Raw genomic sequence first — 57,671 nt, forward strand, 5'->3', positions numbered from 1 at the left:
TTGAATATCTTGCAGAAGGCTCTACAGGGTACCGTCGGGCAGACGGGAACCGACGAGGGTGTCTCGTCGAACGCTTCTGGACAGCCTGCCGCTACGCGTCGTCGCTCTGCGACGACGCGCAAGCAGGCTGGATGAAGGAAGAATCCCCGCCCTTCTGGCCTGGGGAGTGTCAACACATTGACCCGAATGCCCCTCGGTAGTTCCGGTGCTACATTGCGCACAAACCCTTCAAGGCCCGCATTCACAAGCCCGCCCATCGCGCTTCCTATCATAGGTTCCCTGAAGACACCACTGGTTAGCGTGATCGAACCACCATCACGCAGATAGCGCACAGCACGCAGAAAAAGCGCGATCTGCCCTAACAACTTTCCATTCAGGCTTTGTTCAACGGCCTCATCCGATAAGGACTCAAGCGGCGTGAGCGCTCCTCTGGCAGCTACACAGACAACCGCATCGATATCATGAATAGTATTGAAGAGAGCATCAATGGATGCTCGATCATATATGTCTACTTTGATAGAGCCACTGCGTGACAGGAGGGATCCCATCATACAGCTCTTCTACTATGCTATATTTTCTTTACCTGGCGCGCCAGAAGACAGGGGCCTTCTGGCAAGGGAATGCATGGCGCAGGAGTCCATCAGAAGGAGGGAGGCTACTCCTCTTGACAGTACACATCCATTTTGCTCTGATATGACAAGCATTTGAGAATAAAACAGGGGCAAGAGATTCTGACCTTCGAATCCAAGCACAATAGCCCGAAGGTAGTCTATGACCGGGGCCGTTCAAAAGATCCAGCAGTACAGCCAATATACCCATCAGGCGTACGAGAATCAGCGCCAGATCAGTAACACCGTAGACACGGAACGCATGACCTTCGCTATCAATCAGTATCTCGTTATCCAGTGTCCCCCTATTCTCCGCTTGTAGAATGCGATCGGTGCGTAAGATTCCATCACAGACATCAGGTAACCGGGGCATGGGCTGTTCACCAAAGGCAAGCAATGTCCAATGCGGGCCCCCTGAAGAGCAGAAACAACGTACTCGGTAATTTCGGCATAGGCGAATAGAGGAACAGACGGCCTATCGGAGCTTCTTTCTCCACTGATTATCAGGATGGACGAGCTGCGATGCTTTCCAGGGCCAGACGCCAGAATGCAAGCACTTTTTGCTCATCAGTCGAATCGATCCCGAGAAGGCGATTGATATGCATATGAACCAGGCTTCCCGCTATATCTTTCTGGTTTCCCCAGAGCTGTTGGCGACTTTCCAGAGTTCGAATAGAATGGGCAACCTGGTGTATCTCAGCCTGATAGGTCAGGACAGCCTGCTGTATTGGCTCACGCATCGGGTGTATCAGCCTCCAGGGGACGAGCAGCTCGCTGAGTTCCTTTTGATGGGTACGGAACTCTTCCTGAAAGGCCTCCGGGACTGTGGTTCGTAGCCACTGGAGCCGGTCATCAAAGGTGAACCCCCAGGTGTCAAACAGGAAGTCAAGCGAACTGACCGCAAGCAGCAGGGGGTCAAGCCGAATGTGCTTGAGCGAGGCTGAGCGCAATAGATGACGGCACAGGTCACTATCAAGCGTAAAGAAGCGCTCTATCTGCTCGATTGCAAGCGGCCCACCATAGCGCTCGATCTCGCGGCTGTACGTGTTCAGCGTTACCTGCTCTAGAATCTCTTTTTCAGCTAATGAGCCGCTCCATTCCAGGGCGTACTGCAACAGGCGCCCCTGGACATCTGCATTGCAAGCATGAAGCCGAAGACGAAGGTGCTGCTCGGGATCTCTGTAACGAACGTAGAACCAGCGATCTATGAATGCAGATTGTCGGAGTGAGTGAACAAAAGCGAAGAGCGTATCAGCAATAAACTCGTTCTGTTGGGACAATGGGAGATAGAGGTGCAGATACACCCAATCATTGCCAGGCAGGATGTTCCGCTCGCGAGCAGAAATGATCGCCGGAGGAGATGGTATACCTTCTTGCGTCACACGCTGTTGCGTCGAGGTGCCTGCATGAGAGCGCAAAGAGACAGGAACAACGATTTCAGAGACGTACGTATGCTTCTCCTCGTCCTGTAACCAGAGATGTTCAAAGTCAGGGTACATCTCTTCAAGCTGGATGCTCTGGGTGGGATCGGTTTTCTGCAATTCAGTACGCAGTTCGGCAACGGTGAGCGCGTTTTCCAGATCAAGCAATAAACGCTGATCTCCATTCACCAGATAGGTATAACGGGGCACATCCCAGGCTGCACGCCAGGCCTGAAGAGCTTCAAAAAAGGAGGCTGCCGGGTCCGTTGGAATGCTCTCCCTACGAAGTAGCCAGCGAGCCGGTCGCAAAACAATCTTGTCTTCATAGACCAGACGAGGAAGGAAAGGGAGATGTTCGGCTGCCCCCCAGTCAAACGGAACCGGCAGTGCAGATCGATCCTCAGACACTTCGATCAGAAAACGGCAGACATTCGGCGCCTTTCGGATGTTGAGCATGCTCGTGTGGCAGACAATCACCTCTTTCTTCAAACGGAGCGAACGCAGATAGAAACGGCCCTGCCGGATCCCAACCACCAGATCATCAAGCTGAATCACGCGCTCAGGAGGCACGGAGGGCATGGTATTGACCGTGATCTCGTATGAGAAAAGCGTTGGATGCACTACAACATTAGCAGAACGCGGATAGAGCGGACGATAACTCAGCTCAGCAAAGAGAATATCCGGGTGCTCATCTTCCTGTCTTTGAATGTATTGCTGAAGCCGCGCGAGATCATCATGCTCATAGAGATGCATAAATCGTCCAAACGTTCGCCCTCCGCTTAATGAGCCGGTATTGGGCGCTAGAACTGCTCGCCATTGACCATAGTCAAGCGCCTCATAGGATGAGGCATGCACCTGCAAATAGACCTCCTGCGATGGAGGATACGAAGGAGTTGCAGAGAGCTGAAGTTGTTCCACAAGCGCTTCGGTGAGCCTGACTTCTCTTTTTCTTTCTCGGAGTGCTGTGGCAGCCAGCTCACATAGTAGAGCATCACGGCGGATGGTAGACTCTGGAGTACTTGCCCCAGCAGAACCGAGTATACCTGGAGGCTCCATATAGGTGGCAGGAGCATCAAGGCCTTTTTCCGGGCTGAGAAGCTCTAGAAGAGGGACTTCTGTATAATGGCCATAGCGTTCAGCGAACTTCCTGTGATACTCTCGCAAGTGAGGATATCCATCTTGATAGAGGCTCAGACGGGTGAGCAGTTCGGCTGTTTTGGCTGCTGCTTGAGCAATATCCTGGTGAAGTTGCTTTGTATGCAGTTGAAGCCGCATATCTACCTGCATAGTCGGTGAGATCTGGCGCGGCAGAAGCCTATGTTGCTTATCACTGAGAGAGTACAGTTTATCCAGTGAGCAACCCGGCCCCTCTCGATCGATATCGGCCATTGCCTGCAATATCTTTTCAAATGCGTTCGCAATGTCACGAAGCCGGGAAGATGGTAGAGCCTGCAAACGCTCAAGAACGATACTGGCGGGATACATCTGCGAGAGGGGAAGTTGAAGTGTGCTGATAAGGATATGGTTGTGCACGGCACTCTGAAGCAACTTCTCAATTTGCTGCAGTGACGCCTGAGGAAAGGCTTCCTGCATTTTTTGGACAAGCTCAGATAGAAGCCGAGGAGTTCGAGCAAGCTGATGCAGGTGCTTGACTACAGAGGTAGCACGCACACTGAGCGACGCCCGTTGAGATTGCTCATAGATATCGGGATAAGGCACAACGAGCCGGCTCCCGGCAAAATAGAGCGTTTGGTTCGCCTGATATGGGATGACTTCCTGATTGACCGGCAGCGTTTCAATAAAGGAGAGCAAGGCATAAAGCCAATACATGTCAGGGCGCGTGTGCGTCTTATGTCTGTGAGATGCGGCCAGCCGAACATTACTCTGATCCGCAAACGTATCAAATGCGATTCCCGCAAAGAGGCCGAATGGCGTGGGGCGCGTGGAAAGGCGAATGAGGTAGCGAAGCAGGCGGGAGAACGCGCGCTGCATCTTCTGTGGTTTCGTCGTTTGCCCGCTTCGGATGAGCTCCAGGCGTTCAAAAAGCGAGGGGCTGGCAACATATAAGGCATGCCTGATAACGGGATGCTCAGCAAGTTGAAGCAATGCCTCGGGAGATGAAACAGAGATCACCTGAAAAAAGGTATGGGCAGGCAAAAGAGGTGCTCTGAGAAGGTAGAAACCTGCTGCCTGGTAAGGGTGTTCCATTGACATGTTCGTCCTCCGTGATAACGCGGCCATAGCAAGAATTCCTCTATACGATCAGAAAAGCGCGAGCCCATGAGGGAAACTGTCCAGTAGCAACAGTCAGCAATGTGAGCAGAATGCCACTCATGCCGGTTAGCAGAGAGGGGTCATCATATGTGTTGCCGTCTCGATCAATATTCTGATACGCAAAGGGAAGCTCCGGTTGAAAGGTATCAAGCAGGTGTTGAGTAAGCTGAAGCAGAGCCTGCGTTTGTGAAAGCATTGCTCCTTCAGCGACAAAACAGCTTCCGAGCAGAAGCAGGCCGCTTATTCCATGACAGAGGATCGGAGCACTGATAAAACGATGAGACGGAGGACGATGCAGGGCAGTATCCATCGCATCCCGGGCAAAGGTTTGCAGATGATTGTCCTCAAGCGCAATTCCTGTGAGCCAGAGAGCACGCGCAATCCCTGGAGCTCCATAACACCAGGCTGCACGTGCTGGTTTTTCAATAGACCCGGGATCGAAAGCGGAAATCTCTGATAGTGGGAGCGCGACGGGCCAGTTCATTCCCCAGGTGTCGCGGCAGTGATAGGCGAGCAGCCACTGAGCCAGATGGTTCATTGCCTCTTGCTGGCCTGGCCGTCGAAACCCTGCTGCCCAGGCGAGAGAAAGCGCGGTGAGTGGACCTGCTATTCCATGCGCATACCCACAGTTGATATAGCCCTGCGCAAATGTATCCCGGTATGTGGAAGGGTCCGCTGTAAAAAATGGCGGTGTGATAGACCAACGCGGAAGATCCGACGGTTCGGCAAGCCAGATGAGATACTCTAGCAGCTTATTGATGATCTCAATAAGCTGCTCAGAGGGATTCGGCACCGAGACAAGGTATGCCAGAATGCCCGCTGCTCCGCGAACAATGTCGTAGTCCGCTTCAGCAACGCCGAATGTGTCTCGTTTCCATGTTCTTTCCTGTACTTGAAGCAGGAGTTTCTCTTGAACGCGCTGGACGGTTCGAGCATAACGAGGCTCCACATCATAAAGAGTAGAAATGGTAAAAGCAAGACCTGCCGTACCATCACAAAGGCCAGAGGATGAAAGTGGCTCATGACGGGTGCAGGCCACCGCCTGGGAAAAGTAGCGATGCGCCAGCTCAAGCCACTGGCTTTCCTGAAAAATCGAGAAGAGCGTATATGCCGTCAGGGAGATCCCGCTTAACCCCCAGGCAAGCGAAGGGGCCTTCTGAGTAGACCTCTTGAGCAGTGCTTCCTGGACCTTCTCTCTTTCTTGCAGCCGTTCAGCCAGTTCATGAACCACATCGAGCGTTTTTTGCCGCATGGAAGAGTGAAGAAGCGGCTCACTCTTCCAACGACTCTCTGTAAGCAAGGTTGAAGCCACGGGAAATGTGGGCATTTCAGTCATAGGATGTCAGTCCTTTTCTTGCTGCTTTTGAGCGGTTGCAAACTCGATGCTCTCTTTTTCCTGCTCACGCGCCCAGATTGCCTGTATCTCTTCATTGGTCTGAAGCAGATTGTCCAGCGTCCCTATCGCGTCAATGGTGCCCTGCTTCAGCACGATAATGGTATCTGCTGCACGTAAGACTGCTGGACGGTGCGAAACCACTAAACAGGTTCTGTCCGGATTCGCTCGGAGACGCTGAAGTAAGAGCTGTTCTGTCGCGCCATCAAGTGAACTGGATAGATCATCAAGCGCCAGCAATTCAGCATCGCGGGCAAGCATCCGGGCAACAGCCGTCCGCTGAAGCTGTCCACCAGAAAGGTTCCTTGCACGCGCCCCAATAAGCGTGTCTATCTGCCTCTCAAACTGGATAACATCCTGCTCAAGCACAGCATCATGCAGAATTTTTCCCATATCGACGGCTGTTTCAGGTAATCCAAGTAAGATGTTGTCCTTCAACGAAAGGCTGAAGAGATGAGGAATCTGGGGCGTATAGGCACATCGAGGCGGCCCAAAAAAGGATTGCGGATCCTCAATACGCTTACCATTCCAGAAGAGCTGCCCCTGATCCTGAGGCAAGAGGCCAAGCAATGAACGTAATAATGTTGTCTTTCCTGCACCTACACGTCCGGTAATCACAGTGAAAGAACCCCTCCGTACAGAGAAGTTGATATGCTCAATACCTGCTCCATTGGCGTAATGATAGGAGAGATCTTGCACAACCAGTTCCTCAAGGCGATCTGTTTCCTGTCGAGCAGGATATGTGCAGGGCGGCAACTCCTCTTGAAGATAGGTCGGGACGTGCTCAACAAGGGTATCGTCTGGCTTGTTCTGCCAGAAATCGAGAAGGCGATTGAGTGAAACCTTCATCCGAGCATAGCGTGATGTCCATCCGCCAGATAGGCCAAGTATCTTGGAAAACCAGCTCATATAGGAGATAAATAGGGCCAGATCACCAATGCCAATATGCTCGTTTGGTCCAAGCAGCGCGATAGCGATCAGGACCAGCGCGACCCCGATGTCAGACATTTGCGCAACAATGGTACTGAGAAGCTGTCCGAGGATCGTATCCTGTAACAACGCTTTTCGGCGAGTATCGTTTACTTTCTGGAGATGTCGGGCTATCGCCTGCTCACTACCATAGACCTTCAGCAAAGGAGCAGCAGCAAAGATATCTTGCAACGTCTGGGAGACGTCCCCTGTCGCCTTCTGATGCGCCTGCCGCACTTTCTGAAGGTGAGCGCTGAGCCTTTTGGCCAGTACGAAAAAGACAAGCAGGGGGAGAAACGTAACAACGGTAATCAAGGGAGAAGTTGAAAGAAGAATCCCCAGTCCGATTACCACAGTAATGAGCTGGCCAATTGGATCGCTGATCCAGCGAGCGAAGTCGATCACCCAGTTAATATCATCCCGAAGACGCGTGATGGCTTCACCAGAGGAAGAGGGGAGCGCCTGTACAGCGGGAAGCCTGAAGAGCTGGACGAAAATATTCTTCCGAAGCAGGGCTTCAAAGATGAAATTCTGGGTTGCTTGCCACATGTTGGCGATGTAGACCGTGCCAAAGCGGCCAACAGCAATGGCCGTCAAGACCAGCAGGGAAATCCAGATAGGCCCTGCATTGGCTGTCTTTTGGGCGAGCGTATCAAACAACTGCTGTAACATGAGACCGCTAATGAGCGGAAGCAGATAATAGAGACCATTGTTAATCAAGGCACTCCCAAAATACAGCCCGGGACGATAGCGTATCAGTTGCCAGATATACCATAAGGGCTTTCTCATTGTCTTACCTCCCCTGCTGCCAGCCGATACATGGTTGCAAATGCGGAATCGGGTTGCTGTAAGAGCGCTTCACGCTCTCCAAATTCACGACATCGACCATTTTCCAGAACAAGAATCAGGTCTGTTTGCATCACCGTTTGCAAACGATGCGCGATAATGATGGCGGTGCGCCCCTGCAAGAGCTGCTTGAGCGCCTGATCCAGTAATTGTTCAGTGGCGGGATCGATTCGTGAGGAGGCTTCGTCTAAGATAATCACCTGAGGATTGCGTAAGAAAAGGCGCGCCAATGAGAGCAATTGGGCCTCGCCCGCAGAAAGTGCCTGTTCTCGCGAGGAGAGCACGGTATCCAACCCCTCCGGAAGCCTCTTGAGCCAGTCCGTCAGTTTGAGCTGCTCAAGAGCCTGGACGATGACATCGTCAGAGATGGAATCGTCGAACAGAGTCAGATTATCGCGAACGGTGGCGTTAAAAATATGCACCTCTTGTGTGATAATGCCAATGGCTCGGCGCAGGTCCGCAAGGGCATAGTCCTGAATAGGATGTCCGTTGAGCAAAATAGTACCCGATTGAGGCTGATAGAGCCGGGTGAGAAGCCTTGCGACAGTGCTCTTACCACTACCAGTCTGCCCCAATAAGCCGAGGGTCTTTCCCGCAGGAAGCACAAATGAGAGGTCCTGAAGCGCGTAGGTATCTTCTATATACTGAAACGAGACCCGCTCAAAAGCCACCTCTAGCGCTTCGCTGGCAAGTGGCCTGTCGCCTCCGTGAATGGTACTCTTTTCCGCAAGGAGCTCGTGAATGTTTGCAATACTACCGCTTCCCTGTTGCAGGCTACGCCACTGTTCCACAATTTGCTCGACAGGAACCTGTAGAAGGGTGGTGTAATAAAAGAGGGTATAGACGCGCTCAAGGGGGATCGCATGTCCCCAAAAAAGAAGGACACCAAGAAGCAGCGCAACCACTGTACCAAGATCAAAGAACATACGAAGCAGGTTACGCGTTCGCATGATGGCCTGAAAGCCGCGCAAAAATGTACGGAGGATGGCACGTGATTGAGATGCCAGTTCGCGCAGGACATACGATTGTGCTCCAGAGGAGGTAAGGTCTTCCAGACCCGAGAGCCGCTCTTCCGTGAAGCTTATCATCTCGGCGCGCTGCTTTCGGGCCTCTTTCCAGAGCGGGAGCGCCTTCGAGTGCAGCATGTAAACGATCACGATAGAGAATATGGTGAAGAGTGCCAGCACCAACCCTACCAGAGCATGAATCGTGAAGGCGATCATTCCGATAATTCCGATCAGAAGAACTCCATTGCTGATGAGCGACAACACCAGGCGCGAGAACAGGTTATTGAGCGTTGCGACCTGCCCGTCTACGCGCTCTACCAGCTCCCCCGGGGTATGTTGTGTATGGAAACGCAGATCTAATGCAAGGCAATGAAGCGTTAAGTCAACACGAAGCTCATTTGTTGCAAGCAGGCTGATATTATCCCCTAGATATGCCTCCCAGAGCGACAGGATGGGACGCGCAACCGCAAGCAGGAGAAAGAGAAGAGCGAGCGGGAGAAGAAGCCCGGTTGCGAACTGCATCCGAATGTTTTTTAGAAATGCTTCCAATATGAGAGGGGTGATAATCAGAAGAACAGTACTGCCCAGAATCAGAATGAAAAGGAGGATCAGAAGCGGGATACGTTTTCTGAGATATTTTAGAAAGGGGATGTAAAGTTTGACTGTCGAAAACATTGTGATGTTTTTCACCTCCTATTTCCCACGTGCTTATTCGCCTTTTTCAACCAGAGAAGATGGAATATTGAATCAAGTGGTCAGACACCAGGGATTTATGCTTGATGTCTGACCATAGAAGCGGAACGATGAGAGATTACTTCTTCTCCCGTGTTGGTGGGCGCAGGCCTCCTGAACAGCTACAACTATCGTCTATACCGGTCGATTGCTCAGGGAGGATGCGGTTATGTATGGTTACTTCAATATCAAGATCAAAGTCACTGAAGGGTGAAGCCAGTATTGCGTTCTCTGTTCGTGTGCTGTTCTCCAAAACGATACTCCTTTCTCATTCAGCAAATACTTCATAGCTTTAAGCCCGTAAAGTGCTGCTGACTTGTAGGACATTCAGTAACCTTATTGCATCTGCTGATGAATGTAACATGAATAGAAAAATTTGTCAATACATTTCAATGAAACACGGGTAAGAAATATCTCTCATACGAACGTTCTGCATTTGTCATAACAAATTCTGAAATAGAGGAGACAGGGATTGTAGACGACACAGGAAGAGACAGGATTTCCTCTCGCATTGGCGCATAAAGTGCAGGCACATGTTCATATGGATCCTTTTGCTGTCGCCGGTCAGGCTGATCATGCCACTCTCATTTTGAGATGTGCATATATCGCCCCGGGTGGCATTCAATCCGCCCACAAATCGCTGCGAAGAAGAGCGGCCTCCATTTGCTTCTCTGCAATACTGAACCCGATCAACAGGATATGACAGGGAGAATGGTTGAGAAGCCATTTTAGAGGAAAAAGAGCAATGAATAGAGTATCACTTGTACTATCTCTGCCAGCAGAATAGTATGATGAGGCCAACCGCGCATACAACAGTCGTCGCCTCCCCCACGTAGCCCTTGCTCCATAAGCAATGGGACGATCTTACATACCGCTATCTTACCATCCAGGCAAATGGCCCCTTTTGCATTGCCCGAACCGACTGACGACGGGTATAAAGATAATCCAGTTGCGGCTGAGCCCTTTATTACCGGAAAGAGCCGGAAACATTTCTGCAACGGCTGCAGCCAGTGCAGCAGGCCAGGAGAACGATGCTTCAGGCTCTCCGGTATGCTGCTTCTCGATGCCGCAGCTTGTTTTTTCATTCGTGATGCCTCGGGTTGCATCTAGAAGATCTTTCGGAACACCCACACCACTCCAACACCTACCACGATTGCCAGGAACATCTTTTTTGTACGAGCCGCAACCAGGACTGTTGCCAGTGCTGCCAGCGTCTCAGCCGGACCACTTGCCAATACGGTCGGTGCAACCAGCGAGACGAGCACTGCACCGGGGATGGTCTTTAACCATGCCTCCACTCCTGGGGACAGCTTCACGAATCCCATCAACCACATCCCTCCAGCTCGTACCATGTATGTTACCAGGGCCATGCCCAATATAGCGATCAGCGTATTACTTGACATGCTTATCACTTTTTATCGCTCCTACCAGACTGCCTGCCAGACCTCCAAGTAAAATGTACCAGGATCCTGGCAGCAAACGGGCGGCTCCTACTGCAACTATTGCGGCAACAGCCCACGGCAAAAGATCTGATTTCCCCTTCCACATCCCTACCAACAAGGTGAGAAAGACCGCTGTGAAGACAAAATCCAGCCCCCATTGCACCGGATCACTGATCGCCAGTCCCACCATCTTCCCAATGACGGTTGAACCCACCCAGGCAACAAAGAGCAGCAGACCACCCCCCAAAAAAAATGCAGTGTCGCGCCTCCCCTCCATAAACTCGCGCATGGTCAATGCCCAGTTCTCGTCACTCATGAAAAAGAGCGAGAGATAGGTACGCATAGGATGCAGACGGGCAAACCAGGGACGCAGTGCCGCCCCCAACAACAGATAGCGCAGGTTGACTATCAACGTTGTGACGATGATCGGGAGAATACTTCCCGCCGCCAATGGGACACTCCACAGCGTGATAGCAAGGAACTGCGCCGATCCAGCATAGACCAGCCCACTCATCAGCAGCACTTCTATCAGACTCAGGCCCGCTTGATGTGCCAGCACTCCCCAGACAATGCCATCTGTCAGGCCACCCAAAGCGAGAGGAACCATACTCCGCATGCCACGTATCAACCCCGCCCATGACCACGTGACCTGATCGTTCGTCGTGCACCCATGTGCATCCTGCTCAATCATACGCACTTACTCCTTGAAATCCATTTCTACCATAATTTCTCTCTATCAAAGCGTACTCGCTCTTTTCCTTTTGCAGTTAGCCAATAGATGCAGAGCAGTCAGGCTGTATGGGGACGCGTAACCATTTGTCCCGGGGAAAAGCGCTCTTTCTCTGGCCTGAACCGTCGCTACTCATTGCTTGCTCTATTCTATCTTCTAATGAGGGCAAGATTGATCCTCTTTTATAGATTGTTCTCTTGTTCTTGTAGATCATTTTTGCCAGGTTCTCATGCGCACTTTCTACCCAACTCGACACAGTACCCGAATCTGTACCCTTGTAGGTAAGGCAAATTTTTGATCGGTGAAACGTGATAGCCGGCTTGTCGCAACAGACCTACGCATCCACTGGACACAAAACATGCCGAAATCATAAAAGAGAAGCTACACCCCGGCTCCTGCTCGAAGCCTGAGTGCAGCCAACCCTCTGCTGATTGCCTCAAAAACGCAACGTGTAATGCTTTCTCGACACCAGGGAGTTATGCAACAGACTGTCGCAAAACGCGCACTCTATGCCGGGGTTTGCTCCTTTTCTGAAGTAGTCACCTCTTCTTCTACCGGTTTGGTCAGCTCAAGGTCGATAAGCAATGTAATTTCATCACCGACAACCAGACCACCACCGGCTAGAAGCATATTCCAATTGAGGTCCCAATCTTTGCGATTGAGCTTTCCTCGATGCTAGAAACCCGCGCTATAGGTGTTCCAGGGAGTACGGGCGACCCCGCTATACTCACCATTCAGCGCCACCTCTTTTGTGACGCCACGAATCGTCAGGTCTCCGATTAACTTCCCATACCGCTCATCCAGCATAATTACCTGCTTGCTTTTGAATACAATAAGCGGATAATTCTCTACATCAAAAAAATCTGCTGAACGGAAGTGCTCATCACGCTGAACATTATGAGTGTTCACACTTGCCGCCTCGATGTGGATTTCTGCCTTTGTGCGAGTCAGGTCATGTTCATCGAATTCGACGGAGCCATCAAACTTCTCGAATTCCCCTCGTACAGTTGCGACCATCATATAACGACCTGTAAAAGCGATGTGGGTATGTCCGGAATCAAACTGCCAGCTCATCTGGATTCTTCCTTTCCGCTTTGCATCACCTGTTTCAAGCAAGCTTTTAGCACTAAACGACATTTCTTTTGAGAAGAGCATAATGACATAAGATTGCCACCTTATGAAGAGCTTCTGCCTGTTCTCTTCTGCCACTGAGCCAGAAGCGCGGAAGATTGGCGAAAGTGAACATCATCGTGGGCCAGATTTCCCTTTGCATTGACCCGGCTAGATTCCTGCCAGGGCACATAACCCAGATCCAGGTGTGGCTGATCAGGCCACATCTCCAAACTGGCAAGCTGCATACGTCGACTCTCTACCAGCTTTGCACGACATGCAGCGACCGTGGTTATCTGCCTCCAGGGCATTTCATAGCGAGGCCTGCCATGAAAAGGCACTCCTCGAGCCAGCTCAGCCGCTACCGAGGCATATTCTTCGGCAGAAGCTGTCATATGGGCGATAGCATGAGCCAGTATCCAGGGTGCATGCCGCTCTGCCGGGTCGTATTCGCACTGTCGAGTTTGATGGCCCCCCCGCGAACCGGAAGGCGCCGGTCACTGCAGCCGAGATGGAGGCCAGCCTGCGACTCGTCAGCGGCGTTGATGTCCGCGTGACCGAGGTCATCAGTGGCTCACGCTACACAGACCACGCGCGGCAGGTGACGACCTACCGGCGCGTCGCGTGCTCCTCTGCGGCGACTCTGCTCATGTACACGCGTCATTCAGCGGCCAGGGCCTGAATCTGGGGATAGGCGACGCGGTCAATCTGGGCAGAAAGCTCGCTGCTACCGTGGAGGGCTGGGCACCCGATGGTCTGCTTGACACCTATACCAGCGAACGACACCCGACCGGCGCCTGGGTGCTCGATTGGACGCGTGCGCAGGTGGCCGTGATGCGCGGGGACACCTACAGCCGTGCCTTCAGGAGCGTGGTCACCGATTTCCTGGGCACACGGGACGGGGCAACCTACTTCGTGAAGGGGATCTCCAGTCTGTGGCAGCTCTATGACCTGGGGAGCGAGTATCCGTTAGTCGGTGCAACAATGCCTAACCTTTGGCTGAACGATGAGACACGGATCTCCGACTATGCCCATGAAGGCCGGTCTTTGCTCGTCGATCTTGCCAGGGACGATCGGCTAGCAGCTCTGGCCAGGCCCTACGCCGGGCGTCTGAAGCTGGTGCGAGGGCGGTCAGATGGTGCCAGTGTGAGCAGCTTGTTGGTGCGTCCTGACGGGTTCGTGGCGTGGACAACAACTGAAGGCATCAGCGATCTTGCTGGTCTGGAAGCCGTCCTGACGCGCTGGTTAGGGAGACAACACAAATCGCGCTAACTCATCTCCCGGAGATCTACGCGGGCACATAGATGCAGTGATGCTCCTGGTGCCCGCAGGGTCCCCGAAAGCCAGGCGGCTATCAGCGGCATCCTGACAACCACGCGCAAACCAGGTTGAGAACCCGAGCAAGACAAAGCTTGAGAGGCCCTATTATTTACTTGATGGCAAGCTGTCGCCTGTCCTCTAAAACGCATTGACATCTTCCAAGCCATAACAGCCAGCTCATATCAATGTGCCCTTCCGCCTGATCGCTCACGAAAGCACAGCCAGGCGGCTTGTGAGGCCTGCGATAGACCAGGCGGATCAGGAAGCACGAAAAGCGGCTTTCACTCCTCCTGAGGTCCCCTGACCCGTTGCAACAGGGTCCCGCGCGCTCTCCGCCGAAGAGAAACAGCGAACAGGCTCAGCAGGAGCACCATCACGCCTCCCAGAATCGCCAGCCCAATCTTATCCAGCGGGGTGAAGGTCAGAAACAGGATGCCGAAAATGGTATGCGCGATCAGTGCGCCGCTTCCAAGTGCCAGCCAATCAAGGTCGCTCCACCCGGAGGCGCGCGTCCATATACGTAGCAACCAGCACACAAGTGCGGCCATCCCAAGAGCAACCAGCAAGGGAACCAGTACCAGTGGCCCTTGTGTCAAAGCAGGGAAGAATGCTCTGAACAGGATCAGGATCGCCTGCCACAGGAAACCACAAACCAGCCCGAGAAGCGCAACCACCCAGCCGGGAGGCGCTTGCACCACAGACGTAGCAACAGGGGCAGCGGGAGGAAGCACGCGCAGCGCAATCCATGCCAGCAGGAGCACAACCAGCACTGTTCCCCCGAGCAGCAGGGGCGAGGCCCAATATCCCGGAGCAATCCCAACCCGTGCAATAAACCCGATCAGGACCACCCCGAACAGAAAACCAATCCCGGTAATGATGAGCCCCGTACGCCCCAGGTAAGGCACATCACGCTGCTCTGGAAACAGCAGATCTGTAAGTAGAATCGGCAATGCCACGCTCCAGATAGCATGATAGCCAATTGCCCATACAGTGTAGACTCCATTGATTCCCAGAACACGTCCTCCCCAATCGCTTATATTAAGCAGTGTCGGATGGAAGAGAAATTGTAAAGCAAGCCCTTCTTCGATAAGCGCATACGCTCCCCCTAACAGAAGAATGCTGATCCAGCCGCGCTGCCGATGGCGCACCAGTTCCCGAATCAGCAAAGCCCCACAGCCATACATCGGGATTTGCAAAAGGAGCAGCGTAACCCCGCTAAGCGGAGTAGAGCCCCACAGCAGTTCCGCAACTGTCGGCGCCATCAAAACAAGGACAAGAACCGGCAGAAATCGACGCATTTGCTTACAACTCCTGACGTATATCTAATCAACAATCTCCCCACAAAGAAGAACGCTTAGCTATCGTTTCTCTAAAATGAGAGAATAAAGCTCGATATACATCAAATACTCTTTATATAAAATATAAAAAATCAAATAAAGGAATATTTTCATGAATTCCTTCTTCTTTACTCATTTACCTGTCTTAACGACGATATAAACCCTTGCTGACTCCACAGTGTTTGACGCCAACAGAGCTCGCTCAACTTCCATTTTCATGCATCGAGAGCTGTGTGCAACTGTCTATGATGAGAGTACCTGGCTACCCCTACGTCCTTTGCCCCTTAAAGCATAAGATGCACATGTGATTCTCCTTTCTCCCTCACATCAGATGTGGCTACTAGCATCTATCTATGCCTTTCTTTGGCTATAGACCTGGAGAAAAAGAAAGTCAGTCTGGCCGCTACCTGGGAAAGAAGATATATCTTTCTATCTTTTTTTCTTTTCTCTGGTATAATAAGTCGCAAACACCCGTTTGTCCTTTCCCGTCCCGGGAGAGGCTTCTGATTACAAAGTTGGGAGAAGACACATTCACTTCTTCCAACCGTGAAACAAGAAGAGGTCAGCTCTATGGAAATGTATCCCTACGGACATCATCAGCATCATGAGATTGATGAACTCTTTTATCATGGCCACATTGTATATGCTGTTCAGCCATATGCAGAAAATGGAGAAGAAGTCTATCACTACCTTGAGCACGCGCATGCCATTCTGGCTGAGCTACGTGAGCATGGACGGCTTGTCGGTTTTCTGCTCGATCCGCACGTACATTTAGAGCATATGACTATTGAGCATGCACATCCGGTCTACGAGTGGCCCAATGTGCATCTGGGAGTTGCCTGCTTCCATCATCATCATCATGGATATTATGAAAGCAAACATCACAGTGGAGATCTTCTGCACGAGATCGGTGATATGATTCTGGGAAGGCATCATCACGAAGGCCACCATTATGAGGAGCACCATCACCACCACCATTATCATCATCATCATGAAGATGAACACCACTGGTAAAACCAATTTTTCCACAGAGCAAAGACACGGTCATTGGCTGTGAGAGAAAGGCATACCTCGTCCAGAGGAGATCTTCTTCTCTGGACGAACAGCCGTTCGGATGATTTTTCAAAACAGAGAGCGTATAAGAGTGAAAAACGGTCGTTGAGCAGGTCTCAATCTCCCAATCTACGGGTTCATCAGTCACATTCCCGCCGAGTGCCACATCACGTGCTTGTGCCAACGCCTGTACCGCCTGCAAAAGGGATTGCTCCATCGTGTTTCTCCTGATAAGAACCCTGCGGCATTGATGCAGGGTTGCGTGGCCAGATCTGTAGTCAACCCGAGCAGGATGGGCTGATCAATGACATCATGACTATGGAAGCTCAGGATCCGTAAGACGCTTCATCTTTCGGAAAGCAGTTGGGCGCTTTTCGCTGGTACGATAAACCTGTATCTGCTTCATCCAACGGGATATATACAGTCACCATGAGATCCAGGGCACCAAACACCTGAAACGTGACACGTTCAAACACGAGATAGCCCAATTGTAGATGCTTGAACGTTTTATGGCTTCCTGACGCAATGGATATCCTGATAATCAGGCTCCCGGGCCCGAACCTCGAAGCTAACCCCCATCAGATCAATGCCCATCTCGTTACAGGATTCCTTTCAGTATACCCTTTCGATGTGTCGAAAACAACGCCCGAAGACAAGGGACGATATCGATACTTCTTCGATGAACGCTTGTTGAAAGGCGTGATGGAGGCCGCATTGCTTGCTGAATTGCGCATCCATATCAGTCTATACAACTGGACATATATTTTACCCGACTTGACGTGCACAGCCACACAGTCAACCTCCTAACGCCACGTCTCTTAGCCGCCAGGCCTTATCTTGAACGCAAGCGAGATGTGTAACGAATTGTATCGCCGGTAGATCAAGAGTAGGGGACTCATGAACATCCATCCCTCTTCCTTTCTCCTTGCAGTGCAGAGGCTCCTTGATCGGAATGATTTGAAGCGCAGCAGCTTCCCGCTCTTTGTATAGGAGGACACGGTTTATCTGCATAGGAACAGAATACACAGCAATCCCCTTGTTGGTGTTTATGTGTCAGAGAACACTTTTCACAAGTATAGTACAACTGACAAAACGTCGTCGGCATAACAGCGCGTTGTTGATGTCTACAGGTTGGGTTGGGACAGGTAAGCGTCGCAAGGAGTGTAATATCGTTCATGTTTCCTCCATTTCTGCTGTTTGATCAAGCGCGTCAAGCAGAGGGCAGCGGCTGTTGAGGTTTTGTCCTTGACAAAGAGCTGTTACCTGGAGCAAAGCTTGCCGCATACGCTGAAGTTCGATGATCTTCTGTTCTACCGCAGCAATCTTTGCCTCGGCGCGCTCTTTGACCTGCAAGCAATCGGTCTGCCTCTCCACTCGGAGCGCGAGCAGTTCCCGAATCTCTTTGAGGGAAAAACCCAGGCGTTGGGCGCGTTTAATAAAGCGGATCTGTCTCACCGTCTCCTCTGTGTACTGTCGGTAGCCTGAAGCGCTACGAGTTGGCTCTGAGAGCAATCCCTTTCGCTCATAGAAACGGATAGTTTCAACACCAATACCAGTGCGACGCGCAACGTGCCCGATTGAAAAGCTCTCCATACATATCACTCCTGTCCGAGAAAATGATACACCCTGTAGCATACTACAGAGTCAAGAGAAAAGCGCTGAAAGTTCCATTGCTCGGAAGCATTTTGAAACTTCCTCATAATTCCTCATTTTCTTACCTTTTCTTCTCAGCTTCCCCGATTTACGCTATCAAGCCAGGGCCAGAAAAATACCACCGCTGTTTTTCTTAACACTTCTTCTCATATTTTCACACAAAAATGCTATCAAATTTTATCTATTACTCCATAGCGTCCAATAGCTCGATTAACGTTACTATCGGCACCTCCCTGCTCTCGTACAAGCTCATTAGTGCAACGGAGAGCAGCACCCAGGGCATTCAATCAGGAACACAACCTGCTTGTTGAACAGCCCTTTAAGTATATTCCTCTTGAGCACCATGTACAGGTTCGTTCCCTGCTAGAGCCATTCCACCATGCGCTGTTGCTTCTGACAAGCAAAACAACTCTACCAGAAGGAAACAGATGCAAGGGAAATACATAACGGTAGCGAAGACAGCTCAGATACAACATAGCACTATAGGAAACACTGGTTGTGATCAGCAGTATCTATCATAGAACCTGCTTCACCTTCTCATGCATTTGTTTTCTCTTCCGTTATTTCCTGTTTATTCAGAACCATGCTGACCCTTCTACCTATATATAGCTGAGTGGCAGTCAGCGTAAGGTGCGTTGCAGAAAGCCTCCCACTACTACCAGCAAGCCCTATCCATAGACCAGAAGATGTCCCGACAGGCAATTTCTGGCGACAGGGGAAATGGGCCCGTTCTTCACCTCCTGGGCCTATCAGAACCTTGCTCAGATTGCTTATGAGCAGAATGAACTCGCAAAGGCGCAACACTCTCTTTCACAAACGCTCGCGTTGAGGGCCGAGCCAGAGGAAGGCGTTCACGTGTTTAGCTCGGGTGCGCTTATCCATGCTCGCCTGTTGCACGCCTGTGGAGAGACACAGAAGGCTCAGGAGATGCCCATGCAATGGGAGCAATCTACCCACTTTTCCTGGCCATTGAGTACCATTCAGGTCTTGCTGGCACGCTTACACCTGGCTCTGGGCAATCTGCCCGCAGTAGAGCAATGGGCACAATACGCCTTCGGCCCCCAAACGTCTACCCAGGAGCGCAGCCTGCCACTGCTGTACCAGCACAAGGAAGCGCTACTCCTGGCACGGTTACACATAGCGCAAAAGCTGGGAGAAATCGCCTTGCAAGTGTTGACTCCCTGGAAAGAGAAGGCTCAAGGCGCGGGCGTAACGTGCTGGAAATTCAGATGCTGGAAGCACTGGCCCATGCTACCTGTCAGGAGCAGAGCCAGGCCCAGACCCCACTTCTTCAGGCAGTAAAGCTGGCTCAACCGGAGAACTATCAACGCCTCTTTCTCGATGAAGGCCCGATGATGGAATCCCTGCTCAAAACGATATTGCCAGAGCTTCGTAACCCCTCTCTGCTCTCCTTTGTGCGAACCCTCCTGCTGGCATTTGCTCGGGAGCGAGACGTCCTCTCTCCCTGAGAGGAAACCCCTTCTCGGGTTTCGATGGCGTTGAGGCTCCGCAGAAGGAATTCGTCCTGATCAACAAGGCAGGCCGTCTTGTGGTATTTGCCCACCGGAACAATTCCTTTATGAGCTGCTGCAACGGATGCGTCCGCTCGTGCTCCAGCAGGTCGTAAATGCACACTAATTGAAGAGTTTTAAGTATTCGATTATATAAATTGAAAGGGCCTTCGATGTATAGATATACAGGTAAACGGCGTTAATTACTGGAGCGTCATCGGACACTGGAGAAATCTTTACGCATGTGCTTTCAGTACGTGAAATACAGATTATTCTCGTTTCATATACTGAAACACGTCTACACGCGTTTGCGCGGAAACTTGCACGCTTATATAGAGTGCAGGCTGTGGGAATTGCCGCAGGGCGACGTCCGTAGCATGATTTAGCAGGTATCTTCGGCCACGTAACGCACTGACGCAGAGAGTCGCATCATCAAGCCGTAGCATTTGGACAAGTGCTCGGCTGTTTTGTGGTAGTGGAGGCGTCTGGCTCATGCCTGATGCCTTCTCCAAATGCAACCAGGTGCGGCAGCACATCCCGAGCAATGCCCCGCATGCAGTTGCGCGATCCTCGTGCTCACGATGACAGCGCCTCTGGCTCGCGCAAAAATCTCAAGAAGAGGGAGAATCCTCCCACACCAGGAGAAAGGCTCCTCCTGGCCCAACTGATGCAGGGCAGGGAGAAACAAGAACCAAAATCAAGTATCCTCAAAGAGGTTCGCGCAGAGGGCATTGCAGGCGGCTGCTGAATACTCTCTCAGCAAGACCACGGTTGCAGCGGCTCTTCGGGATTGCTGATGGTGCAATCCTCAGTTCAATATCCCTCCGGAGACCTGGGCAGAAAACTCGGTCACTTTCTCTGGCAGAAAGTGCAGTGCCACGGGAGCCCGCTGCATCAGGCTTTCCACCACTTTCGGTCGGGCTTCTGCCTCCTTCACATAGTGCTCAATCAGACGCTCGATATCCTGTCGGACAATGGCTTAATCTTCAATGATAGAAACCCGCCCATAAAGGCTGACAGAGCAACCCGCGGCACCAACACAAAGCGCGATACGAGGATCACGGCGCAGATTCCTGATTTTCTGGCTGCGGCTCGGAGTCGTTATAATCAGCGTTCCATCATCCGCCAATAGATACCAGACGGTTGTTACATGAGCACTCCCATCTCTGTTTAACGTACTGATTACTGCTTCACGATCTTCTTGAAGAAATTCCCTGGCCCATTTAGAAAGCATATTTGTCATAGATATTCTCCTCACGATGATATTTTATCTATTTTAAAGACAACATATCCAGATCAACCATCCTGTTGCTCCAGGGTGGTTAGAACCAGTGTAAAGGAAGCTCTCCACCATCAGCAAGCAGGCTCAATTGTTGGGTAAGCAACATTCAAGGAGAAGTGTTGCCCCTGTGACATAATCACAGGGACGCAGCATAGACGGACAAAAAAGCGGAACTACACCCAGAGAACAGTAACACCTGCTCAATACGCTCTGCTTGCAGACTCTCACGTACTACTGTACTGAATACCCGTTACATTTTAATAACTTGACAAGTCTTTTTCATACATATAAAAATACATCTATCAATTTCATATATTTTTCTTTATATCTTCAACAACGAGATATCTGAAGAAATAAGCTCAAGTAAGAAAGCGAATAAGACACAGGGTGGCTAAAGGATGTCACTCTCAAAGTGGTTGTTAAGACCGGTCATGTTCGCCTTATTTTCCTGTTTTCCAATGTAAATAGAAGCACTTCTCAATACAGAGAAGCATATAAATAAATACTGCCTTCTTGAAGAAGAAGCCAAGAGAAACGATTCAAATTATGACCATTCAATCAACCGCCTTGCCAGATGAGAAACAGACCTATTTTCTCCCTGCCGGCAAACGAAAATTCAGTTGAATGATAAATGCCAGTCCCTCTTTGCGCATGGGAAACGTTCGGTATCTCAAGTCCTGGCAGCTCATGTGATTCACCCTTCCCGACCTGCCCTGCAATACATACACTCCTGCTACCCTCATCCCCACGCTCAGAGTATTTCCCCTGCTAAGACTGCTGCTCAATTTCTTCGCCCCCGAGGACCGAAGAAGGATACCCTTCTTCAGCCCTCCCCGAGAAGGCATTCTGCTTCGCCAGGTATCACCTGTCGGCATCCAGCATCCACTAAGGCAATGGACCGTAAAAGCATGCTCGGTCGACAGACGAGGGATCGTCAGTCATCGAGGAGCGCAAGGTGTAGCTGGCTCAGATGGGCAGGATCCGTGATTCCGGTGATCCCAGTAATCTTGCCTTCCTTAATCGTGAAATCGAGAACACCAAACAATCGACCGTATGGAGCTATAACAATTCCCACAGAGCCGTTCACCAGCACAACACGACATGCCTGCGCAACCTGACCACGCTTCACAATTAATCCTGCCAGAGCTGTTGCCCCGTGAATCTCATTAGGCACATCTGCATGTACGACCGGGGAATCGAGCCGGAACACTACCTCTGGATCAAGGACGGTAAGTAACGCTTCAAAATTCCCGGTACGCGTTGCAGAGAGAAAAGCGTCAACTACTTCCCGGTTTGCGGTCAGATTCGCATCCCGCATATGAGCTTTTCCCCGCACGCGACGCCGGGCGCGGCTGGCAAGCTGCCTTGTTGCCGCCGGGGAGCGCTCTACTATTGGAGCAATCTCTTCAAAGGGCACGGCGAAAATGTCATGCAGCACGAAGGCAAGGCGCTCAGCGGGGGCAAGCTGCTCAAGTACCACCAGTAGCGCCAGACCCACCGAATCAGCAAGCTCCATCTCTTGTTCGGGGTCAATCCCCCCTTCACCACCTCTCTCGGCTTCAAATACCGACGCTTCCAGGGATTCCTCACGCCGCGATTTACGTGCACGTAGCATGTTGAGGCAGACTCGCGCTATCACTGTTGTCAGCCATCCTCCCAGATTCTCAATGCTGCCGGCGTCAGACCCGCTGAGGCGTAGCCAGGATTCCTGGACAGCATCCTCTGCCTCAGAAAGCGAACCAAGCATCCGGTAGGCCATCGCCAGTAAACGAGGACGCTCCAGCTCAAATTGTTGTGCCAACAGAGAGGGTGTATTCATCGGTCACATTTCCTCATTTCGTTTTGTCATACTCATATACAGGAAATCTGGCCGATGGGGTTGGGACAGCTCAGATGGAACCAGATAGCATCCATTGCCCTGTCAAAGGGGGGATGCAGTAGGTCATCGAACATCTCCAACTGCATAGCTCGCCAGTTGTGTATTTCCATCGGTCACATTTCCTCGTTTTATTGTGTCATATAAATGACAAAGGAAATCTGGCTGATGTGACAGGAGACGTACGTCCGCTTGCAAGGCTCTGTCCGAGTACCCGTCAATCAGAAAAGATATCGACGGATGGACTTTTGTCTTTACGTTAATACATCCTGATATAGAGATAAAATAACGAGGGAGATAAAACAGCACATGATCAGCCCTTCAAAGCTTCTTCCTGTAACCGCAGAGAGCTTGCAGGAGAGCTCAAAGGCTATCGGTGTTGTCACTGTCCTCCAGGGACAGCATGTCATATATACTACCTGTAGACCTTACAGGAAGACAAGATAAGAGGGAGTTTGCTATGTCAATTCTTTTTCACATTCTGAAATGGGTAGGGCCCCTTTCCGGAGTAGGAGCAATCACACTCGGACTGTTGCACTGGTTTTTCCATATAAGCTTTCTTGAGCTTCACATGCTCTTTGGTTTTCTAGTCACTCTTTCCCTCCTACTCTCAGGCATTCTTGCCCTGCTCACCAGAGGGATACGCGTCCTGGGGGCCATTGCCCTTGTCTTCGTCCTTATTGTCCCAGTGTTTGGTCTGACTCAGATGCTGATCTTCATAGGAGATTTCCACTGGCTGATTCAGATAGCTCATCTGTTGGTCGGAGTAGCCGCGGTGCAGATCATCGAGAAAATATGCAAGCATGCCCTACAGAACAAACAGAAGCCGGTCATAGGCAAAAAAGCAGTGAGTGTCTCTTAAAGCGATCACGTTCTATTCAATCAGAAAAAGATAGAAAGCTGGAGGAATGAAATGATAAAAACGAGAAACCTATCCAGGGCGCGTCTGGACCGTCTGCACAAATACATAGCAGGCTCTGTTGAGCGCGGTGAAATACCTGGCATCGTCACGCTGGTGAGCCGACATGGCGAAGTCCATGTTGATACCGTAGGAAACAAGTCGCTTGCTGGTTCTGATCCGATACAGCGCGACACGATCTTCCGCATTGCCTCTATGAGCAAGCCCATCACAGCGGCGGCAACAATGATTCTGGCAGAGGAAGGTAAGCTGCGCCTGGGCGATGCCGTTGAGAAGTGGCTTCCCGAACTGGCAGACCGCAAGGTCCTCAAGCGCATTGACGCGCCACTCGATGAGACGGTACCCGCGCACCGCCCGATCACCGTGCGCGACCTGCTCACCTTTACGATGGGCTTCGGCTTGCTGTTTACACCTGCTGGAGCGTATCCGATCCTCAAGGCCGCCAACGAGCTTCAGATTGGCATGGCGCTGGCAGGGGCTCAACTTCAGGAAAAGCCCGATCCTGATGAGTGGATCCGCCGGCTGGGCACGCTGCCGCTCATGTACCAGCCCGGCGAACAGTGGCTCTACGGGATAGGATCCGAAGTATTGAGTGTGCTGATCGCCCGCGTCTCCGGCCAGCCGTTTGAGACATTCCTGCGCGAACGGATCTTTGAGCCGCTTGGGATGAAGGACACTGGCTTCAGCGTTCCGCCTGACAAGCTCCATCGGCTGGCAAGCTGCTACATTGCCGACCCGGCAACTGGAACCCTCAAACTCTTTGATGGTGTGCAAGAGAGCCGGTGGAGCCGCCCGCCAATCTTCCCGTCTGGAGCTACCGGGCTGGTCTCGACCATTGATGACTATCTGGCCTTCGGACAGATGCTGTTGAATAAGGGCAGGTATGGGAGCGAACGCATTCTCTCGCGCCCCTCGGTTGAGGCAATGATCACAGACCAGTTAACGCCAGCACAGAAAGCGGCATCGAGCCTGCCTCTGTTTCCCGGCTTTTTTGAGTCAAATGGTTGGGGCTTTGGCGTCTCAATGGTGACCAGACGCGATGATATTGCCTCGGTTCCAGGCCGCTTCGGCTGGCTTGGCAGCATGGGCACCTCCTGGTTCTCCGACCCCAAAGAGGATCTGGTCGGGATTCTGCTCACGCAGCGCTCCCTCCCGCTCAACCTCTACTACGATTTCTGGACCCTGGTCTACCAGACCATCGACGATTGAGATAACCGTTTCGTCTCTAAAGTTCATCAGGTCCTATGCCTGGTGAACTTTCACCCTTCCTCCGCAGGCAGGTGACGCTTGAGATTGCCAGGAGACATAAAGCGAAACTGCGGATTAGCCAGGCTATCTCAGGTTCTCTGACTTCCCGGCAGCATAAATGCTATGCCTACCGGTCCACTTTCCAGGTCAGGATAACCCTGCCTACTCATTGTAGACAGATCACTCTCCCCCACGTCTCGCGATGATCCATACTGCGCCTGATACAGGGATTCAGCAGAATCATTATAGTAGACAAGATCAAGGACCTCAGAGCTATTTTCGTTCCAGAATTCGCAGATAAACAGGAGAATAATAAAAGTCGTGGTAAACTATATTCGTCTTTATAGAAAATGAAGCAGAGAAAAACATATCATGCGAGTACTTATGCTCTCGAAAGCTCTTGTCGCAGGCACCTCGCAACGCAAACTGGAAGAGCTGGCGAAATTCCCCGATGTACAGCTTACACTGGTCACACCCCCTTACTGGCAACATGATAACGGCACGAGACAGATACTGGAAAAGCTCTACACTACAGGGTACCGCATGATCGTTACCCCATGTCCTGCAATGGGAACTACCACCTGCACTACTATCCTCACCTGGGACAAATCATGCAAGAGGTACAGCCAGAAATCGTACACATAGACGAAGAACCATACAAGCTTGCAACGTTTCAGGCGATGCGTCTGGCCCGCCGTCACAAAGCCCGCACGCTCTTCTTCACCTGGCAGAAGCTCTATCGCAAGTATCCTCCACCATTCCGCCAGATGGAACGTTACAATTATCAACACGCTGACACCGCTCTGGCGGGCAATCAGGAAGCCGTTGAGGTTCTGCGTCGCAGGGGCTATCAGAAAGCGATATATGTGATTCCGCAGTTTGGCTTTGATATGGAGGTCTACAAGCGTGGTACATCCCTTCCTCCACACAAACCAGGCGCACCCTTTATGCTGGGTTTCCTGGGCCGCCTGGTAAAAACCAAAGGTCTGACCCCTATCTTTGAGGTCTATCAGTCTCTTCTGACATCCACTTTCAGGATGGTGAAGGACAGGTAATCGCGAAACTGGAAGGATAGAACCTCAGCTTTTCTAGCACCGTTTCGAGGCCCTTTCTTCGTACAAAAGGAGGTGAGAGACAGCATAACGCGGAAGACACCTTTTCCACTATGCGATCAGCCCGACGAACATACAAGAGAGCGACACACCCTGCACACGTTTCGGAGCAAGTCGTAGCAAGATAGAAGAAGTTTTGTGTCAAACAACCATGCTATGATTCTTGTGCATTGTTTGTGCACAATATCGAACGTGAAGAGATTTTTTAGGCAAGGAGCAACCAATTGTGATTACTCCATATACTGTAACTATTCCCCAGGCAGACTTAGATGATCTTCAGATGCGGCTCTCCCGTGTTCGTTGGGCGAACGAGTTACCGGATGCAGGTAGCGACTATGGAGTTCCCCTTGCGCCGCTCAAGAGGCTTGTCAAGTACTGGCAGCAGGGGTATGATTGGCGAAAATGGGAAGCCAGGCTCAATACCTATCCGCAGTTTCGTACCACCATCGATGGAGAAAACATTCACTTTCTGCATGTTCGCTCCCCATTCGATGATGCTTTGCCGTTGATCTTAACACACGGTTGGCCAACCTCGGTGTTTGACTACCTTGATCTGATTGATCCGCTCACCGATCCAATCTCCTATGGAGGCAAAGAGACCCAGGCCTTTCATCTGGTCATCCCTTCGCTTCCCGGTTATGGCCTGTCAGGGCCCACCCGTCAGAGAGGTTGGAATAGCTATCGTATAGCGAAGGCCTGGGCTGAACTGATGCATCGTCTTGGCTATGAGCGCTATGGTGCAGCGGGGTCTGATGCTGGCTCGGTCATTTCCCCGGAGGTAGGACGCGCTGACCCTGAGCACGTCATAGGAGTCCATGTTACCGAGATTTTCTCTATGCCCTCTGGCGATCCTGCTGAGATGGAAGCCCTTTCCGAGAAGGAAAAAGAGCAATGGCAAAAGTTCCAGGAGTGGGTTTCTCATAAGGGAGCCTACCATCACTTACAGTCTACGGTCCCTCAGACGCTGGCTCATGCGCTGGCCGACTCTCCAGTAGGTCAACTTGCCTGGAACTATCAGATCTATGGAGATGAGGTAAGCGACGACTATATCCTGACCAATGTGACGCTCTACTGGCTCACAAACACGGCTGCCTCGTCAGCGCGTTCTTATTATGAGGATGCTCATGCGGAGCAAATCCCGACAGAACCAACTACTGTCCCGCTTGGTTTATGCAACTTTGCCGACGTCTTTCAGTCAATACGACGCTTTGCAGAACGCGATCATCAGAACATTGTCTCCTGGAATTTCTATGACAGAGGAAACCATTTCGCTACCCAGACGGCGCCCGATCTGCTCGTCAACGACATGCGGACCTTCTTTGAGATGCTACGAGAGCGCTCATGAGAAGGGCCCTGCATGGAGAGGGGAGTTATTCCCCTCTCGTCTTTTTCGTCACCCGACGCTTGCTTTAGGTCACCTCTTTCTCGCTCAATGAAGGGGCTTTCAACGACTGCTTGCGAGCAATGAACCATATGTCGAGAGTCCTCCACGAAAGGGAGACACATAACAAATCGCTGCAAATAGCTCTGCACTCTCTTTCTTTCCATTGGTACCCTTACGTCAATTTCTTCTTACCACGTCTTTACTTCACAGCATCACTTTTTGGCTCTTCAGTCTTAACCACCTCGTGAAAGAGGGCTGCTCGAAAACACGCGCCTTCCCCATAGAAGAGAGGAATGAGAACCGTTCTTACCTGAAATACTGTCGTTGCCTGTGCAGAAAAGCTTCTCGATTCTACTTGACAAATTTACCTTGATGATCAATATAATTATATATAAAGATTTTAATGGAGCAAGGTTTATGGCAACAGATCAATTGATTGATAGCGTTATGGCGCTCTATCACCTGATTCGCAAGACATCTCACCCGGTCAGTCGCGCCGAAATGACTCCTGAACAGTACTGGCTACTTCGGCACCTCAGCCACAAAGGCGCGGTCAGCATCGGAGAACTTGCCGAAGCGCTTGGCGTCACTGGTAGTTCAGTCACGACAGCCTGCAAGCGGCTGGAGAAGGCAGGGCTTGTGCTACGCCAGCGCCAGAGCACTGATGAGCGTATGGTCCACGTCGTGCTCACAGAGGAAGGTCGGAAGCAGGTGGAGACATGGAAACAGCGCAAACGTGAGCTACTACAGGATCTGTTGTCTCCCCTGGATTCCGAGCAACAGGACACATTACAGCATCTACTGGCACAGGTCTTAAAAAGAGCAGAGGAATCAGGCTACCCCGTTCAACTCAAAGGAAGTGATGCATGCAACACAGACAAAGCATGATTGAGGTCGTTGATCTCGTCAAGCAGTTTGGCGATTATACTGCCGTCGATGCCGTCTCGTTTCAGGTTGCTGAGGGTGAGGTGTTTGGCCTGCTTGGTCCCAACGGCGCGGGCAAAAGCACTACTATCAAGATGCTCACAACACTGCTCCCTCCAACCGGAGGACAGGCAACCGTCGTCGGCTATGACATCCTGCGACACGCAAACGCTGTTCGTCGCCACATTGGCTACGTTCCACAGGCGCTCTCGGCTGATGGCAGTCTGACTGGACGAGAAAACCTTCTGGTGTTCGCATCTCTCTATGACCTACCTCGTGCGACACGAAAAGCAAAGGCACAGGAGGTACTGACGTTCATGGGTTTGACCGATGTGGCAGACCGATTGGTACGCACCTACTCCGGAGGCATGATTCGCCGCCTGGAGATCGCGCAGGCTATGCTTCACAATCCGCAGGTGCTTTTTCTCGATGAACCCACTGTCGGCCTTGATCCGGTTGCCCGCAAAGCCGTCTGGGAGCACCTGGAGCAGATACGCACTCAAACGGGTATGACCATTTTCCTGACCACGCACTATATGGAAGAAGCAGACAATCTGTGTGATCATGTTGCAATTATGCATCAAGGGAAAATCGTTGCACTTGACACACCCAACGCATTAAAAGCACAACTAAAGACACCGAACGCAACACTCGATGATGTCTTTGCCCATTATACCGGTAATACATTAGAGTCAGGAGGTAGCTACCGTGACACAGCCCGTACACGCCGCACAGCCCGGCGACTTGGTTGAACCCATCCCGCAACGGCATCCCTCACATGAGCCGTCATTCTGGTCCTCTTTTTTAAGCTTCTTTGAGAAAACCTTTACCCTTGTAGGGCTGGAAGTGCGCAAGATGCGTCACGATCCGACGGACCTGATTACCCGAGCCGTTCAGCCTGCTCTCTGGCTGCTGATCTTCGGCAACGTCTTCACCCATCTACGCGCCATCCCCACTGGAGGGAAGCCCTACCTCGACTTCATGGCTCCCGGCATTCTGGCACAGAGTGTGCTCTTCATCTCCATCTTTGCCGGTATTGCAATTATCTGGGAACGTGATCTCGGTGTCATACACAAGTTCCTGGCAAGCCCCACTCCCCGCATCGCGCTGGTTCTGGGAAAAGCCCTCGGAGCCGGAATCCGTAGCCTTGTGCAGGCTTTCTTCATCTACCTGCTGGCGCTTATCATGGGGGTACAGATGAACTGGAATCCTCTGGCCCTTCTCGGGGTCATCGTGATCGTGCTCATGGGGGCCTCATGCTTCTCAACGTTCTCGCTTATCATCGCCTGCCTGGTAAGATCACGTGAGCGCTTTATGGGCTTCGGTCAGGTGCTCACAATGCCGCTTTTCTTTGCCAGTAACGCCATTTACCCTGTTGCAATTATGCCACCCTGGCTTCAGGTAATCGCCCATAGCAACCCGCTCAGCTACGAGGTAGACGCGTTGCGCGGGCTGATGCTGGCAGGCGGTGATCTATCTATGGTATGGCTCGATTTCCTCGTTCTCTTCGTGGTAATGGCCGCGCTCGTGCTCATAGGTGCCGCGCTGTACCCGCGCGTCGCTCAATAGCATTGTTTCGCCTTCACCCGAACTTGATCGAACGATCACCTTTTCAGGGCGCTCTGCTCCTGCCTTTCGTGGAAGCATCGAACAGGAGCAGAGACACTCCTATCCTTCTCGAAGTATCAGCAGGAGAAACCATTTCGCTTGCAGGTTCCAGCAACAGACCAATACCGCGTACTGTCGCTTTTCACCTGAGAGCAGCAGTGCTCTGGCCGCTAAGGAACGCGCCATTCATCTCCATGTCTGAAGCCCAGGGGTCTTCTGGCGCGCTCAAGTAAAGACGAGATCTTCAATACCAGCATGGTCATATACACTCAAGGCGCGTGAAACTCCGCAATGACCTCTATTTTGCCAACGATATTCCGATTGAATTCGTCAAGCTCTTCGGCAGGAATCCAGTATTCTTGATGAATGGCGCTCCCAACTGTATGGATCTCATAGCGCTGAAGGAAGCCCGTCTTGACAGCAAACCGCGTCACATAACCAGCGTTGCCATCCCTTGCATTCCAATCACGCGCAATCCGGGTTGCATACTCTTCAGAAAGAACCGGGTAGAAAATAGGCTGCCAGAAGAGGCGAGGGGGAAAAGCTGCATAGCCACTCTCGCGAATCAGCTTTAATTCTTCCGAGCCAACCGGTCGAAAGAGAACAGTCGTGTCATCCATCTCTCTTCTTCTCCCTCCTGAGCTCTCTGAAATGCGAAGATAGCAAGCCACTCATCATGCATGACCCCCTTGCACCTTCGCGGATCACCTCCCACACTCAAACACTTTCGTTCTGACCGGTGACCTCACAAAAGCGCAGGTAAGCATCGTTCCAGCGCTCATTCATGATCGGCTCATAGACCTGCGCCGGAAACGAGCGATGCACGATCTGACGTGCCTGCTGCCAATCACTGATATAGCCCAATGCCTGATACTGGGTCAGGAGATTCCCGATCGCCGCCGCCTCCTGTGGCCCGGCCCAAACAGGACGCCCAAGCGCAGAGGCAAGACAGCGACAGAAAGCGACATGCTCAGCGCCTCCACCCACGATATGCAAGCGCTCAAAATAGTTCCCGGTTAACCGCTCAATACGCTCCAGCACAAAACGGCAGCGAAACGCCAGACTTTCAACAATACAACGCAGAATTTCACCCTCTGTCGTTGGAACGGGTTGGCCGCTCATCTGACAATAGAGCTGAATCTGTTGTGGCATATGGAGCGGTTGGTTGAACATCGCATCATCGGGATTAATAAAAGAGCGCAGTTCCGCCGCCTGCTCAATGAACCGCAGCTCTTCAGGGTACGAGATCAGCTTTCCTTCACGTCTCCACGCTCGCTTACACTCTTGAATCAGCCAGAAGCCAGTCAGGTTCTTCAACAAGGTCGTCGTGTGTGCGACCCCACCTTCATTAGTAATGTTCCATGTATAGGCGTTATCATTTATCGCTGGCTCTTTCAGTTCGGTGCCAAGCAGGGAAAGGGTGCCACTGCTCAAATAGGCAAAATCGGGTTGCAGAGTTGGAACTGCCGCGATCGCCGACGCTGTATCATGCTCGGCCACCGCGATGACCGGCACTTCAGAAAAACCAACCTCGCGAGCGATCTCAGGAAGCAGAGGACCGGCTACAGTCCCCGGCTGTACCGGTTCCAGAAAGAGGTGGGGAGGAAAGCCAAGCCGTTGAATCAGCTCACGATCCCAGGTACGGGTATAGGGATTACCAAGCTGTGTGGTTGAAGCAATAGTCCACTCGCTCTGGCGCGTTCCGGTCAAAAAATAACGCAACAGCTCAGGCATCATCAGGAGCGTTTCGGCCTGTTCAAGCTGGAGTGGAGCCTTACTTTTCAGGGCATACAACTGATAGAGCGTATTCATCGAGAGAAACTGAATACCCGTCCGGGTGATAAATCTCCTCGCGAGGAATCCGCTGCCAGACCTCTTCCATCATGCCCTGAGTACGGGTATCGCGATAGTGATAGGGCATCCCGAGCAGCTCACCGTGTTCATCGATCAGGCCGAAGTCCAGCCCCCAGGTATCAACTCCGATGCTCTGTACATCACCATGTCCCTGTAAACGCGCTGCGATCAAGCCCTGTTTCATCTCATGGAACAGGCGCAACACATCCCAGTACAGCCGCTGATGGACTCGTACAGGTTCATTCGGGAAACGGTACACCTCGGTAGCAGTCAGCAGCTCGCCATCAAATTGCCCGACAACGACACGCCCGCTACTCGCACCCAGGTCAAAAGCCAGAGCCTTTACGCTCATTACACAACCAGCTCCTTTCTCAGCACGAAGCCCTGAAGATATACCACCATTATAAAGCTTTTTTCAGCCAATTGACAGTGGTTGAGCTTGCTTCAAGAATCTCGCAGGGCTTCTACCCAAGGAGCAGATATTTCCTGGTGGCCAGAGCACTGAAGCCACCAGGAACAATTAGCGAGGTTGCGCAGCGCGCTGGAAGAGAGGAGCCAGCGCACGATAGGTTTCTTTGTAGAGCTCATATCCCTCAGTATAGAGCGCGTACCGGGAAAGATCCGGCTCGATCGTTCGGCTTGGGTGCACCATTGATTGACTGGCTTCCTGGAAATCCGCGAAGATCCCCGCGCCAACGGCAGCACACATTGCACTCCCGAGCGAAACCGCGTCAGAAACCTTTGTCAGGGTAATGGGGAGCCCGGCAACATCAGCCAGAATCTGGAGCCACAGAGTACTGCGGGTGCCACCACCACAGGCCACAATGTTCTGTGTTGGCACCCCGAGTGCATGCAGCTTTTCCAGAATATGACGGTTCCCGTAGGCAGTCCCTTCATAGATAGCACGTAGCAGGTGACCAGGTCCATGATGAGGCGTCAGCCCCCAGATAGTCCCGCGTGCATGCGGATCTTTGATCGGTGTGCGACTTCCCTGCCAGAAATCAAGCACAGTCAGCCCTTCGGCTCCGGGAGCCACCGCCGCCGCCGCGTCATCCGCCGCTATATAGCGCTCGCTCCCCTGCGGAAGCTTCTCGCCAAAGAGATCAAGCAGCCAACGTACCGATCCGCCGGTACTGGTCTGTCCGGCTTCCAGCGTCCAGTCTCCCTGCACCACCGCATCCTCAAACGGGCCCCACAATCCAGGATCGAACACCGCCTGCCGGGATTGGACAAGTTGACAGGTCGAGGTGCCAGTCACCAGCGCCAGGGTTCCGGGCGTCACCACACCCATGCCAACCATACCGGCATAGGCATCAATGCCGCTCATCGAGACCGCGATACCTTCGCGCAACCCTAGAAGCTGTGCGCTCTCCGCGTTCAGCTCACCAACTTTGCCGCCCATTGGAACCACCGTGCTGAAAAGCTTCTCGGGTAGATCTTCCAGTCCCACGGCATGCATCAGGGAGCGAGGCCAGCCCGCCGGTACATCCTCCGTCGCGTTCACACGATAGTGCCATTTTGCCACAGCACTGTTCTGAGGAACGGCCTGACTTCCTGTGAGCTTCCAGGCAAGCCAGCTCATCTGCTCCACAAGATAGGTTGCCTGCTGCCAGAGTTCAGCATTGTTCTCCTTGAGCCAGAGTGCCTTAGGCAGTGGCCATTCAGCAGGAACATCCATCCCGCAATAGCGCAGGACTGCATCCTGTGTCTCCGTCAACCGCTTCGCCTGGGAGGCTCCGCGCAAGTCCATCCAGATCAGACTATTGGTGAGAGGAGTTCCCTTCTCATCGGTCAGGAGAATATTACAGGGAGCATCGATCGCCAGTCCAATCACCCGCTCTCGCGCCCCAATGTTGGAAGCAAGACAACCCTGTACCGCCGTGACCAGCGCATTCCACCAGTCCTGTGGGCGCTGCTCTGCCCAGGCCGGTGAGGGATAAAGCGTCTCATAACTTTGATCGTAGAAACTGACCGCTTCCCCTTCCAGGGTAAAGAGGCCCGCACGGATTCCTCCTGTACCGGCATCAATCCCCATAACCAGATCACCGCTGAACATAAAAATACATCCCTCCTTAGCGACGTCGCCCGTACCAGGCATGCGACACTGCACTTTTTTATCGTGAAGCACACAGAAGCGACCTGCACAGGCAGCCAACATGCGCTACAGACAAAATGGACCGCAGGCACCCTTCACCCGCTTCAGCGCGAGGCTGCGGGAACACCCGAGATATCCACCGTCATCACATTCACATTGCAACGCTCTAACGCTTCCTTATCTCGCGCCGCAATGCCTGTATCGGTAATTAGAAGATCAATCTCATCCAGAGTAGCGAAGTGAGCGAGCGCCACCTGTCCCATTTTTGAGCTATCCACACACAGGATCACCTGGCTTGAGGAACGGATCATCGCCTGCTTGATCTCAGCATCAAAAAGATACGTTGAAGAAAGGCCATCAGGAATCTGCAAACCTCCTGTCGCCAGAAAGAGTTTTGTGATCCGTAGATCACGTAACGCCGAGAGTACCTGTGGCCCACTGAACGAACAGGTGTCGTGGTGAAGCATTCCCCCGAGCAAGAAGAGATGATAACGGGGATTATTCGCCACTTCGTTCGCGGCAGCCAGCGAATAAGTCACAATCGTGAGCGGTATATCTGGCAGGTTGCGCACCACCTCTATTACAGTGCTTCCCCCATCGATACCGATCACATCTCCTGGCTTGATCAGGCTGGCAGCATATCTCCCGATCGCCTGCTTGGCAGGCAGATTCTCACGAGCACGTATATTAAAATCAGGCTCGACACGTCGAATTTGCGAGAGTCTGGCACCTCCGTGTGTCACCTGCACAATTTGCTTTTCCGCCAGTTGATGTAAATCACGCCGAATGGTCATTGTCGAAACTTCTAGCTTCTGACTCAGCTCCGAGACAGAGCAGTAGCCATGCTCTTTGAGCAGTGCGACCAGACGAGCCTGTCTTTCGGTCGCATCATACTTGCGGCCCTCTTCCATTAGCCTTTTTCTCCGTTGTTCTGTGATGTAGCGAGTCGCTTTTATTGTACACTTTTTTCTGCGCCCAATACATTGAACCCTGCCAGCATTCCATGCACCCCATGCGACCATTCTCCCTACCACTGGAAAACCCGCCTGTACCTCTTGTCACAAGATAGCTTTCTCTCCAAAGAATAGCAAGCCTCTTCTTCCAGGTACACGGTCTGTTCACAACAGAACATCAAGCAGAGTGTTAGCCGCTAGTTGAGCTTAATAGTAACATAAATTTGTGCGAATAACAACATATTCAAACAAAAACATGTTGAAAACAAACAATTCTTGTGTTAATATTGGTTCCAACCACTTCAGCAAGCATACAGCGAAGTGTCGACACAACAGAGAGCGAGCTGTCCCGTTCAGGAAACAAAAAACCTGCCTGATTGCGGTAATGACGCCGAAGCGAAGATCAGGAAACATGTTTTTGCTGATTCACTCCACCGTTGGAGTACAGAAAGGAACCTATTTAGTATGGCTCACAGAAGTTTGAAAAGACTATCTGCGCTATTCGTTACAAGCCTGCTGGTAACGATGCTGCTGGTAGCGTGCGGACCAAGCGAAGCCTCCTCCACCAACGACGGGGGGAAAAAAGTGATCGCTTTCGTCCCAAAGATCATCAACATCAGCTATTTTAACGCGATGAAAGCAGGTGGGGAAGCCGCCGCTAAAGACCTCGGCGTGACCTTTGAATACCAGGGACCAACCACTGCTGACGCGAACGAGCAGGTAAAGATCATCAAGCAGTTGATCGCCAAACATGTTGATGCGATCGCCGTTGCTCCAGACGATCCAGCCGTTGTTGGCCCGGCCTTAAAAGAGGCAGAGGCACAGGGGATTAAGGTCTTCACCACCGATACCGATGCTCCCAATTCAGTACGCAGCGTCTTCGTCAACCAGGCATTGACGTCTGAAATCGGTAACGCCACGATGGACACGCTTGCCAAAGCAATGGGTGAAGAGGGCGAGTGGGCCATTGTTTCGTGCAGCCCCGCCGCGCAAAACCTGAACGAGTGGATCAAAATCGAGCAGGCCCGCGCCACTGAGAAGTATCCAAAACTCAAGTTCGTGACAACCGTCTACTCTGGTGAAGACATCGCCAAAGCGGTCTCTGATACAAAAGACCTGATTACCAGCCATCCCAACCTGAAAGGGATCATCGGTCAGTGCACCACTTCAGCCCCGGGTGTGGCAAAGGCAATCACTGACATGCATAAGAACGGCTCCGTCTTCGCAACCGGTATTGGCCTGCCAAGCGACATGAAGCCGTATATCGAAAATGGCGCCTCGAAGGGCTTCGTCCTGTGGGACCCCTCCAAGCTCGGCTATCTGACGGTCTGGGCCGGTTTGCAACTGGTAAACGGCAAGAACTTCAGCGAGAAGAATGAAGTCTCCAATGTCGGCACCGTCACCTATGACGCCGCGCAAAAGATGCTTGTCCTGGGTCCGCCTCTCGTTTTCGACAAGGACAACATCAACAAATACAACTTCTAAGCTGCTTGAAACCAGCTCTTTTCAATGAAGCGAAGGGGAAGGAAGCTGTTTCCTTCCCCTCCTACCACAGGAGATTTTCACATGTCCACACCAACCGCTGTACCTGCATCGACAGATACCGTTCTGGTTATGGAGGGGATAACCAAAACGTTTAGCGGCGTTCGCGCTCTAAAAGGCGTTTCGATCGATCTACGAGCAGGCGAAGTCCACGCCCTGCTCGGGCAGAACGGCGCGGGAAAATCGACCCTGATTAAAGTACTCTCCGGCGCTCACGCCCCCGATAGCGGCTCCATCACGATGGAGGGCAAAACCGTTTCCTTTGGCTCTCCCGCAGATGCGCTTCGGGCGGGCATTGGAACAGTCTATCAGGATCCCCTCGTCTATCCCGAACTCTCCGTCACCGAGAATATCTTTATGGGCCGCGAGCTACGAGACCGCTTCGGCAATATTGACATGCGGGCCCAGGTAAAGCGAGTTCGGGAACTGCTGCGTGATCTGGAAACTGACCCGAACATCGCGACGTTACCCGTCGGCACCCTGAGCGTCGCGGTTCGCCAGCTTGTGCTGATTGCGAAAGTGCTGAGTTGGGAACCCAAAGTGCTCATCTTTGACGAGCCGACCGCTATCCTGACGCAGCGCGAGGCTGATATCCTCTTCGGTATCATCCGGAAGCTACGCACGCGTGGCGTCGGGATTATCTATATCAGCCATCGCATGGAAGAGATTTTCGCCCTGGCCGATCGCGTCACCGTGCTCAAAGATGGCGAGAGCAAAGGCACCTGGCCCATTCAAGGCCCTGAAGCGCTTTCCTATGATCGGCTTATTGAGCTGATGGCCGGGCAGGTCCTTCAAGAGGGCATCGAGACACAAGGCCCGCTTTCCGATAAGCCGCTGCTCTCGGTCCGCCATCTGAGCCATGCGAAGACGTATCAGGATATTAGCTTCGACATCCGCCCCGGCGAGATTGTGGGTCTCTTCGGTCTGGTCGGCGCGGGACGCAGTGAGGTTGCTCGGGCCATTTTCGGCGAGGAACCGGCTCAGTCAGGTGAGATACAGCTTGATGGCGAGGTTTTGCGCCTGCGCTCTCCGCAACAGGCGGTACGCAAGGGCATCGCCTATCTTCCTGAAGATCGCAAAGAACAGGGTATTTTCGGGAATCTCTCGATCACCTATAATGCGACTATTACGATTGCGAAGCGCCTGGCGAAGCTTGGCTTTATCACCAATCCACGCCAGGAAGAGCAGGTAACACAGCAGTACGTCAAAGATCTGGCCATTAAAACCCCCGATACGCAGACCAAAATCGCGAACCTCTCGGGCGGAAATCAGCAGAAAGTAGTGTTGGCCAAATGGCTGGCAGCCAAACCCCGACTCCTGATACTTGATGAGCCGACGGCTGGCATCGACATTGCCGCGAAACAGGAGATTCATAACCTGATCGCTCGTCTGGCAAGCGAAGGGGTCGCTATTCTGGTAATCTCTTCAGAGCTTCCCGAAATCCTCAAGCTCAGCGATCGCATTATCACCATGCGCGAGGGTCGCCAGACCGGCGAGTTTCAACGCGGAGCTTCTCCTGAAGCGGTCCTCAGCGCGGCCATGCAAGGGAAAGCCTCGATAGAGCAGCCAGGCGAACAAAAGCCGGAGCAGGCCGCAAAAGAGACAAACACAACGCCTATCTCGCGGCTGATGCAGCATGCTGCTGCGTATAATCGTGAGCTCATTCTGATCGCCATTCTGATTATTGGAAGTCTGATTTTTCAATTGTTCTTCCCGACGTTCCTGACCTGGAATAACATAGCTTCTATTCTTTCAAATGTCGCGGTTGTCTCCATTATTGCGATTGGAATGACGATGGTGATTGTCACCGGAGGGATTGATGTGTCAATCGGGTCCGTAGTGGCAATCTGTATGCTGATATCAGCGAAGGTGATGGTCGCAGGCGGTGATAACATCTTTATCGCGCTGCTGGTCTCGCTTGGTGTTGGTCTACTGGCTGGCGCACTCAACGGTACAATTGTTGCCTTTGGCCGCATCCACCCGATCATTGTCACACTGGGCACCATGAATATTATTCGCGCCCTGCATATTGACCTGCTTGGCCCCAAATGGCTGACGCCTCCGCCTGTGGCGCGAACTCTGGCACTGGGGAACGTGTTCGGTATTCCTATTCCCTGGCTGCTGGTCATCGTGCTCGGGGTAGTGGTGGGCCTGTTCTTGAGCCGGCGCCCGCTGGGTCGTGCCATCTATGCCATTGGAGGGAATCCAGAGGCGGCCCGTCTGGCAGGCATCCGTACGCGCTGGGTCACGATTTTTGTCTATGCGGCAATCGGTATGCTTATCGGTCTGGCAGCACTTATCCAGCTCGGCCAGAGCGGCACCGTTCAGCCGAACACAGCAAATGGCCTTGAGCTCCAGATCATCGCAGCAACAGTCATCGGTGGTACCAACATCCTGGGTGGACGCGGTTCTATTCTGGGGAGCCTGCTAGGCGCTCTGCTGGTGGCGGCCATCCATAACGCGCTTATCACGCTTGGAACCATCTCTCTGCTGGAAGGGCTGGTTATCGGCGCACTCATTATTGTCGCCGTTGGTATTGATATGTTGCAGAAAAGAAAGGCCATAAAAGCATGAAAACTGTTGCGACTCGCAAAAAGGGAGAGATGCCCACGCGGAAGGAACGCTCTCTGCCACGCATGATGGCCTCGTCGCGAAATCTCTTGCTGACCTTGCTGTTTGTGGTCATCTTTTCCTTTTTCTCCAATACCGTCCTGCATTTCTTCAATGGCTATAACATCTATCAGGTGTCACAACAGGGCGTCATCATTGGCTTGCTGGCTATTGGGGAAGCGCTGGTGATTATCTCAGGCGGCGGCGCAATCGACCTTTCCGTTGGCTCAATGTTGAGTCTTTCGGGGATGATTCTTGGCTACTTGCATATCGTCCTCGGGGTCAATATCTGGGTCTCGGTGATTTGTGCCGTTCTCGTTGGCGGCCTGCTCGGGGCGATCAATGGCTTTCTGGTCAGTAAGCTGCGCATTCCTCCCTTGATTGTCACATTGGCGACCTTCTATGGTTACGCGGCGCTTGCACTGCAAATTACCGGTACGCGTCCACTTCCCGATGCGACACAACGGAATCTGCCACAGTCGTTCCCGGATGCCTTTGTGATGCTCGGAAATGGCAATGTGCAGGACATTCCCTGGCTTTCCTGGATTCCGCGTATCGGCGGACAAGCTATTCCATTTCAGGTGCTCCTGATCTTCCTGCCGGTTGTCCTGATTACGCTTTTCTGCCTGCGCAAGACAATCGCTGGTCGCTACCTCTATGGCGTCGGGACGAATGCTCTGGCTGCTCGCTTCGCGGCTATTCATGTCTGGAATGTGCGCTTCTGGGCGTATGTTGCTTCTGGCCTGCTCGCTGGCATTGCCGCTGTCATTCAGACCGCTCTGAGTGCCAGCGCTACCCCGAATGTTGGCGATGGTATGAACCTGCAAGCAATCACAATCGCGGTCCTGGGTGGCGTCAGTATCGCAGGTGGCGAAGGCGGCATTCTCGGGATAGTGCTTGCCACGCTGATCGTCATTTTCCTGAACAACGGGCTAGGCCTGCAATTCGGTGATGCTGCGGGTGTCTGGCAGCTTGCGGCTCTGGGCCTGCTGCTCATCGGAAGCGTGCTCTTCAATGAGTTCCTTCGCCGTCGCCTTGCGCTCAAGTCCTGAGCAAGCTGAAGGCTCATGTATACTACTGGAAAAGAAAAGTGTATACGTGAGCCTCGCTCTCACTACCCTATCACATCCCTCTCTATGCACAGGTCATCCTCTCTCGACAGAACAGTCACCTACCCGGGTAATCAAACAGATCCTGTCCCTGACGCGATCAGGAGTGAAACTGCCCTCAAAACACACCTTCATACACCTCATCCACAACAAGCTCTCGATCAAGCTGATCGAGATGAATTGTCTGGCCAGAGCTATAGCGCTCCTGCTTCCAATTGGTTGAGCGCCGATAGACCTCAATGTATGGTTCATCTTGACTGACCAGGAGATAGACTTCCAATGTTGGACACTGAGTGTAGCGAAGAAATTTCTCGGTGCGGTCATATTTCTCTGTACTGAGAGAAAGCACCTCAACAATGATGAGCGGCGATCGCACCCTGAATGGGCGAGCCCGCTTGTCTTTCTCTCGATCTCCCAGGTCACAGGTAACGACTACATCGGGAACAGAAGACGGTTGACCAGGAATCTCTACATATTGCTCTTGATACACTCGGCATGGTCCCCGCTTGCCCAACTGCATTTTGAAGGCCTCGGTCACGTTATAGGAGAGCTCTGCATGCTCGGGGCTCAATCCTGTCATATCAAGAACGGTACCCTGATCTAAAACCGGATCATAGTCCACTAACTCATAGCGATAAGGACTCTCGTCACTTAAAAGCCGCTCAAAAGCGACACGCGTCATTGGAATCCCATGTTGAGGAACCGGAGAGGAATGCTGTTGCGTCACTGCTCTCACCTCCAATCATGAACGGAAACCACTTCCACACGCAAATCTCTTTCCAGTATACCTTTTTCTGTCATTGTATAGCCTGTTTGCCTTGTGTATGCTGCTTGACATCTGGGGTTTGTCGGGCGGTATGCATATAGTGGGATAAGGACGGAACACGAGTCAATGAAGAAGAACATGACACCGTTTGAGGTCTGCCCGCTATTGTTCTAGAAAGACAAATAAACTCTATGTGATAGATGGCCTATTTTCATTCATATATTTGAAGCCTGACCTGTTTTATAATATATACATGAAAAAGAGCACTCGAAAGGATTTTCCCATGCGCAGAAGACTTTTGTATTTCTATAGTCTCCCTCTCTTTATGCTCCTCTCTCTTCTCGTCGCATGCATCAACATATTCTGGAAAATTCCAGGTTCCTACAATCCTGCAAGCAACCAGGTGCTCTATACCTCTCCGTTAGATCCTGCCGCAATCATCACGATAGTGCTTATGGGTGGACTCTTTCTGCTGTGCTACCTCAAAGCGGCTCCGCTGGATGTACCGAAGCCTCCATGTGTATGTATGGGGAATTGGCTTGCTGCTCTGTTATACCCAGAGCGGAAACCGCCCGCACGTATTGTGATGGCCTCTTACTGCCTCTACCCGAGCGATCGGTAACAGGCGTTCTCGTTGCCATTTTCCTGTCTGTCCTCTTGCTTCTTTTTCAAAGGCCGCTTCTCAGGCTGCTTGCAGTCCTCACGAGGCGAGAGGAGCACATGAGCAGCGACATCAAGCCACTCCAATATAGCGGCATCACGCACGTGCCTTCCGGAGAGCGATTCTACGATCAATATGAGGTGCAGCAGGCAAACTACGAGCCAACTGCGCCACAGCAACAACAGCAATGATTTTCAATCCCTTCCTCGGTTTCAGTCCCTTCCCCTCGGGGCATACCCTTTTCGACGGCACGAGCATGTGATTGTCATGCAGCATCTAGAAAGTTTCAATCCCTTCCTCGGGATATACCTTTTTCGACTGCCGGAGCTCCCGCGCTGCTTCTGGAGGTATCTTACAGACTGGTTTGCGGGAACCTCCGCTTCAAGCCTCTTTATTGGGGCCTCAAAAAGGGCCTTTTTTGAGGTTAAGAATGCTGTTAACCAGCTTGCCAGGCTCTGCGGAAACCTCTGCGCGAGAACGTGGGAGCACCAGGTTCCCGCGAGATATATCATTGTGTGTCAGAGCCTCGAATAAGCTGCTTCGAGCATAATGCATATCGAGATAGAAATCAATCATCCTTTAAGAAGATACCCGTAGGGAAGCGGGTACCTCCTGCGGGGTACACTATAAGGGAATAGCCACCGGATATCAACCAGATCAGCTACACCGCTGGACTTTTCCCTCTACAGGCGTCCTCAATCCTGCGAGCACTCCATCCCAAGATTGCGCTTGTAGTGTGCCAGCGCCTGCTGTAGAAACGCCTTTTCCTCTTCCGTAGAGTGATACAGCGGGAAAGGCTTCTCCTCCAGAGGAAGCCTCTCATAGTTCTCCCACCATCGCATCGCGCTGGCCGCAATATCCGCATCGCCCAGGGTCAGTTGCTGAATCAGCTCACAGTGCTGTTTCGCCAGCGCCTGGCCTTCCACGCCGGTTGGATCTTTCCCCTCTGCAACCAGCCTCTTCAGCTCCACAAACACAGTATCCCATTGCTGCCTCGCCCGGTGCTGATCTTCTTCAGTCCAGTTCTCGGCACGGGCCGCCAGCTTTCGCGTCGCTTTAGGGCTATACGATTTCCGCGCTATTTCCTCCAGTTTTTGTCGTTGCTCCTCAGTGAGATATTTCTTCATCCATGCATTCTTCTGTTCCAGTTGTATCACCTGGATCACATCGACAAGAATCGTTTCCAGATCACCCTGGTCCCTTTTCAACCAGACTTCAGCTTGCTCAAGAGCCTGAAGGACAGCATCCAACTGGCTACGCTTCTCCCGTATGATCTCCTTCTGCATGGCGAGTGTCTCTTGCAAACGCTCCGGCTGCTTTTGCAGACACACTTTGATCTCTTCAAGCGAGAGTCCCAGGTATTTCAACGCCAGAATCTGCTGTAAACTCCACAGGTCTTTATCCGTGTATAAGCGATGTCCCGCTTCAGTATATGCAGAAGGGGAGAGCAGTCCCACTTTGTCGTAAAAGCGCAGCGTTCGTGCTGTCACCGCGGCCTTCTGTGCAAACTGGCTGGTTGTATAGCGTTGACGCTCCACACGTTTTCTCCTTTCACTCAACAGTATCTGATATGACGTTACGTCATAGACAACACTTCAACTAACCCGTAGGACCATTGGGCACGCCACTCTGTAACGTTGCCGAGCCACCGCACGGTATCATTTCCCGGCTCCGGACAGAGCAAAGTCGCGATGAAAACAAAGAAGGGCTTGCATATGACGTAACGTCATGGGTTAGACTCTTCTCAGTATCATCGCGAAAGGACAAACTGAATGAAACTGCATATCATTGATGCCGAGTCTATCTATCAGCGTTTGCTTGCCACTGCCAGCGCACAGGAACGCGAGGCAATCTACCGACAGGAACTGCTGGCTCCGTTTGAAGAAATGATGCATATCTACGGCGGAGGCAATGACCCCCTCGCCTGGGCGAAAATGTGGGGCTTCTATACCCCGGACGATTTCGACAGCGACCAGCGCCCTATCATTGAGGGCATGGTCAAACGTTTGAGCGATGCGGGAGGTTGGCAGCAATCCTCTATCGCGCTTGAACGAGGGCTTGCTGCATTCGCTCCCTACGCAGATCGTATTGATCTGGGCACTATCAACTGTGTGGTCATCCTCACCAAACATAATAGCAGTATGCCAGGTCGGGGCTATGCTGGATTTGGCGTGCCGGGTTATCTCATGGTCTCACTCAGCCTGACCGATGACTATACGCTTCCCCGTATCGGGCCAGCATCGGTCCATGAGCTCAACCACAACGTTCGTTTCAAGCTCGTCCCTTTTCTGCCCATGAGCATCACGGTCGCTGATTACATCATCGCCGAAGGGCTGGCGGAAGCGTTCGCCGCCGAACTCTTTGGCGAAGAGCTGGTTGGCTACTACGTTACCGATTTCAACGAGGAAGAGCTTACCACAGCCCGGCGTGTCATCGGCGGAGCGCTTGAGGTGAGCGGCTTCCACGCGGTGCACAGCTACATCTTCGGTGACACACTTGCTGAAGCTTCGGGACATCCCAGAGCTGGCGTGCCTGATTTCGCTGGATACGCCATCGGCTATCGGATTGTCCGGCAGTATCTTCAGCGTACCAGGCGCTCCGTTGCTGAAGCGACCTTCCTTCCCTCCCGGGAAATCATCGAGGAGTCCGGCTTTTTCGCATAGGAAGTGCGAAGAACCCGGCTTGAAGTAAAGAAGAGGTCTCGGGATGACGAAGCGGCTCGCGCTTGTTCTCAAGCAGGCGAACCCCGAAGGTTGGCGGGGTTCGCCTGAACCAAAAGCGAGGGAAGCTGCGCAGTCATTCCGAGTGAAGCCCCTTCTGAAGTCGCACAACGCCTGATCGTTGCGATTGGCACGAGCCCTGCTGTAGGCAGTGATGGTCTTATTTGCATGACGGCCCACAGCAGCTTCACGCCTTCCTACCGGGAGATGGCGGCTCGTCAATCGCACTGTATCCGGCCACTCATCCCTCACTTGCTGTACCGAACACATCACCGGCCAAGCGGTTCTGCATCTGGCATAGAGAGTACTGAAGCTGCCGGCGTCCTGATGGATCTTCCAGCGTTTCAGGAGGCTGAGCCGTAGTCCAGGCACGCATTGGTAAAGGGGTGCCTGGCAGAAAAGCGCGAAGGGAATCCAGGTAAAGAGCTGGTTAATCCTGATAGATCACGTGCCCTGCCCGAGGGAAATACAGCAGGGTAGAGTTCGTTGACACTCCCCGGGCTTGTGCCCGGGGGAGTGTCAAGCTATGCGTGCTGCTCATCAAGCCAGAGCTTGCGCATCTCGTCACTGGTTGCGAGCAGTTCGTCCAGCTTCCCTTCAGCCTCGATCCGACCATCTTTGAGTACAATGATATGGTCGGCACGTTGCAGGGTCGCGCGTCGATGTGTCACCACCAGACAGGTCGTGCCCTCACGCTCAAAGATGCGATCCCAGAGGGTACGTTCCGTCTCCACATCCAGTGCACTCGACAGATCATCAATGACCAGCAGCTCAGCATCACGAACAAGCATGCGAGCCGCCGCCGTCCGCTGCACCTGCCCGCCAGAAAGCTTGACGCCACGTGTTCCCACAGGAGTCTCTAAGCCTGCCTCTAGCGCCTGCACATCCCGTTCCATCACAGCGCTGCGCACCGCTGCCGCCAGAGCTACAGGATCTTCAGGCTGCCCGAGCAGAATATTCTGCTTGAGTGTCTCACTGAACAGGCGCGGCACCTGCGCTGTATAGGCCGCACGCGGTGGAACAAAGAAGGATGCCGCATCTTGCACAACCTGTCCGTTCCAGCGAATCTCACCAGCCTCTCGCGGTAAGAGACCAAGCACTGTCTGCAAAAGCGTTGTCTTGCCTGAGCCAACGCGCCCCGTCACTACCGTCAACGAGCCACGCGGCAAACACAGATCCACATCGACAATACCACGCTCCGACGAGGCATGACGATAGGTCAGCCCCTGCGCCTCCACCAGCAGCAAACGATCGCTCTCGTGGCGCTCAACAGGCGGCACCTCTGGCAAGGGACCTTGCAAATGCAGTGGTGTATGCTCAACCAACGCCATTGGAGGCTCATCACCAAGCAGTGTGTTCATCCGTTTGAAGGCCACACCCGTCTGACGATAGTGAGCCAGGAAACGGCCCAGAGAGGACGTAAAGTCAGCGATAAAGTCCAGATACGAGACAAACAGGGCGAACGCACCAACGGTCAAATGACCGCTTCGCAGACTTCCAGCAGCAAGCAGCATAATCAGTCCAGTGCCAATGCTCACCATATTGGCCGTCAGAGAATCAATTCCCTGCGATGCCAGGCGATCAATTAGCATCGCGGAACGACGCCGCTCGTTGAGCTTGCGGAACCGTTCAACCGTTCGTGCCTCGGCTCCGGTCGCCTGCACCGTTTGCACTGCGGCCAGTATATCACCGATTGCTCCTGTTACCTGGCTGGTCGCCTCGCTGCTGGCCTCACGATAGCGGCTCAACGCCGTACTTGCCCATCTTGTAATGATCGTTACGGCAATCAGTGGCAACACGGTAACGAACGCCATGACCGCGTCAATGGATAGCAGCACGATAAATGCAATCAAGGCACTTATACCCTGCCCGACGATCTCATCACTCCAGTCAACGCCATCTTCAGCTTGATAGGCGTCATCACGAAAACGGCTGATAGTCTCACCTACCGAATAGGGCAGGGCACGTGCTCCCGGACGCTTCAGCAGCGCACGCAGCAGGTTCAGCCGTACCAGGCCGCTCATCGTAAAGCGCATCAGGATCTCGACAAAACCACCACCGAGCCACAAGGCCACCCGTCCCACTGTCAGCAACACCATCATCACAAGTAGTCCTGGTATCCCCCCGGGCAGATGTGCCTGACCGGTCAGCGTATCCAGAAATGCACTGGCAAGCCATCCCGTGAGCAGGGACGACAGATCAAACGAGCTCCAGAACGCCGCGTGCAGAAAGTAGAGCCCGAGCCGATAGCGGATCATTTCCAGCAGATACCGCCAGGTTGGAAGCACTTTCATAGCGTGACCTCCTCTGTCGCAACCCGAAGCAATTCAGCAAAGCGTGAGTTCGGGTCAGCCATCAGGGCGCGGCGTGGTCCATGCTCACGCACCTGTCCATCTTCCATCACAAGAATCTCATCGGCATAGGTCAGCGTTGCCAGCCGATGCGCGATAATAATCCCGGTACGCCCTTCAAGCATTCGACCAAGTGCGGTATGCACCAGCCGATCAGTAAGCGGATCAAGCCGCGAAGAGGCTTCATCCAGAATCACCAGGTCAGGATCATGCAACATGATGCGTGCACATGCGATAACCTGTGCCTGTCCGGCAGAAAGCCCGGCCCCATCGGATAAAAGCACGGTATCTAATCCCTGCGGCAGCTCCTGTAGCCAGTCTGCCAGACCCAGCGTTTCCAGTATCTCGCGAATGCGCTCATCCGAGAAACCTGCTTCAAAGAGCGTCAGGTTATCGCGCACACTCGCACGGAAAAGATGCACTTCCTGCGTTACCATCCCGATACGTGAGCGAATGGCTGCTAGCTTCACATCACGCAGATCCACCCCGTTCAGGCGCACTGTCCCAACTTGAGGATCATAAGAGCGTAACAGCAGTCGTGTCAGTGTTGTCTTACCACTTCCGGTACGTCCTACTACGCCTAGCACACGACCCGGCACAAGCGAGAACGAGACATTCCGCAAAACCGGAGCGTCTTCCGCATAGGCGAACGAGACATTTTCCAGTTCAATCGCCAGCGGTCCTGAAGGCAACGACGAGACCGGCCCGTCGACAATGCGCGGCTGTATTCTCAAGAGCGCCTCAATACGACTGATACTGGCATCCGCCTGTTGCAAATCCTGAATCTCGTCTCGTATCTGCTCAACCGGCTCACGCAGCATCCTGGTATAGCGAAAAACCAGGTAGACCACACCAATGGTCAACAGCCCCGACTGGTACAGCAGCGCACACAGGGCAAAGGAGGCAGCCGTTCCAAGCGAAAACAACCCCATACTGACCGCCGTCATACCATACCCCCACATCTGTGCCTTGCGAGTGATCGGCAGCCATGAACGCAGTACCTCGGCAAACCGCCGCAGCACAAACGCACTCGCACCACTGGAGCGGATATCCTGCAAGCCAGCCAGATATTCACTCAGGAAGCCAAAGAAATCAGCATTTGCCTGACGATCGGCTGCCCACAGAGGGGTGGCCGCCGCCCGAATGCGCAAAATGATGATCAGCGCTACTACTACAAAACCACTCATCACCAGGCCAACGCGCCAATCAATGTGATAGAGTAGCCCGAGGACACCAAGCATCAGAATACCGTTCCCGAGCACATAGACCACAAATCGCGAGAAGAAGCGGGCCAGCGTCGCCACATCACCGTCTACGCGCTCAATCAACTCACCGGGCGTATGTGCAGTATGAAATGAGGCATCCAGCCGCAGCAAATGAGTCAGCAGGTCCGCTCGCAGCGTATTGGTCGCCGTCCAGCTAACCATCTCGGCGATCCCGGTTTCGGCAATTGCCATTCCCTGTTGTAACAGCGCCAGAGCAATGGTGGCCAGCGCCAACACCATCAGGTCGCTTAATTCGCCACCAGAGATCGCGCGATCAATAAAGGCACTCGTAACCAGTGGCGTCGCCACCTGTACCCCGATCGTACAGCACAAAATCAATGCCAGCAGACCTATTCTCCACCACTGAGGACGCAGGTAGCGGGAGAGAAGATGCCAGTAACGGCTTAGCGCGCGCAAGAAGTGCATGCCGCCCTCCTTCCAGCGCTCCAAACACACCATGCGAAAATGGACAGCATATCCTGTCTCTTGCGGAAAAACTGAAGAGCTATCAAAGCGTGAATTCTTCCTTTTCTCTTATCATTGCATCAAAAGATCGTAGAGCATGAACAAAAAAGGCATAGAGAAGCCGCGTCATTCGCTGTTCATGCGGAATCAATCTGGTGAGGAAAAGGTGATGCTAGAAGAAAAGGGAGAGACTGCCTGAGTAGCAGCCAAAAAAGAACCCTTGAGGCAAAGTGGGCTGAGGGTGAGAGAAAAAAAGATCAGAAGAAAGGAAACACTATAGACAGGTTTCCCTTTTGCACAAAGGATGGCCGTCGTCCTCCTCGCTCAATCAAGCGCTATGCAGGATACACGACCAGACCACTACAGCACACTTAGCGTAGCAACACCTTTGTAGTCGTTGCGGGCATGATAAAAATTACCTCCATGAAAAACAAGATGGTGTTATCATAATTGATCCTGAACAAAAAGTCAAGACCGAATTCCTCGCTTTTTTGAACAGCGACAGCGAGAATAACCACAGCAACGCTTGACGTATGTTCCTTCTGTAGCGTATAAAGAATGCGGTATCTGCGTGGCAAGCTATCAGACGAAAGAGGAACAGCATATGTTGACACTCCGCCGCTACACTCCCACCGATCAAGCAGCCGTTGAGGCGCTGCATGTGTTCGCACTCCAGCAGACCGGGGCTTATCTTGGTCGAGGACCCTGGGACGACGATATCTACGCAATTGAGGATGTGTATCTCAACAATCAGGGCGAATTTCTCATTGGCGAATGTGACGGTCGCCTTGTCGCAATGGGTGCGTTACGACGTACCGACGCAGAGCGAGCCGAGATCAAACGCATGCGTGTTCACCCCGACTATCAAGGGCGCGGCTACGGTCAGCTACTTCTCCATACCCTTGAACAGCGTGCTCGTGAGCTTGGCTACCGCATCCTGCATCTGGATACCTCCCTGCTGCAACTTCCGGCTCGCAAGCTTTATGAGAAGAACGGCTTTCGCGAAGTCGGCAGAGACTACTTCCAACAGCAAACAGGTGCGGACACCTACCAGCCGCTAGAGGTTATCCTGTACGAAAAACCCATCGCATAAACAGACAACGACACAAGCTGCTCCTCAATACAGACCACAGAGAAGTGCACCCGGGGCCTCAGACAGAGAAGCCAGCTTGATGAGCAGCAGGATACACTTGAGCGACCAGAGCGAGCAGGTCAGTCAGGCCGGGATACACCCTCCAGATACAGAGATCAGCAACCAGCCCTGTACAACCCGCAAGAACAGTGATTTTACAAGAAGCATATCATCTCGCCTATCCCCTTCAATCAATTTCAACAACCATAATGAAACCCTGAATTGCTGCTTCTTTCCTGCAAAGAGATAAGTCATTCCTCCGGTTAAATAGTACCAAGAACTCATTGCAATGATACACAAATAGGGTTATAGTATCATAAACAGAGTATTTTCCGTAACCGACAGAAGAGATATATTTCTCATACACTAAAGCTTCCAACCCTCACAGAAGCTCTAACCCGTAAAGCGCGCCCATACTGAACGAACGCGCGTACCGCATCTCTACTCTATCTCTTTCAGCATTTCTGAAGAGCAACACAAAACAGGGGGATAACGGGTGCTTCTTGCCTGCCAGAAATGAGGGTGTCTCACGGGAGAACAACACCTTATCGGAGAGCGTAATGACCAATCCTACCGATCTTTCCGGGCGCATCGTCAGCGACTATATTATCGAAGAGAAGATAGGACAGGGCGGGTTTGGTGCAGTCTACCGGGCCCGCCATCGCCACCTGAAAAGAGTTGCCTGTGTAAAAGTCGTCCATAAAAATAGCCAGGCAAAGGATCTCGCCGAATTCCTCAAGCGTGAAGCGCACGTCCTCAACGAGCTGGATCACCGCAATATTGTCCGCCTGCAAACCTTCACAATCGAAGAGGAGCAGATTTATCTTGTTATGGACTACATCGATGGAGGTGATCTGAACTCCCTGCTGAAGAAAACAACCGGACCGCTTCCCATCGAGGAGGTTGATGATATCATCGGACAGATAGCAACAGGGCTCCATTATGCACATCAACGCCAGGTTATTCACCGTGACCTCAAACCACACAACATCTTACGCGACAAGCAGGGACGCATCGTCATCGGTGATTTTGGTCTGGCGAAATTTCTTGATGTCGCGCTCCATCATACCTTTCAGGCAGCCCCGGACGACAACGCGGGCACCCCGCTCTACATGGCTCCCGAGCACTTCAACGGTCAACCCGACTACAGCAGTGACCTCTATAGTCTGGGGGTCATCGCCTATCAACTCCTTACCCGGCATCTTCCTTTTACCGGGAACAATTGGTTCCAGCTAAGAGATGCCCATTGTAACAAGCAGCCACCACCACTGCGCAGCTTCAACCCGGCTCTGAGCGAAGAAGTGGAACAGGTCGTGCTCAAAATGCTGGAAAAGGAGCCAGAGAAGCGCTACCAGAGCCCGATTGATTTCAAGCGTGCCTTGCATAGCGCTATCGAAAAAATGCGTGTCAACACCCGGGTCAATCCCGACACCATTGCGGGCGTGCTTCCATACCTCCCTGATAATCTCACGGTGCAACTGGACCCGGGCGACTATCGCGGTCCGTTCACCATCTCGAAACGGCTCCGCCTGATCGGTGCCGGGGCAGCCACCAGGCTTTACACCGTTGATGAACCGCTCTTGCATATTCAGGTTCCCGGTGTGCGGCTGGAAAACATGCTCCTGCAACGCTCGCGCGAAAGCTATGACGAACCGCTGATTCAGGCCGCAGGGCATCCCTACGAACTCCGCTACGTCACCGTGCTTGGTGGGGCTGCGGAAGGTGCAACCTGGCTTGACGCGGAGTGGCAACTACCCGTGAACGGTATCGATTTCGGCCCCGTACCCGCCGAGAGCCAGCAGACACGCACCGTCCAGATCGAGGTCAAAGAGCAGTGTACGCTCTCGACGACCGTTCCGGGACTGAGCGTGTTCCCGATCCGCATTGCTCCCGGCTCCCATACACTATCGCTCTCCTTTGAGACGCACGGGAAGCCGCCCGGCACCATTCTCAATGGCGCAATCCGGCTACAGGGCGAGACCGAGACAAAGACGATTCCGATCAGCGGGCAGATTCAGCCACCGCTTCCCACACCAGTCCCCATGCCTCTGGCTGCGGAACCACCAACGCACCATATGGAATGGCTCTATCAGCTCTGGGATGAGGCTGCTCGTGATATCCTTCGTCTGCTTGGTAGTGACAGCGAGAAGGAGCTTGTCCACCAGTGGAAACAGAATCAGCGCACGCCAGAGCTTCGGACCAAAATTCACACGCTCGGAGAAAAAATGCTGGTACGGCTCGTCGGACAGAAAGCGTATAAGTGGTATGTACGCCGCACTCAGGAGAGCAAGCAAGCGGAGCATGAGGCCTGGGAGCTGACACTTGCAACTGATAGTGACAACTTTCCTGAGGCTCTGGGTAAAAGGACCCTTCGCCTCTTTGTCAACGTAGTCGGTACAACGAAGCACAGGCTGCAAATTCGTAAGATCACGCTCCCCCGGGAGGAGGAGGGAGTCCAGAATCATGCCTCATTGCCTGCTCTTGTTCAGCTTGTTCCCTCCTTGCCCGACTATCGAGGGATTGATACAGCATTCCTCGCACGCCTCCGTGCCCTCCCCATTCGAGAGCGCCCGGAGCTCGATGTGAACCAGCTTCAGGGATGGGAAGCACTGCTGAATTTCCAGAAAGAGCTGATCAAAAAGCGACATTATAGCGTTGCATATACCAACCACACCTATCGAGACGGTTCGTCGCGTGTGACCTTCTTTCTGGATGCCGCCAGCGCCGTCGACAGTAGTGGGACCAGCCTTGATCCTGCTGAGTTTGTCATGCGCATTCGGAACTCGCGCAAAGAGCGCCTCAAGCGGCTTGACTCGCTTCCCAATACCCCGAGCCCTCGCAAACATTATGGCCAGGATCTCGGGACCATTGAGCAATTCAAGGCAGACGAGAACGCACTTGTCATCAGCCTTGATCCCTCGCTTGTTCGCCGCTTGCAAAAAGGCTCCTATGCGTTGCCCCCAAATGGGTATCTCTATTTCGATGCCCGTGGCGATATGCAACAGATCAGCCGCCAGCAGGAAGCGCTTGAGGATCTCAAACAGGGGAAAACCGTCAATCCGCGCCTGGCTGACTTCTTCTTCAATGCGCGCGAGGCCGGAGATATCCCGGCAATTCAGCGCTTGCTTCCTTCCGACCTGCTCTCGGGGACCTGCAACAGCGGGCAACGAACCGCGATCGAGATGGCTCTTGCAACACCTGATCTCTTGCTCATCCAGGGACCACCAGGAACCGGCAAAACGACCGTAATCGCCGAAATTTGCTATCAGGAGGCGCTACGCGGCGGGCGCACGCTGATCGCCTCACAATCGAATCTGGCAGTAGATAACGCGCTCGGTCGTATCAGCCATCACCCCAGCATTCGCGCTCTACGCAAGGGCAACCCGGATTCAGTTGAAGACGAGGGACGGGATTTCACCGAGGAACAGGTCATCACCACCTGGCTTCACAACACGGCCAGCGATTGCCAGACGAAGCAGGAGAAGCGCAAGCAGAACATCGCCCTTTTCAAACGGCTCCTGAGCGGGCATAAGCGCTTCACTCGCTATTATCAGGAAGAGGAGCGATATCAGAAACAGTACCAGAAATGGCGCTCGCAGTATGAGAAGGTCAAACAGGAGTTGAAAGCGACTTCATTCCTGATTGAGGAAGAAGTTGAGGCGGAACGAAACGCACAAGCTGTCCAGCAAGCGCTTGCCTCTCTCCTTGCGGGCAGATATGTACAGGATCTTGCCAGCATTTCCCGCAACGCACTCCCTTATATCGCTCGCACGGGAAGCAAGCAGCATTTTATCCAGAGCGTCAACGAGGGGATGCAGCTCCTACAGCGGCTCATGCCCATGCCTCCCGTCACCAGCCTGCTACAGAGCGTCATTCAGCTCCGACAGCACGTTTTTGTCCAGCGCGATGCATGGGAAGAAAGCCGCTCGCTCCTCAGCGCGATCGATGCAATTATCACGCGCTGGCAGCTCACCGACAACCAGCGGGAACAGGTAACTGCCACAATCCAGCAATTCGAGACCAAAATCCAACAATTGAATGAGCAGATCCAAAAGAGCCAGCAAACCTTGCAACAACACAGGCGTCCCCTCAATGAGATGCAGCAGGCGCTACAGGAACTGCACCTCTTTTCGCGCTATTCACTCGAAACAGCTATTCAAACCTACATTGCAAACGAGACACAGCCACGTGTCCCCTCTTCTGGCCTGCTCAACATCCCGTCGCTCTTCCCGGGACGGCTCATAGCGACCATGAAGAAATATGATAGCAAGCCTCTGTTTGCGAAATGGCAGAGCGCCGCGCAGACAATCCAGCGCCGAATTCAAGCCCTTCTACGAGATCAACAACACTGTGAGCAGGCTTACTATGCTCAATTAGATTATCAGAACCACTATCACCGCTTGCTTGCTACCGACCCCGAAATCAGCCTGGCGCTTCTGTATAGCCCGCCCGTCGTGACGACCAGCGCACCGCCGAAAAGTACAGACCTGCCCATACTTGTGCAGCAGCTTGCGCAGACGCTTCACGTGATACAGGAGACGATCATGAACCCGGGCCTCTTCTCGGGTATGTTCAAAAAGCGACATCAGCAGAAGCTCTTTGACCTGTTTCGGCAAATGCGAGACCAGCTCTTCACACTTGAGCACGGTATCAAGCTGATTCACACCACCAACTATGAGGCCACACAGCACTTTTGCAGGAACATCGCTAACCACATCTATGATACTCTGCAAGGGCAGATACAGCAGCGCATCTCTCAGATACGTTCACAGCTTGAGCAAGCCAATCAACAAAAAAGAGAGCTGGAACAGCAGGTGCAGCAGCTCCGAAGCGAACAACAGACACAGCGTGAGTTGCTTCCCGTGCTGGCTCAAACGCTCCAACACATCCATAGCGAGCTTGCGGAGCACCTTCGCCAGTTGAGTCTTCGATCAGATATTTCAAAGGAGCTACTCACGCTGGCCCGTGACCAACTCCAAACTCGCGATACTACGCCCGACTTTGTGCAACGCTACCGTAGCGTGTCACAGCGCTGGCTTGCCGATACCAGACAGGCAGAGCAACTTGTACACACCCTCTGGGAGCAGCTACAGAAAACGCATGATCTTCTGCCCCAGCAGCTTCTTCAGCTTCGGGACGACCTCAAACAGCATCAGAAGCAGCAAGAGATTCTTCAGCGTGAGCTGGTGCGCCTTGAGCAGACAGCAGGCAGCAAACCCGCTGGTCTCCAGATCGAGCGGCAATGGTGGCGCTCCTTCTGGGAGTCAATTCCGGCTGAAGTCCGGCCCGCAGCGCCTTCAGAGGGCATCTTTGCCCTGCCCTTTCTTCAGAGCATGCAGCACCAGTTTACTAGCTGGCAACAGGAGCTCGACAACGAAGAACGCTTCTCGCAGCGCTACGATCGTCTGATTACGGACTGGGTCGCCGAGCTTCAGAACATTTCGGCCTATGACCGGCAAGAGCTTCAGCAGACCTACATCAAAAATGCCAATGTTGTCGGCATCACCTGCGGGCAGGCTCCCAGACTCTCATCACGGGAATTCAGCGCTATCTCCACATTCGATACCGTTATTATTGACGAGGTCAGTAAAGCGACCCCACCCGAAATCCTGCTCCCGGCCATTCGCGGCAAAAAGCTTATCCTCATTGGAGATCAGCACCAGCTGCCACCAATGATCGATGATAAAACGCTGGATCAGATGGCCGAAGAAAACGGGCTGAATCCACAAACATACCACCAGCTTAATCAATCTTATTTTGCCAGGCTCTATCGTGATGCCCCTGCCAGCAAGAAATGCATGCTTCACATTCAATATCGCATGCATCCTGACATTATGGCAGCCATCAATCAGTTCTATGAACGTCCGCTGGAATGTGGCCTCAATCAGCCAGATCTCGAACGTGACCATCAGCTTGAGGTGCCACTTGTCGACAAAAACAAACATCTTGTCTGGGTCACGACTCCGCTGACCTCTGTACAGGAGCGCACGGGACAGCAGTTGATAGCACGCAACCAGAGCAGCAAAGAGGTCGTATTCACCTGCCCGAGCAAGTATCATAGTTTCAGCGAAGAGCGGGTAGGAACATCCTACATCAATCAGCGAGAGGTCGAGATTATCACCGCAATCTGCCAGCAATTCCAGCAGGCCTGGGCCCCAAAACTAGCCACCGGTGCTCCACCGAAAGAGATCGGGGTCATCACCTTCTATGCCGCACAAAGCAGCCTCCTGCGTGAGAGCCTGGGGGTTTCTCAGGGGGGCAAGAGCGCACGGTTTAGCGCTCTCAACATCCGCGTCGGCACGGTTGATCGCTTCCAGGGAATCGAGCGGGCGGTTGTTATCGTTAGCATGGTGCGCAACAACAGTCGGGGTGATATCGGCTTCGCGAGAAAGGATGAGCGTATCAATGTGGCCTTCTCGCGGGCGCAGGAACTTCTTGTGATCGTCGGGTGCCATGATCTCTTCTGTAGCACCTCACACGCCGATACCGCTGTCGAGCGCTATCGCAACGTCGCCAGTATAGTGAAACATCGGGGGGCTTTCATTGACACCACTGCAATCTAACCTGCAACCACTGATCGCGCCAGCCTTGCAAGATGAGGCGAAAGAAATCGAGAAACGGTCGCCCGGGATCACCGTCCTGGGCGCACGCGAGTTTCGCTATCCCGTACAGCAGCTTCAGTGCCGCGTTGCCTATGAAATACACAGTAAATTGAACTTGCTGCAACGGTTTGTCCTTCGCGCCTATGAAGAGCTCGGGCCGCCGCCTTCACCCGAGGAGCTAGCCGCGGCCCTGGGTCTTGACCCTATCTTTATCATAACTACCTTGAACGATCTACTGACCTGGCAGCTTCTCAGCAAGCATACAGGCGGTATCACCCTGACTGAAGAAGGCAGAAAGACCCTGCTGCTGGAGACTCGGGCCCAGGAGAGCCATGAGGCTATTCGTTATATGCTTCAGGATGCGCTCCTCGATACGCTCACTTTCGAGCCACACCCGTTTGTCTCTCCTGAAGAGCCGCTGGAAAACCTGGAAACCTTTGTCCAGCAGAACCTTCAGCAGTTCACGGAATGGAATGTGAGTCCTGAGCTGCTCGAAGAAGTCAGCCTTGATCTCCATCGGCCAGAAGAGGGGCAAGTGGTCACCGAGATCGAGCCGCTCTCTCCTCCACACCTGTGCTGGAAGCGCATCGGCATCTTTGTGCTTCGTGATGAGCACAGCAACGACCCCACAGAGGCGCTTTCGTTTCTTGCTCGCTCAGAAGGCGTCTCTATCCCGATTGTGGCAACCTGGCTTCTTGAACGCAAGGCACAGGCACTCAAAGAGCTCTGCGGGCTGGAGGAGCAGCCAACCGTTGCCGAAGAAGCAAGCAGTCCACCGGAGGCAGAAGAGATGCCCCGGCGCAATCTGCCCCGCTTTCAGAAGAAGGTCCGCACACCAGGACAGGAGCTTCCTCCGGTGCAGCATTGGCGTGGCGCTGAGATCCGCCCCGCCTTCCTGCAAGCGCTACGGCAGGCCCGCGAAGAGATCATTATCTACTCTCCCTGGATCAATGAGCATGTCGTTGATGACGAGTTTCTCACGCTGATCGAGCGTCTGGTGAAGAAGGGGGTACATTTTCTGATTGGCTATGGCATCGGGCGAGAGGAGCAGAAAGAGTCTCGCCCGATCCCCCCCGGCCTGCAACAGCGCTTGCGTGCTATCACTACGCTCAAAGGTGCACCCGGGGTTATTGTCGAGTGGCTCGGGAACTCGCACGCGAAAGAGGTCATCATTGATCGCAAGCTCCATATCAGTGGCTCACACAATTGGCTCTCCTATCGCGGCGACTTCGCTCCGCGCGACGAGATCGTGTATCGGGTCGCGGTTCCCACGGAGGTTGAACGGGCACATGCACATATCCGGCAGCGCTTCCTTGAGCGGGCACAATACCTCTGGTCTCGCAAGGACGACACATCGCGAACCATCGCGTTAAGCCTGCTTGGGTATCTTGGCTATGAACAGATGTCACTGGACCTGCTTGAGCGCGAGCGCTGTCACCAATACATTCCCTTATGGATCACGCTGGTGCATCATGCCGTTCTGAAAGGACACGATACACGTATCATCGAACCGCTTAAGCGGCTGCTGACTGGCTGCTATCACGCAATCGCACCAGACGATCCACTCAAAGCAGAGATAAACGAGAAATTGCAACAGCTAGGCAGCAATATGAAGCGGAAATACTGGCCGCTCCTGACCGAGCATGCACCGATTGAGCTCACTGATGCCTGAGCATAAAAAAAGAAACAATTTTGTTTTGTAATAGTCGCTTTGTTTTCTCTAGAGGATGTGCATTGTTTTTTTGTAGAGAATTTTGTTTTTTCTCTTCTGAATAGTTTTTTGGGCT

46 protein-coding genes and 2 pseudogenes are annotated in these 57,671 nt (G+C 52.8%); 22 read left to right on the plus strand and 26 right to left on the minus strand.

Going from position 1 to position 57,671, the window contains the following annotated elements; genetic code table 11:
* A partial coding sequence (locus EI42_RS05240; RefSeq protein ID WP_146505335.1) for an SDR family oxidoreductase occupies positions 1-551 on the minus strand: 551 nt, incomplete at its 3' end.
* A gap of 220 nt (positions 552-771) precedes the next feature.
* Here EI42_RS05240 and EI42_RS32300 point away from each other — a divergent pair.
* A complete protein-coding gene (locus EI42_RS32300) occupies positions 772-930 on the plus strand; it encodes a hypothetical protein (RefSeq protein WP_170142374.1) in 159 nt (52 codons plus the stop codon).
* A 181-nt stretch (positions 931-1,111) separates the two neighbouring features.
* On the opposite strand, the gene EI42_RS05245 is transcribed toward EI42_RS32300, so the two are convergent.
* The 11 genes from EI42_RS05245 to EI42_RS05285 all read right to left on the minus strand — a co-directional run bounded on the left by EI42_RS05245 (position 1,112) and on the right by EI42_RS05285 (position 12,927).
* Positions 1,112-4,243: a lantibiotic dehydratase gene (locus EI42_RS05245; protein ID WP_170142375.1), complete on the minus strand. Its 3,132-nt coding sequence runs from the start codon at positions 4,241-4,243 to the stop codon at positions 1,112-1,114.
* Between the two features lie 40 nt (positions 4,244-4,283).
* Positions 4,284-5,630, minus strand: a complete 1,347-nt coding sequence (locus EI42_RS05250; protein ID WP_211326027.1) for a lanthionine synthetase C family protein — start codon at positions 5,628-5,630, stop codon at positions 4,284-4,286.
* 15 nt (positions 5,631-5,645) lie between these two features.
* Complete coding sequence (locus tag EI42_RS05255) at positions 5,646-7,454, minus strand: ABC transporter ATP-binding protein (protein ID WP_111319599.1); 1,809 nt, start codon at positions 7,452-7,454, stop codon at positions 5,646-5,648.
* The gene (locus EI42_RS05260) at positions 7,451-9,193 is read right to left on the minus strand and encodes an ABC transporter ATP-binding protein (RefSeq protein WP_111319601.1); all 1,743 of its coding nucleotides are present in this window, start codon (positions 9,191-9,193) and stop codon (positions 7,451-7,453) included. Before EI42_RS05260 ends, EI42_RS05255 begins: the two co-directional genes overlap by 4 nt.
* A gap of 136 nt (positions 9,194-9,329) precedes the next feature.
* On the minus strand, positions 9,330-9,503 hold the full coding sequence (locus EI42_RS32305) for a hypothetical protein (RefSeq protein WP_170142376.1): 174 nt from the start codon (positions 9,501-9,503) through the stop codon (positions 9,330-9,332).
* Positions 9,504-10,129: 626 nt separating this feature from the next.
* Positions 10,130-10,381, minus strand: a complete 252-nt coding sequence (locus tag EI42_RS31850; protein ID WP_146505337.1) for a hypothetical protein — start codon at positions 10,379-10,381, stop codon at positions 10,130-10,132.
* Positions 10,357-10,653 carry an AzlD family protein gene (locus tag EI42_RS05270; RefSeq protein ID WP_111319605.1) on the minus strand — a complete coding sequence of 99 codons (297 nt, stop codon included), beginning with the start codon at positions 10,651-10,653 and terminating at the stop codon, positions 10,357-10,359. Before EI42_RS05270 ends, EI42_RS31850 begins: the two co-directional genes overlap by 25 nt.
* Positions 10,643-11,383 carry an AzlC family ABC transporter permease gene (locus EI42_RS05275; protein ID WP_111319607.1) on the minus strand — a complete coding sequence of 247 codons (741 nt, stop codon included), beginning with the start codon at positions 11,381-11,383 and terminating at the stop codon, positions 10,643-10,645. The genes EI42_RS05270 and EI42_RS05275 overlap by 11 nt, the downstream gene beginning before the upstream one ends.
* 546 nt (positions 11,384-11,929) lie before the next feature.
* On the minus strand, positions 11,930-12,052 hold the full coding sequence (locus EI42_RS34240; RefSeq protein WP_281278855.1) for a hypothetical protein: 123 nt from the start codon (positions 12,050-12,052) through the stop codon (positions 11,930-11,932).
* 45 nt (positions 12,053-12,097) lie between these two features.
* Entirely contained in the window at positions 12,098-12,496 is a 399-nt protein-coding gene (locus EI42_RS05280; protein ID WP_211326028.1) for a YceI family protein, read from the minus strand.
* 101 nt (positions 12,497-12,597) lie between these two features.
* Entirely contained in the window at positions 12,598-12,927 is a 330-nt protein-coding gene (locus EI42_RS05285) for a hypothetical protein (protein WP_111319609.1), read from the minus strand.
* A 229-nt stretch (positions 12,928-13,156) separates the two neighbouring features.
* Between EI42_RS05285 and EI42_RS34630 the strand changes: the two are divergent.
* Together EI42_RS34630 and EI42_RS33755 are read left to right on the plus strand one after the other, a co-directional pair.
* Positions 13,157-13,285: pseudogene (locus tag EI42_RS34630) on the plus strand (FAD-dependent monooxygenase); the annotation flags it as partial.
* Positions 13,286-13,402: 117 nt separating this feature from the next.
* Positions 13,403-13,804 (plus strand): aromatic-ring hydroxylase C-terminal domain-containing protein, encoded by a 402-nt coding sequence (locus tag EI42_RS33755; protein WP_249033447.1) that lies wholly within the window; start codon positions 13,403-13,405, stop codon positions 13,802-13,804.
* 329 nt (positions 13,805-14,133) lie between these two features.
* Here EI42_RS33755 and EI42_RS05295 read toward each other — a convergent pair whose 3' ends face one another.
* Entirely contained in the window at positions 14,134-15,150 is a 1,017-nt protein-coding gene (locus tag EI42_RS05295; RefSeq protein WP_111319611.1) for a hypothetical protein, read from the minus strand.
* Between the two features lie 609 nt (positions 15,151-15,759).
* On the opposite strand from EI42_RS05295, the gene EI42_RS05300 reads away from it, so the two are divergent.
* Positions 15,760-16,203, plus strand: coding sequence for a hypothetical protein (locus EI42_RS05300; RefSeq protein ID WP_111319613.1), 444 nt, complete (start codon positions 15,760-15,762; stop codon positions 16,201-16,203).
* Between the two features lie 537 nt (positions 16,204-16,740).
* Positions 16,741-17,049: a hypothetical protein gene (locus EI42_RS31855; RefSeq protein WP_211326029.1), complete on the plus strand. Its 309-nt coding sequence runs from the start codon at positions 16,741-16,743 to the stop codon at positions 17,047-17,049.
* Between the two features lie 88 nt (positions 17,050-17,137).
* On the opposite strand, the gene EI42_RS34635 is transcribed toward EI42_RS31855, so the two are convergent.
* Positions 17,138-17,419, minus strand: coding sequence for a GDCCVxC domain-containing (seleno)protein (locus tag EI42_RS34635; protein ID WP_111319615.1), 282 nt, complete (start codon positions 17,417-17,419; stop codon positions 17,138-17,140).
* A complete protein-coding gene (locus EI42_RS34250) occupies positions 17,416-17,835 on the minus strand; it encodes a MerR family transcriptional regulator (RefSeq protein ID WP_111319617.1) in 420 nt (139 codons plus the stop codon). The genes EI42_RS34635 and EI42_RS34250 overlap by 4 nt, the downstream gene beginning before the upstream one ends.
* A 780-nt stretch (positions 17,836-18,615) precedes the next feature.
* On the opposite strand from EI42_RS34250, the pseudogene EI42_RS33770 reads away from it, so the two are divergent.
* Positions 18,616-19,364: pseudogene (locus EI42_RS33770) on the plus strand (tetratricopeptide repeat protein).
* 1,021 nt (positions 19,365-20,385) lie between these two features.
* Here the strand turns inward: EI42_RS33770 and EI42_RS05325 are convergent.
* Positions 20,386-20,649, minus strand: a complete 264-nt coding sequence (locus tag EI42_RS05325) for a pyridoxamine 5'-phosphate oxidase family protein (protein ID WP_111319623.1) — start codon at positions 20,647-20,649, stop codon at positions 20,386-20,388.
* Positions 20,650-21,622: 973 nt separating this feature from the next.
* Positions 21,623-22,507, minus strand: coding sequence for a sigma-70 family RNA polymerase sigma factor (locus EI42_RS05330; RefSeq protein ID WP_111319625.1), 885 nt, complete (start codon positions 22,505-22,507; stop codon positions 21,623-21,625).
* A 517-nt stretch (positions 22,508-23,024) separates the two neighbouring features.
* On the opposite strand from EI42_RS05330, the gene EI42_RS05335 reads away from it, so the two are divergent.
* From EI42_RS05335 to EI42_RS05365, 8 genes are all read left to right on the plus strand, one after another.
* On the plus strand, positions 23,025-23,426 hold the full coding sequence (locus EI42_RS05335) for a hypothetical protein (protein WP_111319627.1): 402 nt from the start codon (positions 23,025-23,027) through the stop codon (positions 23,424-23,426).
* 51 nt (positions 23,427-23,477) lie between these two features.
* Positions 23,478-24,692 carry a serine hydrolase domain-containing protein gene (locus EI42_RS05340; RefSeq protein WP_111319629.1) on the plus strand — a complete coding sequence of 405 codons (1,215 nt, stop codon included), beginning with the start codon at positions 23,478-23,480 and terminating at the stop codon, positions 24,690-24,692.
* Positions 24,693-25,115: 423 nt separating this feature from the next.
* A complete protein-coding gene (locus tag EI42_RS31860; protein WP_211326030.1) occupies positions 25,116-25,376 on the plus strand; it encodes a hypothetical protein in 261 nt (86 codons plus the stop codon).
* Positions 25,289-25,786 carry a glycosyltransferase gene (locus tag EI42_RS05345; protein WP_111319631.1) on the plus strand — a complete coding sequence of 166 codons (498 nt, stop codon included), beginning with the start codon at positions 25,289-25,291 and terminating at the stop codon, positions 25,784-25,786. The genes EI42_RS31860 and EI42_RS05345 overlap by 88 nt, the downstream gene beginning before the upstream one ends.
* A gap of 337 nt (positions 25,787-26,123) precedes the next feature.
* Positions 26,124-27,188: an epoxide hydrolase family protein gene (locus tag EI42_RS05350; RefSeq protein ID WP_371859993.1), complete on the plus strand. Its 1,065-nt coding sequence runs from the start codon at positions 26,124-26,126 to the stop codon at positions 27,186-27,188.
* Between the two features lie 456 nt (positions 27,189-27,644).
* A complete protein-coding gene (locus EI42_RS05355; protein WP_170142378.1) occupies positions 27,645-28,115 on the plus strand; it encodes a MarR family winged helix-turn-helix transcriptional regulator in 471 nt (156 codons plus the stop codon).
* Positions 28,094-28,903 (plus strand): ABC transporter ATP-binding protein, encoded by an 810-nt coding sequence (locus EI42_RS05360; RefSeq protein ID WP_111319637.1) that lies wholly within the window; start codon positions 28,094-28,096, stop codon positions 28,901-28,903. Before EI42_RS05355 ends, EI42_RS05360 begins: the two co-directional genes overlap by 22 nt.
* Complete coding sequence (locus EI42_RS05365; RefSeq protein WP_246046275.1) at positions 28,860-29,720, plus strand: ABC transporter permease; 861 nt, start codon at positions 28,860-28,862, stop codon at positions 29,718-29,720. The genes EI42_RS05360 and EI42_RS05365 overlap by 44 nt, the downstream gene beginning before the upstream one ends.
* Before the next feature lie 308 nt (positions 29,721-30,028).
* On the opposite strand, the gene EI42_RS05370 is transcribed toward EI42_RS05365, so the two are convergent.
* The 5 genes from EI42_RS05370 to EI42_RS05385 all read right to left on the minus strand — a co-directional run bounded on the left by EI42_RS05370 (position 30,029) and on the right by EI42_RS05385 (position 34,619).
* On the minus strand, positions 30,029-30,379 hold the full coding sequence (locus EI42_RS05370; RefSeq protein ID WP_111319639.1) for a hypothetical protein: 351 nt from the start codon (positions 30,377-30,379) through the stop codon (positions 30,029-30,031).
* Positions 30,380-30,476: 97 nt separating this feature from the next.
* Positions 30,477-31,571, minus strand: a complete 1,095-nt coding sequence (locus EI42_RS05375; protein WP_211326031.1) for a rhamnulokinase — start codon at positions 31,569-31,571, stop codon at positions 30,477-30,479.
* A complete protein-coding gene (locus tag EI42_RS33100) occupies positions 31,534-31,965 on the minus strand; it encodes an acetate and sugar kinases/Hsc70/actin family protein (protein ID WP_211326032.1) in 432 nt (143 codons plus the stop codon). The genes EI42_RS05375 and EI42_RS33100 overlap by 38 nt, the downstream gene beginning before the upstream one ends.
* A gap of 168 nt (positions 31,966-32,133) precedes the next feature.
* Positions 32,134-33,669, minus strand: coding sequence for an FGGY-family carbohydrate kinase (locus EI42_RS05380; RefSeq protein ID WP_170142379.1), 1,536 nt, complete (start codon positions 33,667-33,669; stop codon positions 32,134-32,136).
* 143 nt (positions 33,670-33,812) lie between these two features.
* Positions 33,813-34,619: a DeoR/GlpR family DNA-binding transcription regulator gene (locus EI42_RS05385; RefSeq protein WP_170142380.1), complete on the minus strand. Its 807-nt coding sequence runs from the start codon at positions 34,617-34,619 to the stop codon at positions 33,813-33,815.
* Between the two features lie 627 nt (positions 34,620-35,246).
* Here EI42_RS05385 and EI42_RS05390 point away from each other — a divergent pair.
* The 3 genes from EI42_RS05390 to EI42_RS05400 all read left to right on the plus strand — a co-directional run bounded on the left by EI42_RS05390 (position 35,247) and on the right by EI42_RS05400 (position 39,865).
* On the plus strand, positions 35,247-36,146 hold the full coding sequence (locus EI42_RS05390; protein ID WP_170142381.1) for an autoinducer 2 ABC transporter substrate-binding protein: 900 nt from the start codon (positions 35,247-35,249) through the stop codon (positions 36,144-36,146).
* Positions 36,147-36,227: 81 nt separating this feature from the next.
* Positions 36,228-38,777: an ATP-binding cassette domain-containing protein gene (locus EI42_RS05395; RefSeq protein ID WP_170142382.1), complete on the plus strand. Its 2,550-nt coding sequence runs from the start codon at positions 36,228-36,230 to the stop codon at positions 38,775-38,777.
* A complete protein-coding gene (locus EI42_RS05400) occupies positions 38,774-39,865 on the plus strand; it encodes an ABC transporter permease (protein ID WP_211326033.1) in 1,092 nt (363 codons plus the stop codon). Before EI42_RS05395 ends, EI42_RS05400 begins: the two co-directional genes overlap by 4 nt.
* A gap of 175 nt (positions 39,866-40,040) precedes the next feature.
* Here the strand turns inward: EI42_RS05400 and EI42_RS05405 are convergent, their stop codons facing one another.
* Positions 40,041-40,649: a Uma2 family endonuclease gene (locus EI42_RS05405; protein ID WP_137686047.1), complete on the minus strand. Its 609-nt coding sequence runs from the start codon at positions 40,647-40,649 to the stop codon at positions 40,041-40,043.
* A gap of 759 nt (positions 40,650-41,408) precedes the next feature.
* Here EI42_RS05405 and EI42_RS34255 point away from each other — a divergent pair.
* On the plus strand, positions 41,409-41,540 hold the full coding sequence (locus tag EI42_RS34255) for a hypothetical protein (protein WP_281278851.1): 132 nt from the start codon (positions 41,409-41,411) through the stop codon (positions 41,538-41,540).
* Between the two features lie 504 nt (positions 41,541-42,044).
* Here EI42_RS34255 and EI42_RS05415 read toward each other — a convergent pair.
* Positions 42,045-42,887 carry a MerR family transcriptional regulator gene (locus EI42_RS05415; protein ID WP_137686046.1) on the minus strand — a complete coding sequence of 281 codons (843 nt, stop codon included), beginning with the start codon at positions 42,885-42,887 and terminating at the stop codon, positions 42,045-42,047.
* 234 nt (positions 42,888-43,121) lie between these two features.
* Here EI42_RS05415 and EI42_RS05420 point away from each other — a divergent pair, with 234 nt between their 5' ends.
* Positions 43,122-44,012, plus strand: a complete 891-nt coding sequence (locus EI42_RS05420) for a DUF2268 domain-containing putative Zn-dependent protease (protein ID WP_111319655.1) — start codon at positions 43,122-43,124, stop codon at positions 44,010-44,012.
* Positions 44,013-44,593: 581 nt separating this feature from the next.
* Here the strand turns inward: EI42_RS05420 and EI42_RS05425 are convergent.
* Together EI42_RS05425 and EI42_RS05430 are read right to left on the minus strand one after the other, a co-directional pair.
* Positions 44,594-46,363 carry an ABC transporter ATP-binding protein gene (locus EI42_RS05425; RefSeq protein WP_111319657.1) on the minus strand — a complete coding sequence of 590 codons (1,770 nt, stop codon included), beginning with the start codon at positions 46,361-46,363 and terminating at the stop codon, positions 44,594-44,596.
* Complete coding sequence (locus tag EI42_RS05430; RefSeq protein WP_111319659.1) at positions 46,360-48,111, minus strand: ABC transporter ATP-binding protein; 1,752 nt, start codon at positions 48,109-48,111, stop codon at positions 46,360-46,362. Before EI42_RS05430 ends, EI42_RS05425 begins: the two co-directional genes overlap by 4 nt.
* 610 nt (positions 48,112-48,721) lie before the next feature.
* Here EI42_RS05430 and EI42_RS05435 point away from each other — a divergent pair.
* The 3 genes from EI42_RS05435 to EI42_RS05445 all read left to right on the plus strand — a co-directional run bounded on the left by EI42_RS05435 (position 48,722) and on the right by EI42_RS05445 (position 57,556).
* Positions 48,722-49,243 carry a GNAT family N-acetyltransferase gene (locus EI42_RS05435; RefSeq protein ID WP_111319661.1) on the plus strand — a complete coding sequence of 174 codons (522 nt, stop codon included), beginning with the start codon at positions 48,722-48,724 and terminating at the stop codon, positions 49,241-49,243.
* Positions 49,244-49,842: 599 nt separating this feature from the next.
* Entirely contained in the window at positions 49,843-55,845 is a 6,003-nt protein-coding gene (locus EI42_RS05440; protein WP_111319663.1) for a protein kinase domain-containing protein, read from the plus strand.
* Positions 55,826-57,556 carry a phospholipase D-like domain-containing protein gene (locus EI42_RS05445; protein ID WP_111319665.1) on the plus strand — a complete coding sequence of 577 codons (1,731 nt, stop codon included), beginning with the start codon at positions 55,826-55,828 and terminating at the stop codon, positions 57,554-57,556. Before EI42_RS05440 ends, EI42_RS05445 begins: the two co-directional genes overlap by 20 nt.
* Positions 57,557-57,671 lie beyond the last annotated feature (115 nt).

The sequence above is a fragment of the Thermosporothrix hazakensis genome (genome assembly GCF_003253565.1).
GTDB classification, from domain to species: Bacteria; Chloroflexota; Ktedonobacteria; order Ktedonobacterales; family Ktedonobacteraceae; genus Thermosporothrix; species Thermosporothrix hazakensis.

What these genes read in the sequence shown, in the direction of transcription:
- EI42_RS05440 (WP_111319663.1), top strand. Translation starts at nt 49,843, where the DNA reads ATGACCAATCCTACCGATCTTTCCGGGCGCATCGTCAGCGACTATATT.
- EI42_RS05430 (WP_111319659.1), bottom strand. Translation starts at nt 48,111, where the DNA reads ATGCACTTCTTGCGCGCGCTAAGCCGTTACTGGCATCTTCTCTCCCGC.
- EI42_RS05245 (WP_170142375.1), bottom strand. Translation starts at nt 4,243, where the DNA reads ATGTCAATGGAACACCCTTACCAGGCAGCAGGTTTCTACCTTCTCAGA.
- EI42_RS05345 (WP_111319631.1), top strand. Translation starts at nt 25,289, where the DNA reads ATGTCCTGCAATGGGAACTACCACCTGCACTACTATCCTCACCTGGGA.
- EI42_RS05275 (WP_111319607.1), bottom strand. Translation starts at nt 11,383, where the DNA reads ATGATTGAGCAGGATGCACATGGGTGCACGACGAACGATCAGGTCACG.
- EI42_RS05340 (WP_111319629.1), top strand. Translation starts at nt 23,478, where the DNA reads ATGATAAAAACGAGAAACCTATCCAGGGCGCGTCTGGACCGTCTGCAC.
- EI42_RS05280 (WP_211326028.1), bottom strand. Translation starts at nt 12,496, where the DNA reads ATGAGCTGGCAGTTTGATTCCGGACATACCCACATCGCTTTTACAGGT.
- EI42_RS05325 (WP_111319623.1), bottom strand. Translation starts at nt 20,649, where the DNA reads ATGACAAATATGCTTTCTAAATGGGCCAGGGAATTTCTTCAAGAAGAT.
- EI42_RS05380 (WP_170142379.1), bottom strand. Translation starts at nt 33,669, where the DNA reads ATGTTCAGCGGTGATCTGGTTATGGGGATTGATGCCGGTACAGGAGGA.
- EI42_RS32300 (WP_170142374.1), top strand. Translation starts at nt 772, where the DNA reads ATGACCGGGGCCGTTCAAAAGATCCAGCAGTACAGCCAATATACCCAT.
- EI42_RS05385 (WP_170142380.1), bottom strand. Translation starts at nt 34,619, where the DNA reads ATGGAAGAGGGCCGCAAGTATGATGCGACCGAAAGACAGGCTCGTCTG.
- EI42_RS05425 (WP_111319657.1), bottom strand. Translation starts at nt 46,363, where the DNA reads ATGAAAGTGCTTCCAACCTGGCGGTATCTGCTGGAAATGATCCGCTAT.
- EI42_RS31860 (WP_211326030.1), top strand. Translation starts at nt 25,116, where the DNA reads ATGCTCTCGAAAGCTCTTGTCGCAGGCACCTCGCAACGCAAACTGGAA.
- EI42_RS05375 (WP_211326031.1), bottom strand. Translation starts at nt 31,571, where the DNA reads ATGAATACGCTCTATCAGTTGTATGCCCTGAAAAGTAAGGCTCCACTC.
- EI42_RS05395 (WP_170142382.1), top strand. Translation starts at nt 36,228, where the DNA reads ATGTCCACACCAACCGCTGTACCTGCATCGACAGATACCGTTCTGGTT.
- EI42_RS05360 (WP_111319637.1), top strand. Translation starts at nt 28,094, where the DNA reads ATGCAACACAGACAAAGCATGATTGAGGTCGTTGATCTCGTCAAGCAG.
- EI42_RS05350 (WP_371859993.1), top strand. Translation starts at nt 26,124, where the DNA reads ATGCGGCTCTCCCGTGTTCGTTGGGCGAACGAGTTACCGGATGCAGGT.
- EI42_RS05255 (WP_111319599.1), bottom strand. Translation starts at nt 7,454, where the DNA reads ATGAGAAAGCCCTTATGGTATATCTGGCAACTGATACGCTATCGTCCC.
- EI42_RS05370 (WP_111319639.1), bottom strand. Translation starts at nt 30,379, where the DNA reads ATGGATGACACGACTGTTCTCTTTCGACCGGTTGGCTCGGAAGAATTA.
- EI42_RS05420 (WP_111319655.1), top strand. Translation starts at nt 43,122, where the DNA reads ATGAAACTGCATATCATTGATGCCGAGTCTATCTATCAGCGTTTGCTT.
- EI42_RS05250 (WP_211326027.1), bottom strand. Translation starts at nt 5,630, where the DNA reads ATGCCCACATTTCCCGTGGCTTCAACCTTGCTTACAGAGAGTCGTTGG.
- EI42_RS05260 (WP_111319601.1), bottom strand. Translation starts at nt 9,193, where the DNA reads ATGTTTTCGACAGTCAAACTTTACATCCCCTTTCTAAAATATCTCAGA.
- EI42_RS05300 (WP_111319613.1), top strand. Translation starts at nt 15,760, where the DNA reads ATGGAAATGTATCCCTACGGACATCATCAGCATCATGAGATTGATGAA.
- EI42_RS05270 (WP_111319605.1), bottom strand. Translation starts at nt 10,653, where the DNA reads ATGTCAAGTAATACGCTGATCGCTATATTGGGCATGGCCCTGGTAACA.
- EI42_RS05355 (WP_170142378.1), top strand. Translation starts at nt 27,645, where the DNA reads ATGGCAACAGATCAATTGATTGATAGCGTTATGGCGCTCTATCACCTG.
- EI42_RS34240 (WP_281278855.1), bottom strand. Translation starts at nt 12,052, where the DNA reads ATGCTTCTAGCCGGTGGTGGTCTGGTTGTCGGTGATGAAATTACATTG.
- EI42_RS05335 (WP_111319627.1), top strand. Translation starts at nt 23,025, where the DNA reads ATGTCAATTCTTTTTCACATTCTGAAATGGGTAGGGCCCCTTTCCGGA.
- EI42_RS33100 (WP_211326032.1), bottom strand. Translation starts at nt 31,965, where the DNA reads ATGAGCGTAAAGGCTCTGGCTTTTGACCTGGGTGCGAGTAGCGGGCGT.
- EI42_RS05400 (WP_211326033.1), top strand. Translation starts at nt 38,774, where the DNA reads ATGAAAACTGTTGCGACTCGCAAAAAGGGAGAGATGCCCACGCGGAAG.
- EI42_RS34635 (WP_111319615.1), bottom strand. Translation starts at nt 17,419, where the DNA reads ATGAACGATATTACACTCCTTGCGACGCTTACCTGTCCCAACCCAACC.
- EI42_RS05295 (WP_111319611.1), bottom strand. Translation starts at nt 15,150, where the DNA reads ATGCGTCGATTTCTGCCGGTTCTTGTCCTTGTTTTGATGGCGCCGACA.
- EI42_RS34250 (WP_111319617.1), bottom strand. Translation starts at nt 17,835, where the DNA reads ATGGAGAGCTTTTCAATCGGGCACGTTGCGCGTCGCACTGGTATTGGT.
- EI42_RS34255 (WP_281278851.1), top strand. Translation starts at nt 41,409, where the DNA reads ATGAGCAGCGACATCAAGCCACTCCAATATAGCGGCATCACGCACGTG.
- EI42_RS05330 (WP_111319625.1), bottom strand. Translation starts at nt 22,507, where the DNA reads ATGAATACACCCTCTCTGTTGGCACAACAATTTGAGCTGGAGCGTCCT.
- EI42_RS05285 (WP_111319609.1), bottom strand. Translation starts at nt 12,927, where the DNA reads ATGACAGCTTCTGCCGAAGAATATGCCTCGGTAGCGGCTGAGCTGGCT.